At 67.1% G+C, this 50764-nt stretch carries 44 protein-coding genes, 2 pseudogenes and 1 riboswitch (1 of these 47 running past the window's edge); of the genes and pseudogenes, 20 read left to right on the top strand and 26 right to left on the bottom strand.

All coding sequences use genetic code 11. The features are described from left to right. Positions 1-87: 87 nt before the first annotated feature. The 4 genes from CHB69_RS19710 to CHB69_RS10400 all read right to left on the bottom strand — a co-directional run bounded on the left by CHB69_RS19710 (position 88) and on the right by CHB69_RS10400 (position 3841). Positions 88-501 (bottom strand): hypothetical protein, encoded by a 414-nt coding sequence (locus tag CHB69_RS19710; RefSeq protein WP_141133961.1) that lies wholly within the window; start codon positions 499-501, stop codon positions 88-90. Between the two features lie 6 nt (positions 502-507). After that, positions 508-1449 (bottom strand): DNA-methyltransferase, encoded by a 942-nt coding sequence (locus CHB69_RS10410; RefSeq protein WP_089215923.1) that lies wholly within the window; start codon positions 1447-1449, stop codon positions 508-510. A gap of 72 nt (positions 1450-1521) precedes the next feature. Beyond that, the gene (gene thiC, locus CHB69_RS10405) at positions 1522-3414 is read right to left on the bottom strand and encodes a phosphomethylpyrimidine synthase ThiC (RefSeq protein ID WP_089215922.1); all 1893 of its coding nucleotides are present in this window, start codon (positions 3412-3414) and stop codon (positions 1522-1524) included. A 25-nt stretch (positions 3415-3439) separates the two neighbouring features. Beyond that, a complete protein-coding gene (locus CHB69_RS10400) occupies positions 3440-3841 on the bottom strand; it encodes a hypothetical protein (protein ID WP_089215921.1) in 402 nt (133 codons plus the stop codon). 48 nt (positions 3842-3889) lie between these two features. Further along, positions 3890-4000: riboswitch (TPP riboswitch) on the bottom strand. Positions 4001-4150: 150 nt separating this feature from the next. On the opposite strand from CHB69_RS10400, the gene CHB69_RS10395 reads away from it, so the two are divergent. Together CHB69_RS10395 and CHB69_RS10390 are read left to right on the top strand one after the other, a co-directional pair. Beyond that, the gene (locus CHB69_RS10395) at positions 4151-4600 is read left to right on the top strand and encodes a hypothetical protein (protein ID WP_089215920.1); all 450 of its coding nucleotides are present in this window, start codon (positions 4151-4153) and stop codon (positions 4598-4600) included. A 2-nt stretch (positions 4601-4602) separates the two neighbouring features. Further along, entirely contained in the window at positions 4603-4902 is a 300-nt protein-coding gene (locus tag CHB69_RS10390; RefSeq protein ID WP_089215919.1) for a transcriptional regulator, read from the top strand. Between the two features lie 7 nt (positions 4903-4909). On the opposite strand, the gene CHB69_RS10385 is transcribed toward CHB69_RS10390, so the two are convergent. The 3 genes from CHB69_RS10385 to CHB69_RS10375 form a co-directional block, all read right to left on the bottom strand. Next, on the bottom strand, positions 4910-6451 hold the full coding sequence (locus CHB69_RS10385; RefSeq protein ID WP_089215918.1) for a flavin-containing monooxygenase: 1542 nt from the start codon (positions 6449-6451) through the stop codon (positions 4910-4912). A gap of 97 nt (positions 6452-6548) precedes the next feature. Continuing rightward, positions 6549-7004 carry a DMT family transporter gene (locus CHB69_RS10380; protein ID WP_089215917.1) on the bottom strand — a complete coding sequence of 152 codons (456 nt, stop codon included), beginning with the start codon at positions 7002-7004 and terminating at the stop codon, positions 6549-6551. 575 nt (positions 7005-7579) lie between these two features. Further along, positions 7580-8614, bottom strand: coding sequence for a MipA/OmpV family protein (locus tag CHB69_RS10375; protein ID WP_089215916.1), 1035 nt, complete (start codon positions 8612-8614; stop codon positions 7580-7582). Positions 8615-8782: 168 nt separating this feature from the next. On the opposite strand from CHB69_RS10375, the gene CHB69_RS10370 reads away from it, so the two are divergent. Beyond that, positions 8783-9019: a hypothetical protein gene (locus CHB69_RS10370; RefSeq protein WP_089215915.1), complete on the top strand. Its 237-nt coding sequence runs from the start codon at positions 8783-8785 to the stop codon at positions 9017-9019. A gap of 47 nt (positions 9020-9066) precedes the next feature. After that, positions 9067-10995 carry a 1-deoxy-D-xylulose-5-phosphate synthase gene (gene dxs, locus CHB69_RS10365; RefSeq protein ID WP_089215914.1) on the top strand — a complete coding sequence of 643 codons (1929 nt, stop codon included), beginning with the start codon at positions 9067-9069 and terminating at the stop codon, positions 10993-10995. A gap of 156 nt (positions 10996-11151) precedes the next feature. On the opposite strand, the gene CHB69_RS10360 is transcribed toward dxs, so the two are convergent. From CHB69_RS10360 to CHB69_RS10350, 3 genes are read right to left on the bottom strand one after another with little or no spacing between them, the layout of a single operon-like run. Further along, positions 11152-11466, bottom strand: a complete 315-nt coding sequence (locus CHB69_RS10360) for a type II toxin-antitoxin system RelE family toxin (protein ID WP_212541914.1) — start codon at positions 11464-11466, stop codon at positions 11152-11154. Beyond that, entirely contained in the window at positions 11399-11617 is a 219-nt protein-coding gene (gene relB, locus CHB69_RS10355) for a type II toxin-antitoxin system RelB family antitoxin (RefSeq protein ID WP_089215959.1), read from the bottom strand. The genes CHB69_RS10360 and relB overlap by 68 nt, the downstream gene beginning before the upstream one ends. A 56-nt stretch (positions 11618-11673) precedes the next feature. Beyond that, positions 11674-12192, bottom strand: a complete 519-nt coding sequence (locus tag CHB69_RS10350; protein WP_089215912.1) for a PaaI family thioesterase — start codon at positions 12190-12192, stop codon at positions 11674-11676. An 80-nt stretch (positions 12193-12272) separates the two neighbouring features. Between CHB69_RS10350 and CHB69_RS10345 the strand changes: the two genes are divergently transcribed. Next, positions 12273-12620, top strand: coding sequence for a winged helix-turn-helix transcriptional regulator (locus CHB69_RS10345; protein WP_089215911.1), 348 nt, complete (start codon positions 12273-12275; stop codon positions 12618-12620). A 106-nt stretch (positions 12621-12726) separates the two neighbouring features. Then, a complete protein-coding gene (locus CHB69_RS10340; protein ID WP_089215910.1) occupies positions 12727-14541 on the top strand; it encodes a cation:proton antiporter in 1815 nt (604 codons plus the stop codon). A gap of 167 nt (positions 14542-14708) precedes the next feature. Here the strand turns inward: CHB69_RS10340 and holA are convergent, their stop codons facing one another. From holA to CHB69_RS10320, 4 genes are all read right to left on the bottom strand, one after another. Beyond that, positions 14709-15740 (bottom strand): DNA polymerase III subunit delta, encoded by a 1032-nt coding sequence (holA, locus tag CHB69_RS10335; RefSeq protein WP_089215909.1) that lies wholly within the window; start codon positions 15738-15740, stop codon positions 14709-14711. Next, complete coding sequence (gene lptE, locus CHB69_RS10330) at positions 15737-16279, bottom strand: LPS assembly lipoprotein LptE (protein ID WP_089215908.1); 543 nt, start codon at positions 16277-16279, stop codon at positions 15737-15739. Before lptE ends, holA begins: the two co-directional genes overlap by 4 nt. A gap of 1 nt (position 16280) precedes the next feature. Then, on the bottom strand, positions 16281-18830 hold the full coding sequence (leuS, locus tag CHB69_RS10325; protein WP_089215907.1) for a leucine--tRNA ligase: 2550 nt from the start codon (positions 18828-18830) through the stop codon (positions 16281-16283). Between the two features lie 121 nt (positions 18831-18951). Next, the gene (locus CHB69_RS10320) at positions 18952-19410 is read right to left on the bottom strand and encodes a DUF3576 domain-containing protein (RefSeq protein ID WP_089215906.1); all 459 of its coding nucleotides are present in this window, start codon (positions 19408-19410) and stop codon (positions 18952-18954) included. Positions 19411-19723: 313 nt separating this feature from the next. Here CHB69_RS10320 and CHB69_RS10315 point away from each other — a divergent pair, with 313 nt between their 5' ends. Next, positions 19724-20437, top strand: coding sequence for a hypothetical protein (locus CHB69_RS10315; protein WP_089215905.1), 714 nt, complete (start codon positions 19724-19726; stop codon positions 20435-20437). Here CHB69_RS10315 and CHB69_RS10310 read toward each other — a convergent pair. Beyond that, positions 20410-21039 (bottom strand): thiamine phosphate synthase, encoded by a 630-nt coding sequence (locus CHB69_RS10310; RefSeq protein WP_089215904.1) that lies wholly within the window; start codon positions 21037-21039, stop codon positions 20410-20412. The two genes, CHB69_RS10315 and CHB69_RS10310, sit on opposite strands and share 28 nt — an antisense overlap. 59 nt (positions 21040-21098) lie before the next feature. Here CHB69_RS10310 and CHB69_RS10305 point away from each other — a divergent pair, with 59 nt between their 5' ends. After that, a complete protein-coding gene (locus tag CHB69_RS10305) occupies positions 21099-21761 on the top strand; it encodes a YggS family pyridoxal phosphate-dependent enzyme (RefSeq protein WP_089215903.1) in 663 nt (220 codons plus the stop codon). A 4-nt stretch (positions 21762-21765) separates the two neighbouring features. Here the strand turns inward: CHB69_RS10305 and CHB69_RS10300 are convergent, their stop codons facing one another. Next, a complete protein-coding gene (locus tag CHB69_RS10300) occupies positions 21766-22734 on the bottom strand; it encodes a magnesium and cobalt transport protein CorA (protein WP_089215958.1) in 969 nt (322 codons plus the stop codon). 151 nt (positions 22735-22885) lie between these two features. On the opposite strand from CHB69_RS10300, the gene CHB69_RS10295 reads away from it, so the two are divergent. The 6 genes and pseudogenes from CHB69_RS10295 (at position 22886) to CHB69_RS10270 (ending at position 26403) form a co-directional block, all read left to right on the top strand. Beyond that, positions 22886-23146, top strand: a complete 261-nt coding sequence (locus CHB69_RS10295; protein ID WP_089215957.1) for a type II toxin-antitoxin system CcdA family antitoxin — start codon at positions 22886-22888, stop codon at positions 23144-23146. After that, positions 23146-23442 (top strand): CcdB family protein, encoded by a 297-nt coding sequence (locus CHB69_RS10290; RefSeq protein ID WP_089215902.1) that lies wholly within the window; start codon positions 23146-23148, stop codon positions 23440-23442. The genes CHB69_RS10295 and CHB69_RS10290 overlap by 1 nt, the downstream gene beginning before the upstream one ends. A 2-nt stretch (positions 23443-23444) precedes the next feature. Beyond that, the gene (locus tag CHB69_RS10285; protein ID WP_089215956.1) at positions 23445-24788 is read left to right on the top strand and encodes a bifunctional phosphopantothenoylcysteine decarboxylase/phosphopantothenate synthase; all 1344 of its coding nucleotides are present in this window, start codon (positions 23445-23447) and stop codon (positions 24786-24788) included. Beyond that, a pseudogene (gene dut, locus CHB69_RS10280) lies at positions 24751-25212 on the top strand (dUTP diphosphatase); the annotation flags it as partial. The gene CHB69_RS10285 and the pseudogene dut, both read left to right, overlap by 38 nt. Before the next feature lie 88 nt (positions 25213-25300). Beyond that, positions 25301-26050 carry a HesA/MoeB/ThiF family protein gene (locus CHB69_RS10275; RefSeq protein WP_245836694.1) on the top strand — a complete coding sequence of 250 codons (750 nt, stop codon included), beginning with the start codon at positions 25301-25303 and terminating at the stop codon, positions 26048-26050. Continuing rightward, positions 26038-26403, top strand: coding sequence for a DsrE family protein (locus CHB69_RS10270; protein WP_089215899.1), 366 nt, complete (start codon positions 26038-26040; stop codon positions 26401-26403). The genes CHB69_RS10275 and CHB69_RS10270 overlap by 13 nt, the downstream gene beginning before the upstream one ends. A 130-nt stretch (positions 26404-26533) precedes the next feature. Here CHB69_RS10270 and CHB69_RS10265 read toward each other — a convergent pair whose 3' ends face one another. From CHB69_RS10265 to CHB69_RS10235, 7 genes and pseudogenes are all read right to left on the bottom strand, one after another. Then, on the bottom strand, positions 26534-27265 hold the full coding sequence (locus CHB69_RS10265; protein WP_089215898.1) for a class I SAM-dependent methyltransferase: 732 nt from the start codon (positions 27263-27265) through the stop codon (positions 26534-26536). Next, on the bottom strand, positions 27265-28392 hold the full coding sequence (gene prfB / locus CHB69_RS10260; protein WP_089215897.1) for a peptide chain release factor 2: 1128 nt from the start codon (positions 28390-28392) through the stop codon (positions 27265-27267). The genes CHB69_RS10265 and prfB overlap by 1 nt, the downstream gene beginning before the upstream one ends. 82 nt (positions 28393-28474) lie before the next feature. Beyond that, positions 28475-30988, bottom strand: a complete 2514-nt coding sequence (locus CHB69_RS10255; RefSeq protein WP_089215896.1) for a penicillin-binding protein 1A — start codon at positions 30986-30988, stop codon at positions 28475-28477. Positions 30989-31168: 180 nt separating this feature from the next. Beyond that, positions 31169-31801 (bottom strand): TetR/AcrR family transcriptional regulator, encoded by a 633-nt coding sequence (locus tag CHB69_RS10250; RefSeq protein WP_089215895.1) that lies wholly within the window; start codon positions 31799-31801, stop codon positions 31169-31171. Next, positions 31798-32943 carry a DSD1 family PLP-dependent enzyme gene (locus CHB69_RS10245; RefSeq protein ID WP_089215894.1) on the bottom strand — a complete coding sequence of 382 codons (1146 nt, stop codon included), beginning with the start codon at positions 32941-32943 and terminating at the stop codon, positions 31798-31800. The genes CHB69_RS10250 and CHB69_RS10245 overlap by 4 nt, the downstream gene beginning before the upstream one ends. Then, positions 32940-34193: a D-arabinono-1,4-lactone oxidase gene (locus CHB69_RS10240; protein ID WP_089215893.1), complete on the bottom strand. Its 1254-nt coding sequence runs from the start codon at positions 34191-34193 to the stop codon at positions 32940-32942. Before CHB69_RS10240 ends, CHB69_RS10245 begins: the two co-directional genes overlap by 4 nt. A 255-nt stretch (positions 34194-34448) precedes the next feature. Next, positions 34449-35258 (bottom strand): annotated as a pseudogene (locus tag CHB69_RS10235) (N-acetylmuramoyl-L-alanine amidase family protein); the annotation flags it as partial. A 685-nt stretch (positions 35259-35943) separates the two neighbouring features. Here CHB69_RS10235 and CHB69_RS10230 point away from each other — a divergent pair. The 6 genes from CHB69_RS10230 to CHB69_RS10205 all read left to right on the top strand — a co-directional run bounded on the left by CHB69_RS10230 (position 35944) and on the right by CHB69_RS10205 (position 47628). Then, the gene (locus CHB69_RS10230) at positions 35944-38565 is read left to right on the top strand and encodes an Rne/Rng family ribonuclease (RefSeq protein ID WP_089215891.1); all 2622 of its coding nucleotides are present in this window, start codon (positions 35944-35946) and stop codon (positions 38563-38565) included. 99 nt (positions 38566-38664) lie between these two features. Then, entirely contained in the window at positions 38665-40071 is a 1407-nt protein-coding gene (locus tag CHB69_RS10225; protein WP_089215890.1) for a M48 family metalloprotease, read from the top strand. Positions 40072-40128: 57 nt separating this feature from the next. Further along, entirely contained in the window at positions 40129-41712 is a 1584-nt protein-coding gene (locus CHB69_RS10220) for a DsbA family protein (protein ID WP_089215889.1), read from the top strand. A 177-nt stretch (positions 41713-41889) separates the two neighbouring features. Continuing rightward, positions 41890-43707, top strand: coding sequence for a tetratricopeptide repeat-containing sulfotransferase family protein (locus CHB69_RS10215; RefSeq protein WP_170935509.1), 1818 nt, complete (start codon positions 41890-41892; stop codon positions 43705-43707). Between the two features lie 143 nt (positions 43708-43850). After that, on the top strand, positions 43851-46325 hold the full coding sequence (locus CHB69_RS10210) for a TonB-dependent receptor (RefSeq protein ID WP_089215888.1): 2475 nt from the start codon (positions 43851-43853) through the stop codon (positions 46323-46325). A 58-nt stretch (positions 46326-46383) separates the two neighbouring features. Next, positions 46384-47628 (top strand): amino acid permease, encoded by a 1245-nt coding sequence (locus CHB69_RS10205; protein WP_089215954.1) that lies wholly within the window; start codon positions 46384-46386, stop codon positions 47626-47628. On the opposite strand, the gene CHB69_RS10200 is transcribed toward CHB69_RS10205, so the two are convergent. The 3 genes from CHB69_RS10200 to CHB69_RS10190 form a co-directional block, all read right to left on the bottom strand. Beyond that, positions 47605-49209 carry a phytoene desaturase family protein gene (locus CHB69_RS10200; protein WP_089215887.1) on the bottom strand — a complete coding sequence of 535 codons (1605 nt, stop codon included), beginning with the start codon at positions 49207-49209 and terminating at the stop codon, positions 47605-47607. The genes CHB69_RS10205 and CHB69_RS10200 overlap by 24 nt on opposite strands. Next, positions 49206-50420 (bottom strand): FAD-dependent oxidoreductase, encoded by a 1215-nt coding sequence (locus CHB69_RS10195; protein ID WP_089215886.1) that lies wholly within the window; start codon positions 50418-50420, stop codon positions 49206-49208. Before CHB69_RS10195 ends, CHB69_RS10200 begins: the two co-directional genes overlap by 4 nt. Before the next feature lie 107 nt (positions 50421-50527). Beyond that, positions 50528-50764 carry the 3' portion of an aromatic ring-hydroxylating oxygenase subunit alpha gene (locus tag CHB69_RS10190; protein WP_089215885.1) on the bottom strand. It continues 927 nt past the right edge of the window, so 237 of the gene's 1164 nt are visible here — the last part of the coding sequence; its start codon lies beyond the right edge, outside the window; it ends in the stop codon at positions 50528-50530.

The following is a 50764-nucleotide window of genomic DNA, read 5'->3' as shown; positions in this document are numbered from 1 at the left end:
TTCCTTTGGTTCGTTGCAAAACCGCTGAATCAACGACTTGGGCGCGCGTCAAGCTAACCCGCTGACACCACTCAACTTAATTTCGGATCAGGCTCTAACCTCATGCTCTGAGAAATATACGACCCTCATAATAAGTTGGTCTTTATGATAATTTTTCGAAATTTGCTTATCTAGCGCAGCAAATTTTTCCCGAAAAAATTCGATAAAGTTCTTCGGGGTGTCGAATATGTTCTTGTAGACGTGGGCCTTATTTTTAAAGTGTTCGCCCGTTCCAGATTCATTGCTGAGGGTGTATTCAGCAAATACGATTAGATTTTCGTGGACGAATACGTCATCGAAATCAGTCGTCAGAGATCCGTATGTGAATTCTTTATCGGCGGCGTCAGCTACACGTGCAAAGCCACATTTCTGAAAAATCGAGCGGGCTTGGCGTTTAAACGCTCGCTCCTTTGCTCTCTTTTTTCGTTCTTCCGGGCTAAGCTTGCTCTTTTGCTTCGCCATACTGCTTCATCCCAAGTCGAGCCATTCCTGCGGGACTTGAGCGACTTTTTCATTGCCGTTGGGCCGACGAGGCAGCCTGCCAGACTGTCGCACGACTAATTCCCCCAGTCGAGCTTGTTCTAACCGTTCATTTGCAAGCATAAGATAACGCGGATCAAATTCGAAGCCAATCCCAACCCGGGATCTTGCTTCCGCACAAGAAACCACTGTTCCTACACCTGCGAACGGATCTAGTACCGTGTCGCCTATTTCAGTCAAGGCAAGTATGCAGCGATCAGCTACCTCATTGGGGAACTGGCATGGATGAATTGTCTTCTCCGGGTGGTTTGCCTTCACATTTGGGAAATCCCAAACAGGCTGTCCCTCAAAGGATTGTTTCGCGTCAAATTCCCAAAAATCGGAGGGATTTTTCCCTTTTGGATTTCCACTAGGCTTATAGCCTTGCTCTGTCCTTTTTGTCTTTCCGGGATATATCTGCGGAACCCGAACGGGGTCCAAGTTGAATTTATAATCGCTGCCCTTAGTGAACCAGAGTAGAGTTTCGTACCGACCTGAAAAGCGCTTGCGCGCATTAAGTCCAAAGTTGAATCTCCATATTATTCTGTTTCTTAGGATGAAATTGTGCCTCTGGAAAATCTCAAAAAATATATAATCAAGAGGCGTTACACTTCCATCCTTTACGTGATTTCCAATCTGCCAGCATACACTTCCCGTATCCTTGAGCTTAGATGATAGAGACTCGATCAAGGTTTCCATTTTCTCTTTGTATGCGTCCAAAGATGAAAACATGCCTCGCTCGTACTCTTTCCCTATATTATAGGGCGGGGAGGATATGACTAAATCTAGACTTGAAGCAGGTAGCTGTTCAACGAGCGCAAACGCGTCGCCATGAAATAAGGCGCTTTGTGCCGTGGAAACTTTTAGCTCGATAGGGCTATGGGCGTTCATGTTAGCATCAGAGCAACTTAATTATAGGATCGCAAGTCGGAATTGAGACAGCCCATCGGGCTTGGGTTTAAATCAATCATGCTCCCGGCCACCCGCGCCCATATACAGCTCGCGCCCGGTTTCCTCATAAACCTCGCTCATTTTCGCCATGCCCTTTTCGGCCTCTTCGGCGGCGAGGAAGCCAGCGCTGTCCTGATTTTGCAGCTTGGCGAACTCGCGCACCTCCTGGCTGATCTTCATCGAGCAGAATTTCGGGCCGCACATGCTGCAGAAATGCGCCGACTTGGCGCCCTCGGCGGGGAGGGTCTGGTCGTGGTATTGCTCCGCCGTGTCGGGGTCGAGGCTCAGGTTGAACTGGTCGCGCCAGCGGAATTCGAAGCGGGCTTTTGACAGCGCGTCGTCGCGGACCTTGGCGGCGGGGTGGCCCTTGGCGAGATCGGCGGCGTGTGCGGCGAGCTTGTAGGTGACGACGCCGACCTTCACATCGTCGCGGTCGGGCAGGCCCAGATGCTCCTTGGGCGTGACGTAGCAGAGCATCGCGGTGCCGTACCAGCCGATCATCGCGGCGCCGATGCCGCTGGTGATATGGTCGTAACCCGGCGCGATGTCGGTGGTGAGCGGCCCGAGCGTATAGAAGGGCGCCTCGCCGCAGGCTTCGAGCTGCTTGTCCATATTCTCCTTGATCTTGTGCATCGGGACGTGGCCCGGCCCCTCGATCATCACCTGCACATCCTGCGCCCAGGCGCGCTTGGTGAGTTCGCCCAGCGTGTAGAGCTCGGCGAACTGCGCCTCGTCGTTGGCGTCGGCGATGCTGCCGGGGCGGAGGCCGTCGCCGAGGCTGTAGGCGATGTCATAGGCCTTCATGATCTCGGTGATCTCGTCGAAGCGGGTGTAGAGGAAGCTTTCCTGGTGATGCGCGAGGCACCATTTCGCCATGATGCTGCCGCCGCGGCTGACGATGCCGGTGACGCGCTTTGCCGCCAAGGGCACGTAGGGCAGGCGGACGCCCGCGTGGATGGTGAAATAATCGACGCCCTGCTCGGCCTGCTCGATCAGCGTGTCGCGGAAGATTTCCCACGTCAGCTCCTCGGCGACGCCGCCGACCTTCTCCAGCGCCTGATAGATGGGGACGGTGCCGATCGGGACGGGCGAATTGCGGATGATCCATTCGCGCGTGTCGTGGATGTTGCGCCCCGTGGACAGGTCCATGACGGTGTCGGCGCCCCAGCGGATCGACCAGACCATCTTGTCGACCTCGGCCGCGACGTCCGACGCGACCGCGCTGTTGCCGATATTGGCGTTGATCTTGACGAGGAAGTTGCGGCCGATCGCCATCGGCTCGCTTTCGGGGTGGTTGATGTTCGACGGGATGATCGCGCGGCCGCGCGCGACTTCCTCGCGGACGAATTCGGGGGTGACATAATCGGGGATGCTCGCGCCCCAGTCCTGCCCGTCGCGGATATATTCGGCGAGCCTCTCGCGGCCGAGATTTTCGCGCGTCGCGACATATTCCATCTCGGGCGTGACGATGCCGCGGCGGGCATAGTGCATCTGGCTGACGTTCTGCCCCGGCTTCGCGCGCAGCACGGTCTTGCGGACGTTCGGGAAAGGCGGGACGCCGCCCGAGCGGTCGGGGCCGAGCTGGCCGTTGTCCTCGGGCCGAACCTCGCGCTGCGCGACCTCCTCGACGTCGCCGCGCGCGCGGATCCAGGGGCTGCGCAGTTCGGGGAGGCCGGCGTGGATGTCGATGGTCGCGTTCGGGTCGGTGTACGGCCCGCTCGTGTCATAGACGCGCACAGGCGGCTCGCCCGACGAGGGTTCGAGCAGAATCTCGCGCATCGCGACGCGGATGCCGCTGCCGGTGGGCGAGGCGACGTTGATCTTGCGGCTGCCACGGATCGGCCCGGTGGTGACGCCGATGGGGGTTGCGGCGGTCTTGTCGAGGCGGCTGTCGATATCGGCCATGGGTTTGTCTTTCCTTGGGGATGAATCAGGCGAGGCGGAAGAGCGCGGCGGCGGTGAAGCCGGCGCCGATGAGCAGGGTGAGGCCGGCGACGACGCGCGTGTTGGTGCCGAGCTTGCGCATCCAGAAGCGGACATAGATGTCTGAAAAGGCGGTGATGACCAGCGCTTCGAGCGCCGCGAGCCCGCCGATCAGCGTGAGCACCGCGGCGAGCCAGTCGCCGGGCCAGCCGGTCGGGCCGCGGCTGCCGAGGTAGAGGAGGGTGCCGAAGATCAGCTCGAACAGCCCGACGATCATCTGCAGCGCGGGCGAGGCGTCGATCTCCTCGATCATCCGGTGCCACTGGCCGGGCCGGCGCAGTTCGTCGATCGCGGCGGCGAGCAGGAACAGGCCGAGGATCAGGGCCGACCATATGGTCGCATGGGTCATCACGCGCGCTCCTTCCTGCGGGCGGGGGGAGCGGGTCTGCGGTCCGGTGGTGCCATCGCGCTCCCTCCCTCCGCCCGTATTACCGGGATCAGGTTCGACGGGTCGCGGGCTGTTCCGCTCTCAACCTGTTTCTGCACACAGGCTCCCCGGGGATGCGGGCGAGCATAGGCGATGTGGGCGGCGAGTGAAAGGGGGGCGGGTGTGGGAGCAAAGGGAGGGTGCCACTTTCCAAGATGGAAAATTATCACTTGCCGAATCGGAAAGCGAGGCCTATCGCTTTCCATATCGGAAAGAGAAGGAGCCCGAGCCATGAACCCGATGGAAGCCCGCGCCGCGCTCGACGGCATCGACGATGCGCAGCGCGCGCTCGCGCTGAAAGCGACCTATTGCCCGCCGTGGCGCCACGTCGCCTTCGGGACGATCATGGCAACCTTGATACTCGGCCTCGGTCTTGGTTCGCCGTGGCAAGGACTGTTGCTGCTCGGCGCGATGCTCGCGGTGGTGCTGCTCGTCGCCGACGACCGGCGGCGCTATGGGCTGTTCGTCAACGGCTATCGCAAGGGCGCGACGTTGCCGGTGACGCTCGCGCTGCTCGGCGCGCTGCTCGCGGCGATGTTCGGCGAAATCCACGCGCGCGAGGCGGGGCTGTCGCTCGCCACCAAATTCGGCATCGCGGGAATCGCTTTCGTGATCGCGGTCGCGGCGAGCGTCGTGTGGAGCCGCGTCTATCGCCGCGAGCTGCTGAAGGGCGATGCGTGACGATGGAGGGGCTCGACCCGCTGCTCAACGCGCCGGCGCGGCTGCAGATCGCGGCGCTGCTCGCGAAAGTAACCGAGATGGAATTCGCGAAGCTGCGCGAGCTGGTCGGGGTCAGCGATTCGGTGCTGTCGAAGCATCTCGCCGCGCTCGCCGATGCGGAGCATGTGCGGCTGCGCAAGGCGGCGATGGGCGGGCGCCAGCGCACCTGGGCGTCGCTGACCCGCGACGGGCGCCGCGCGCTCGACGCGCATGTCGCCGCCTTGCGCGCGATCGTCGCGCACCTGCCGGCGGCGGCGGAATAGGCGCGGCTTATTCGGCTGCCACGCTTTCGGCCGGAAGCGCGGCGGCGGGTTTGCCGTCGTAGAGGAAAGCCGCGTCGTCGAGGTCGATTTCGGGGAAGGCGTCCTTTTCGGCCCAATAATCCTGATTGTGCCGCCATTCGGGCTTGTCGCCGCGGCGCGGCATCGCTTCGAGCCCGCGCATCAGATAGCCGGGATTGAAATTGTCCGCTTCGATCCATGGCAGGATCGCCATGCCTTCGTCCTCGGGGCGCAGCGCGACCTCGACCTTCTTTGCGCCGATCGCGTCCATATGATTCAGCAACCGGCAGACGAAGTCGCCCATCATGTCGACGCGCAGCGTCCAGCTCGCGCGGAAATAGCCCATCACCCACGCCATGTTGGGCACCCCGGTCATCATCATCCCGCGATAGGTCACGGTGTCGGCCCAGTCGACCGGAACGCCGTCGACTTCGAACGGGATGCCGCCCATCACCGACAGGTTGAAGCCCGTGGCAGCAACGATCAGGTCGGCCTCGATCTCTTCGCCGCTGGCGGTGCGCACACCCGTTTCGGTGAAGCGGTCGATCGTCTCGGTGACGACGGTGAGCTTGCCCGCGGTGGCCGCCTTGAAGATGTCGCCTTCGGGGCAGAAGGCGAGCCTTTGCTGCCACGGACGATATTTCGGGGTGAAATGCGGTTCGAACGCGAAATCGGGATCGCCCGAAAAGGCGCGGATCAGCTCCTTTAGCTCTTCGAACACCTGGTCGGGTTCGGTCCGGCAGCGGCGGGTGAGCTGGTCCTGGTCGTGCATGATCTGCGCGCGCACGACGCGGTGGACCGTCGGCTCGTCGATCCCGACTTCGCGCAGCCGGTCGGCGAGTTCGTTCCTGTTTTCCGAGCAGAAGAAATAGGTCGGCGAGCGCTGGAGCATCGTCACATGCGCGGCCTTTTCGGCGAAGGCGGGAACCACCGTCGCGGCGGTCGCGCCCGAACCGATCACGAGGACGCGCTTGCCGGCATAGTCGGTCGCGGGGTCCCAGAGCTGAGCGTGGACGAACTGCCCCTTATAGTCCGAAAGGCCCGGCCAGTCGGGGATGTACGGCGTTTCATGGTCGTAATAGCCCTGGCACATCCACAGGAAATCGGCGGTGAAGCGAACCGGCTCGCCCTTCGCCACCGCGTCGACCGTCCAGCGATTGTCGGCGCTCGACCAGCGGCAGGCGGTGATGCGATGGCCATAGCGGATATGGTCGCCGATGCCGTTTTCCTCGATCACCTCGCCCATATATTTCAGGATTTCCTCGCCGCTCGCGATCGGCGCGCCGATCCAGGGCTTGAAGCGATAGCCGAAGGTGTAGAGGTCCGAATCGGAGCGGACGCCGGGATATTTATGCGTGTCCCAGGTGCCGCCGAACGTCGCCTTCATCTCGAGGATCGCGTAGCTTTTGCCGGGACATTGCTGTTGCAGATGCCACGCCGAGCCGATCCCCGAAATACCCGCACCGACGATCAACACGTCGACATGGGTTGATTCGCTCGCCGCAACCGGCACCAGCGTCGTTGCCGTCATCCTGTCCGCTCCCGTCCTGCTTTTCGCGCGATGCTGACACAAAGCACGAGTCGCGCCAAGCGGGCATTGATCGCGGTCAAAGAGGCGGGCGGGCGGCTCAGCCGGTGCGGCGCGCGAGCCAGACGCCGGCGATCATCAGCGCGATCCCCGCGACGCGCTTTGCGTCGATCGGAAAGCGCGCGGCGCCGAACAGGCCGTAATGGTCGATCACCGCCGCGCTCGCGAGCTGGCCGACGAGGACGAAGAAGATCGCATTGCCGACCCCGAAGCGCGGCGCGATGAAGGTCACCGCGATCACATAAAAGGCGACGAACAGCCCGCCGAAGTAGAATTGCGCGGGAACCTCGGCCGACAGGCGGATGTCGCCGAGCGATCCGGTGACCGCCGCGCCGGCGAGCGCAATGAGCATCGCGAGGCCGAACAGGATCACCGACGCCGCCATCGGGCTGCCGAGCCGCGCGCCGAGTCCGCCGTTCAAGGCGGCGAGAATCGGGATGCCGACCCCGGTGAGGAACATGATGGTGGCGAAAGTCGTCGCGTTGCTGGTCGTCATCGGCGAGAGGCTCCTGCGGGTCGGGTCCGCCTTGTCGCGGCTTTGCCGCGCGCGGGGAAGCGGGAATTGTTGCGCGGGGATCGATTGGCCTCGCCGGTTTCCAATTATTTGCATGAACCGCGCGCCGATGGCGGCTTTGGGGTGGGAGGCTGCCGTCGGACAAAACCCCTCTTCAGAGGAGGGGCAGCGAGACTTGGGCGCTTCGCGCCCTAGTCGCAGCGGGGTGGTGCTAGACCTCTCGCGCGCTGTCGCGCGCCACCACCCCCAACCCCTCCTCTGAAGAGGAGGGGCTTATTATGTCCGCTCCCGCCCGAAAGCCCTCATTCCCGCTCTCGGCCAGCGACAAATCGCCAACGACAAAGGGCCGCCCTTGCGGACGGCCCTTCCATTGTCTTTGCCTGACGCGGGAAAACTCAGCCGAGCACGACCCCCGCGACGGAGGCCATGCTCAGTGAGTCCGCCGCGTGCGGCATGGGACAATGAGACATTCGACCACCTCCTTTCGCTTGTTGACGATAGGCGCAATATGGGCCGCGCCGCGGCCGCGATCAAGGGGATCGCGCGGCCTTCCCCGATCAGAATTGATAGGCGACGCCGGCGCCCGCGATCCATTGATCCTTGTCGCCCGCGATCGCGACGATCGGCGAGGCGGCGAAGCGGCTCGCCATGCGGCCATATTGCACGCCGGTCAGCAGCGCGAAGCCTTTGCGCAGATCGCCCGACAGCGAATAAGCGCCCGCGACGCCAATCGTATATTTGCCTGCCGTCGCCTTGCGCCCGGCCCTTTCATAGACGGGAAGCCCGCTCGCGGCGCTGCCGAGCGGATCGACGTCGAAATAATAGGCGCCGAATCCCTTGCCATAGACGTTCACCGATACCGACATGCCGATATAGGCGCGCTTCGACAGCGGCGTGCTATACTCGATCGTCGGCGAGGCGACCCAGCTGCTGTGGCGGCCCGAAATGTCGGCGAGCACGATGAAGCGCAGGCCGAGCTGATCATATTTGCTCGTGAACACGCCCGTCATCGTCACGCCGCCGGTCAGGCCGAGTTCGACCGCGACCTTTTTTTCGCCGAGCGCCTCGACCTGCGGATCGCCGATCCGGCCCGTGCGGTCGCTCCGCAGGTTGACGACCGGGCCGAGTTTCCAGTCGATGCGCTGGCCGCGCCGCTGGCGGATCAGGTCGACCTGGAAATTGGTGCCGCGGGTCGAAAAGGAAAAGCCCGATATGCGGCCGCGCAGATAGCCCCCCGGCAGGACGACATTGTCGTCGGCGCCATTGTAGCGCGGCGACGTGAGCACCCCGCCGGCGATCGCAAAATAGTCGCGCGCCCATTTGCGGTCGGGATCGTCGTCGTCGGGATTGGTCGGCGGAAACAATATGTCCTGGTCGATGTCGCGATCCTGCATATAGGCGGCGGGCGCCGGCGCGATCGGCCGCTTCGCGATGATTTCGTCGGCGAGGCTGGCATTTTCCAATGCGCCCGGATCGGGGGCGAGCGCCATCTCGTCGGCTTGCGCAGGGAACGCCAGCAAAGCGGCGCCGAGCGCAAGGAAGAGCGAGGCGGCTGGGCGGCTGGGCGCAAGGCGAACGACCGGTCGGTGCATCGGCGAGGAGAATCCTGTCTTACGACCCCTTGCGAGGAGGTTTAGGGCCTTGTCGATCCGATGCAATCACCGTCGCTTGCGGGCGGACGCTTTTCCCGCCATCGTGACTTTCATGCATCAGAACAGACGCTTCCCGCATCTATGCCGCGACGCGGCCGATGGTTCCGCATGAGCCGCGCACCGCGCCTGGCCGGCTATGCGCTGATCGTCGCGGCGGCGCTGCTCGCGGTCGCGATGCGGCGCGGGTCGGTCGAAGCGGTCGGGCCGTTCCCCGCGGTGGCGGTCGCGCTGTTCCTGGGGATGCTGGGGGTGATGCTCGTCTTCACCGACCTGATGGTGCGCGGGCTTTATGCCCAGATCGACGCCGCCAAGGCGCGCGAGGATGCGGCGGACGACGGCGAATAGGCGCCTTTTCGTTCGACACTATCGGGGCTTGGGCCTATGACGTCACGATGACCGATCGACCGCTTACGCCGCTGCTCGACACGGTGGATGTGCCCGCCGACCTTCGCAAGCTCAGGCCCGACCAGCTCCGCCAGCTCGCCGACGAATTGCGCGCCGAGATGATTTCGGCCGTGGGGACCACCGGCGGGCACCTCGGCTCGGGGCTCGGCGTCGTCGAGCTGACCGTCGCGCTCCACTATGTCTTCGACACCCCCGACGACAAGCTGATCTGGGACGTCGGGCACCAATGCTATCCGCACAAGATCATCACCGGGCGCCGCGACCGCATCCGCACCTTGCGCCAGGGCGGCGGGCTGTCGGGTTTCACCAAGCGCGCCGAGAGCGAATATGACCCGTTCGGCGCCGCGCATTCGTCGACCTCGATCAGCGCCGCGCTCGGCTTTGCGGTCGCGAACAGGCTCAAGGACCAGCCGGGCCGTGCGATCGCGGTGATCGGCGACGGCGCGATGTCGGCGGGCATGGCCTATGAGGCGATGAACAATGCGCGCGCCGCGGGCAACCGGCTCGTCGTGATTTTGAACGACAACGACATGTCGATCGCGCCGCCGGTCGGCGGGCTGTCGGCCTATCTGGCAAAGCTGGTGTCGTCGCGCCCCTTCCTCGAACTGCGCGAGATCGCGCGGCGCTTCGCCCGCAAGCTGCCCGAGCCGCTGCACAAGGCGGCGCGGCGCACCGACGAATATGCGCGCGGACTCGCGATGGGCGGGACCTTGTTCGAGGAGCTTGGCTTCTATTATGTCGGGCCGATCGACGGGCATAATCTCGATCATCTGATCCCGGTGCTCGAAAATGTCCGCGACAGCGACCATGGCCCGGTGCTGATCCATGCGGTGACGCAAAAGGGCAAGGGCTATGCCCCCGCCGAGGCGGCGGACGACAAATATCACGGCGTCCAGAAATTCGACGTCATCACCGGCAAGCAGGCGAAGGCGCCGCCGGGGCCGCCCGCCTATCAGAATGTCTTTGGCGAGACGCTCGCGAAGCTCGCCGAAAGCGATCCGCGTATCGTCGCGATCACCGCGGCGATGCCGTCGGGCACCGGGGTCGACAAATTCGCCAGGGCGCATCCCGACCGCAGCTTCGACGTCGGCATCGCCGAACAACATGCGGTGACCTTTGCCGCGGGGCTCGCGGCGCAGGGAATGCGGCCGTTCGCGGCGATCTATTCGACCTTCCTCCAGCGCGCCTATGACCAGGTGGTCCACGACGTCGCGATCCAGAATCTGCCGGTGCGCTTCGCGATCGACCGCGCGGGGCTCGTCGGCGCCGACGGCTCGACCCACGCGGGCAGTTTCGATATCACCTATCTCGCGACCTTGCCGAACATGGTGGTGATGGCGGCGGCCGACGAGGCCGAACTCGTCCACATGACCTATACCGCCGCCGAATATGACTTGGGACCCATCGCCTTTCGCTATCCGCGCGGCGGCGGGACCGGCGTGCCGCTTCCCGAGGTTCCCGAGAAGCTCGAAATCGGCAAGGGCCGGATCGTGCGGCAGGGCAAGGCCGTCGCGATTCTCTCGCTCGGCACGCGGCTTGCCGAGGCGCTCAAGGCCGCCGACACGCTCGAGGCGCGCGGGCTGTCGACGAGCGTGATCGACCTCCGCTTTGCAAAGCCGCTCGACGAGGAACTGATCCGCCAGACGCTCGCCGCCCATGAGGTGTGCGTGACGATCGAGGAAGGCAGCATCGGCGGGCTCGGCGCGCATGTGCTGACGCTGGCGAGCGACGCGGGGCTGATCGACGCGGGGCTGAAGCTCAGGACGATGCGCCTGCCCGACGTCTTTCAGGATCAGGACAAGCCCGAAGCCCAATATGACGCCGCGGGGCTCAACGCGCCGCAGATCGTCGACACGGTGCTCAAGGCGCTGCGCCACAATAGCGCGGGGGTCGAGGAGGCGGGCGCGCGGGCTTAGAGCATCGTGCCGGAAATCTGCACCGTTTCCCCGAGCGAAGACGAGGGGCTCTGCCGAGCGAAGTCGAGGCGGCGACGCTGCGGTTCTCGCTCCGCTCGAACGAGCCCCTCGTCTTCGCTCGGGGATGCGGATGATTCAGATTTCGCGCAATTTGCTCTAGCGATAGATCGCGCGGCGGTGGCCGATGGCGATGACCACGATCACGAGCCGACCGTCGTCGATCCGAGCGACGACGCGATAGTCGCCAACGCGATAACGCCAATGGCCGGCATAGTCACCGGTCAACGCATGGCCGCGAGTCCGGGGGTTCTCAAGCGCTGCAATCTGCTCGAGCGTCGTGAGAATCCGATCGCCGACGGTCCTCGGGAGTTTACGTAGCTGACGCCGAGCGGCGACGTCATATTCAAGCGTCCAAGCCAAGTTCGCGCCGCATCTGCTCGTGGGAAATCGTCTTGCCCGCGCCCGCCTCATTGAGCGCAGCTTCGAGAAGCGCGATATCTTCGAGCTCGTCGATATATTCTTCGATCGCCTTGCGCGCGAGAGCGGTCTTGGTGCGGCCAGAGCGCTTGGCGGCGGCGGACAAGCGCTCTTCGAGCTCCTTGTCGAGGCGGATTGCGAGCATGGAGAACTCTCCTTCGCTATACATGTATAGCGGGCGCCGCCGCACCGCAAGCTCGGCTAAGCCGCGTCGGCGACATGCGCCGCCTCGAGCGCGGCGCAGGTGAGGCAAATATTCGTATCGTGCGGCACGGCCGGGGCTTCGGCCGCCACCGGCACGATCGTCGCCTGCGCGGTGGCGCAGTGGCGCGGGGTTTCGCCGTCGCGTTCGGCCCACACGTCGGCGCGGACGATCGCCTGGCGCTTGCCCGCCTTGATCACCACGCCCTTCGCGCGCAGCCGCTGCCCTTGCGCGGGGGCGAGGAAGTTGATCGTATAGCTGCCGGTGACGACGTCGCCGACGACGCTCGACGCGGCCCAGGCGCAGGCATTGTCGGCCATCAGCCCGACGATTGCGCCGTGCGCATAGCCGTGATGCTGGGTCATGTCGGGGCGAAGGGTGAGCAACAGCTCCGATTCGCCCGCGAAGCAGCGCAGCGGCTCGACCCCGAGGAATGCGGTGAAGCCCGAGGCATCGACCGCGACGCGCTTCATATAGGCGACGGCGTCTTCGTTGCTGGCAAAGCGATGGCCGCGCATGGGAGAGCATCCTTATATCGTCTGGATTACAGACATTATCGCGGCTTGCCCTGCGCGGCGTCAAGTCTTAAATCCAGACGATGAAAGATTACACGCCCTCGCGCTCGCCTTGCCCGGTCGGGCGCGCGTCGCGGCTGCTCGGCGACCGCTGGGTGCTGCTGATCCTGCGCGAAGCCTTTCTGGGGATCGACCGGTTCGAGGATTTCATGAGCCGGCTCGACATCTCGCGCGCGGCGCTGACCTCGCGGCTTGGCTGGATGGTCGCGGCGGGGGTGCTCGAGCGCGTGCCGCCGCAAGCGAAGCGCGCGCGTTATCGTCTGACCCCGGCGGGCGAGGCGCTGCGCCCGACCTATGACGCAATCAAGGCGTGGGGCGACGCCTGGCTGCCGCGTGCGCACCACGCGGACGCGGAGCAAGGGCTGGAATGAACAAGGACAGTGAAGCGCAGTTCGTCGCTTGATGCGGCGACGCCTGGCAAATCTGCCGCCGCTTTTGGGCTGGCCTTTTCCGCTCGTCCCCGCATAGGCTTGGGCGATGTTCGCGATCGACTCCCTGCTCGTCAAAATTGCGCTGATCGGGGTGATCGGCATCGGGGCGCAGTGGATTGCCTGGCGCACCGGGCGCCCGGCGATCGCGCTGATGCTGATCGCGGGGATCGTCGCGGGGCCGGTGCTCGGCCTGATCCGCCCCGAGCAGGATTTCGGCAATCTGCGCGAACCGATCATCAAGCTCGCGGTCGCGGTGATCCTGTTCGAAGGGGGGCTCAGCCTCAAATTCCGCGAGCTTCGGCAGGCGGGCTATGCCGTCGCGCTGCTCGTTTTTGTCGGGGTGCCCGTCGGCTGGGCGCTCGGCACCGCCGCGGCCTATTATGGTGCGGGGCTGTCGTTCGAGCTTTCGGCATTGTTCGGCGGGGTGATGGTGGTGACCGGTCCGACGGTGATCGGGCCGATGCTGCGCACGCTCAACATCGCGCCGCGCGTCAAGAATATGCTGAAGTGGGAAGGCATTGTGAACGATCCGATCGGCGCGTTGCTCGCGGTCGGCATCTACAGCTACATCACCCACGGCGGCGCCGAGGCGAACAGCATCGGGATCGTCACCGACGTCGTTGCGGCGAGCCTGCTCGCGATCCTGATCGGCGGCGCCGCGGGCTTTGCGCTGACCTGGGCCTTCCCGCGCGGCTGGGTTCCCGAATATCTGAAGGCGCCGGTGCTGCTGACGACGGTGATCGCGGTCTTCGTCCTCTCCGACCTGATCATGCACGAAACCGGGCTGATCACCGTGACCGTGATGGGCGTGGTGATGGCGAACCGCGAAACCTATTCGACGCATATGCTCCAGCGTTTCAAGGAGGATCTGACCGTCCTCCTCGTCTCGGGCGTCTTCATCATATTGTCGGCGACGCTCGACTGGACCGTCGTGTCCAATTTTCAGGCGCGCTTCCTGGTCTTCCTCGTCCTGCTGCTCTTCGTCGTGCGGCCGCTGACGATCATGATCGCGCTGCTCTTCACGCGCATTCCGCTGAAGGAGCGATTGTTCGTCGCGTGGATCGCGCCGCGCGGCATCGTCGCGGTCGCGGTCACCGGCCTCTTCGCGCTGCGCCTTTCCGACTATGGCATCGCGGGGTCGGAGGCGCTGGTGCCGTTGTCGTTCGGGGTCGTGATCGCGACGATCTTTGCGCACGGTTTCACTGCGGGGCCGTTCGCGCGCTGGCTCGGGCTCGATCGCGGCAAGGGCGACGGGGTGCTGCTCGTCGGCGCGAACAGCTGGACGATCGCCTTTGCCGAATTCATCAAGCGGCAGGAGCGCGACGTGCTCGTCGCCGATGCGAGCCAGCTCGCGCTGCGCCGCGCGCGCCACGCCGGCCTGCCGGTCTATCACGGCGATATATTGGACGAGGTGCATGAGGATCACCTCGACATAGGCCAGTTTCAGCAGCTGATCGCGGCGACCGACAATGATGCCTATAACGCGCTGGTGTGCAGCGAGCTTGCGCCCGAGATCGGCCACGACCGCGTCAGCCGCGTGATCGGCGAGGCGCAGCAGGGCAGCCAGCGGCGCGGGCGCGTCTTCACGCTCGCGGCGACGCCGATCGAGGAACATCTCGACCGGCTGCAGGCGGGCTGGACCTTCAGCCGCACCCGGATCACCGAGAAATTCCCCTATTCGGACTATGCCGCGCGGATGAAGGCGAGCGGCGGCGACAGCCTGGCGGTGGTGCGGCCGTCGGGCGAGCTTGTCATTTTTGCCAAGCACCACCGGCCGGCGGTCGAGGCGGGCGATACGCTATGGAGCTTCGTGCCACCCGAGGACCCCAAGGCGCGCATGGAAGCGCGCGAGGCGGCATAACCCGCCCACATCGGGAAACGATCTGGTCGCCTTTGAACGAGCCTCCTGTGAAAGTGTCCCCGCGAAGGCGGGGACCCATCGCCCGCCGGTCGACATAGCGCTGTCTGGAGATGGGCTCCCGCCTTCGCGGGAGCACACGGGTTATTCGGTCAACGACGCTCGGCGCGCTACCGCGCCCGCGCCGCCTGGTGCGCGATGTCGGTCATCAGCTTGCGGAACAGCACATTGCCCGGCGTGCCCGACGCTTTGAGCGCGCGCTCGCAATCGAGCAGCCGCGTCATCAGCCGCGCGATGCGCACCGAATCCCAGATATGGAGCTGCGCGGTCACCGCGCTCTGCTCTTTCCAGAAAACGCCGCTGCTGCGCGCCGACACCACCGTTGCGGGATGCGCGCCGCCATCGACCTCGGCGCGCAGCCGGGCGAGCTGACCCGCGCGGATCGCGAGCGCGCGGATGATGCGGATTTCGGCCACCCCGACCGCCGCCGCCCTTGTCAGCATGTCGGGCAGGTCGCCGAGCTTGCCGCCGAGCGCGACGTTGATGCACTCGCTGACGTCCTCTTCGTGCGTCGCGGCGCCGAGCGCGGCGATGTCGGCGGCGGTGACCTGCCGCTGGCGATCCCTGGCCGCGTCGAGATAGAGCGCCATCTTCTCGAGCTCGCGGCGCATCAGTGCCTGGTCGCCCGACACCAGATCGACGAGCAATTGCGCTTCGGCATTGGCGAGCCGCAGTCCCTGTTCCTCGGCCGCCGCGATCGCGATGCCGACGAGCGCGCGGCGGTCGGGCTGGTAGCAGATCGCGGCGAGGCCGGCGTCCGATCCCTCGACGAGCTTGACGAGCTTCGAGCGCGCGGTGACCGATGCCCCCGTCGCGATCACCGGATTGACCGCGCTGTCGGCGCCGAGCAGCGCATCGACCGCGGCGAGGCAATCGTCGCCGCTGCCCGAAATCTCGAGCCTTATCACCCGCGCACCCGCAAAGAGCGACAGCGACGCCGCTTCGGCGGCGAGCAGGGCGCCGTCCTGCGAAAGCTGCGACGAGGAAAGGTCGAGCCGCTCGGCCTCCTCGCCCGCGAGCGCGACCAGCCTTGCCGCGAGCGCGTTCATCGTTGCCTCGTCGGGACCGGTAAGGAGGATGAGGCGAACCGCGGGGTCGAGCTGTCGCAGGCGTTCGAGTTCGGCGGGCTTGACCGCTTTCATCGGGCCGTCGGTGCAACGCCGGGCGCCGAGGCGGGGCCGCCGCGATTGGCATAGACGGCGAGCCGCGCGACGATCTGGTCGGCGACGCCCGAGGCGAGCCGTTCGAGCGAGCTGTTCTCGGCCGCGATCGTCGCATATTCGCTGCCGACGACGTCGATGCCCGCGTCCTGCGCCGCGGTCGCGTCGAGCAGCACTTCGCCGGTCGCGCCGTCGACGAGCTGGTAGCGCGCGCGCAGCGTCCGCCGCTCGCGCGTCACCGAATCGTCGGTGCGGACGCCGAACCCGGTGATGCTGTCCTCGAGCCGGACGTCGAGCCGGAAGCGATTGCCCTCGCCGCGCCCGCCCTGCGCCGCGACGAAGCGGTCGCGCAGCGCATTGCGCACGAGCCAGCCGGCGTGCCCCTCGATCGGCGCGACGTCGATATCGGCGAGCATCGTCGCGACTTCGCCCTTGCTGCCGTTCGCATAGAGCGGCTTCAGCCCGCAGCCGGCGAGCGGCAGCGACAGGGCGATCAGGCAGGAGGCGAGCAGGCCGCGCATCTTAGGGAACAATATTCACCAGCCGGTCGGGAACCACAATCACCTTCTTCGGCGCGGCTCCTGCAAGCAACTCCGCGATGCGCGGGCGCGCGAGCGCGGCGGCTTCGACGGCGTCCCTGTCGAGTCCCTTGGCGAGCGTCAGCTCGTCGCGGCGCTTGCCCGCGACCTGGATCACGATCGTCACCTCGTCCTCGGCGAGCAGCGCGGGATCGACGGCGGGCCATGCCGCGTCGGCGACCATCGCGCTCGTGCGCTGCGCCTCGGGCAGCGCCGCCCACGCCTCTTCGGCGAGGTGCGGCATCATCGGCGCGACGAGGCGGATCAGCGTCGCGCACGCCTCGGCGCGCGTCGCCGACGGCTTCGCTTTCTCGATATCGTTGGCGAGCGCGTGGATCTTGGCGACCGCCTTGTTGAAGCCCAGGGCTTCGATGTCGGCGGCAACCCCCGCGATCGCGCGGTGGAGCAGCCTCGCCAGCGCAATATCCTCGGCCCCGTCGCCGCGGTTCTCGGTCTCGCCGAACAGTCGCCACAGCCGCTGGACGAAACGCCACGCGCCCTCGATCCCCGCCTCGCTCCACGGAAGGTCGCGTTCGGGCGGGCTGTCGGAGAGCATGAACCAGCGCACCGCGTCGGCGCCATATTGGTCGAGGATCGCGTCGGGATCGACGACATTCTTCTTCGACTTCGACATCTTGATGACGCGACCGACCTCGACCGGCGACCCGTCGGCGGCGAGCGTCGCGCCGTCGGCGGTGCGCGTCACCTCCTCGGGGGTGAAATAGAGCGGCGCGACGCCCTCGCCCTGATCGCGGCTGTAGGTTTCGTGCGTGACCATGCCCTGCGTGAACAGGCTCGCAAAGGGCTCCTTCACCTCGATCATGCCGATACGCTGAAGCGCGCGCGTCCAGAAGCGCGCGTAGAGCAGGTGGAGGATCGCATGTTCGATGCCGCCGATATATTGGTCGACGGGCAGCCAGCGCGCGATCACTGCGGGGTCGAACGGCTTGTCCGCCGGGGAGCTGGCGAAGCGGAGGAAATACCAGCTCGAATCGACGAAGGTGTCGAGCGTGTCGGTCTCGCGCACCGCCGCGCCGCCGCACGACGGGCAGGCGACATGCTTCCACGCCGGATGGCGGTCGAGCGGGTTGCCGGGGACCGAGAAATCGACATCCTCGGGCAGCGTGACCGGCAGCTGGTCCTTCGGCACCGGAACGACGCCGCACGTATCGCAATGGATGAAGGGGATCGGCGTGCCCCAATAGCGCTGCCGCGAAACGCCCCAGTCGCGCAGGCGCCATACCGTGGTGCCCTTGCCCCAGCCTTCGTGCTCGGCGCGCGCGATCACCGCGGCCTTCGCCTCGTCGATGCTCATGCCGTTCAGGAAATGGCTGTTCACAAGGCGGCCGGTGCCGACCCAGGCCTCGCCGCCTTCGAAATGCTGGCCGGTCTCGTCGCCGTCGGCGATGACGCGATAGACCGGCAGCTCATATTTGCGCGCAAAGTCGAGGTCGCGCTGGTCGTGCGCGGGGACGCCGAAGATCGCACCGGTGCCATAGTCCATCAGCACATAATTCACGACCCACACAGGCAGGTGCCAGTTCGGATCGAGCGGATGCTCGACGGCGAGGCCGGTATCGAAGCCCATCTTCTCGGCGGTTTCCAGCTGCTCCGCCGACGTGCCCCGGCGCCGGCATTCGGCGATGAAGGCAGCGAGGCGCGGCGAATCCTTGGCAAGTCTTTCGGCGAGCGGATGGTCGGGCGAGATGGCCGCGAAGCTGGCGCCATAGATGGTGTCGGGGCGCGTCGTGAAGACGTCGAACCCCGGCGCGCCGCCGACGAGGCGGAACGAGAACTCAAGCCCCTGCGACTTGCCGATCCAGTTTTCCTGCATCAGCCGCACCTTTTCGGGCCACTGATCGAGGCTCTTCAGCCCTTCGAGCAGCTCGTCGGCGAAGTCGGTGATCTTGAGGAACCACTGCGACAATTTCTTCTTCTCGACCAGCGCGCCCGATCGCCAGCCGCGGCCGTCGATCACCTGCTCGTTGGCGAGCACGGTCATGTCGACCGGGTCCCAGTTGACGTAGCTTTCCTTGCGCGCGACGAGCCCCGCGGCGTAGAAATCGAGGAACAGCGCCTGTTCCTGCCCATAATAGCCGGCGTCGCAGGTCGCGAGTTCGCGCCCCCAGTCGATCGCGAGCCCGAGCCGCTTCAACTGCGCGCGCATCGTGTCGATATTGGCGCGCGTCCAGCCGCCGGGATGCACGCCCCTTTCCATCGCGGCATTTTCCGCGGGCATACCGAAGGCGTCCCAGCCCATCGGGTGCAGCACGTCGTGCCCGGTCATCCGCTTGAAGCGCGCCAGCACGTCGCCCATCGTATAGTTGCGCACATGCCCCATGTGGATGCGCCCCGAAGGATAGGGGAACATCTCGAGGATATAGGCCTTTGGCCGGTCGTCGCCGTCGGTGGTGGCAAAGCTGTTCGCGGCCTCCCACGCCGCCTGCCAGCGGGCATCGGCGGCCAGGGCGCCAAAGCGCATTTCGCGGGTCATATTCTATTCACCCCGTATTTCATTCTTCCGTCATTGCGAGCGGAGCGAAGCAATCCAGAGCGGTTCACGCGCACTCTGGATTGCCGCGTCGCCTTTGGCTCCTCGCAATGACGATTTCCCTTTAACCCTCGATCGCGCCGCGGCGCAGGTCGCGGGCGCGGGTGAGGATGATTTCCTCGAGCTTCTGCACCGTCGCCGCCTGCACCGGTGCATCGACCCAGGTGCCGCCCTGCGACACCTGGCGCGAGGCCGCGACACGCAGCGCGTCGGCGCGCAGGTCGCGGTCGAGGATCGACACGGTGACCTTCATCCGCTCGTTCGGGTTCTGCGGGTTCGCATACCAGTCGGTGATGATCACCCCGCCCGCGCTGTCGGCCTGAAGCAGCGGCATGAACGAGAGCGAATCGAGCGACGCGCGCCACAGATAGCTGTTCACGCCGATCGTCGTCACCTGCGACGCCGCGAGATCCGCCTTCGGCCGTTCCTTGCCGCCGCACGCCGAAAGGCCGAGCACCGCGACGCCGAGCAGCGCGAGGGCGGCCGGGCGACCGGTCGGAACGAGGAAACGAAGCTGGGACATGCCGGACACCTTATTCTGAATGCGGCGGCTGGCCGCAGTGCGGAGAATTGGCAGCGTCTCTATCGCGCTTGCCGCGCCCCGGCAAGCATGGCGATTCGCCCTGTCGCCGCCGTTCAGCTTCGGCTCAGGCAAGGATTGCAAGCGATGCGCCCCGCTTCGGAACAGATGGTCCGGGGCGGGTGCGCAAACTGTGCTCATTGCGCAACAATCGGGTCCAAAAGCCGTTCGCCTGCGAACGATCCGACTCGAATCACTGGAATTATCCGACAAGAGCGCCTATCTGTCGAATGACTTGGGGTTGGAGTCGCAGATCATGGCGGGCAAGCCGCGACATCTTTGGCAGGGAAGCATCGTCGTTCTGGCGGCGATGTCGCTTGCCCTGCCGCCGGCGCTCGCCGCGATGACGCGCAGCGACGCGAACCGCGAGATGGCGCTGTCGGAAACCCTGCTCGGCCAGTTCACGCCGGCGTCGGGCGACCCGCGCCTGATCGCGCGCTATGCCAAGGTGTCGGAAGAGGCGCGCCGCAATTTCAGCTTCACTCCCGCGGTGACCGAGGAAAATCGCAAGAACCGGGCGATCACCGTCGTGATCCGCAAGCGCGACGATGCGTCGAGCGCGGCGCGCACCGCGGCGCTGGCAAAGGGCCGCGCGGCGCCGGTCGCGATCACGCCGATCGCCTATGATCTCGGCGCCTCGGTCGGCTTCCAGAAATTCGTCACGCCGCAGCTGCCGCGCGGCACCGACCTGCGCAACCTGCCCGTCGCCAAGGCGCCCGCCGAGGAAGAAAAGCCTTCGCGCTTCGCGACGCGGATGGTCAACCGGCCGACCGATCCCGCGGGCGCGACCGATCGCATCACCGCACCGGGCGCCGCTCCGGCGGTCGATGTGATGAGCAGCTATCGCATCACGCGCAACCTCGATGTCACCGCCGGCGTCCGCTACAAGGCCGACGACCGGCTCGAGCCGCTTACCGATTCGCGGCGCGACAGCCAGGCGGTCTATGTCGGAACGCAGTTCCGCTTCTGACGTCGCCGGCGGATTTCGGCCGCCTCCACCCACGCATCAATTGCCGCCCAGCCGGGCCTGATCCCGCTTGCCCTGGCGGCGCGGGCCAGCGCGCGCGCGCGCGCCGGCGTCATGCCGCCGAGCGCGACCGCCTGCCCGCCCGCCGCCCGCGCGAGGCGGAGCCATGCGGCGCGACCGAGCGCGGCGGCACCGGGATGCGATCGCGTCGGATAGAGCGGCGAGACGAATGCGAGCGACGCCCCCGCGCGCCGCGCGCGCCGGGCTTCGCGCGCATCGTGGACCGGCATGGAGACGACCAGCGCGAGCCGCTGTGCCTGCGCGGCACGCGCGGCGCGGCGCCGGCGCAGGTGAACGCCGTCGGCGCCCCAGCGCACGGCGGTCGCGGGGGTGCCGGCGAGCAGCAGCGTCAGCCGCCGCGCCGCCGCGATCCGTGCGAGCCGGCGGAAGAGCCGCCATCGTGCGCCGACCGCGAGGCTGTCGTGGCGCAGCACGACCCCGCTCCCCGGCGGCAGCATCGACGCGAGGCGTTCGACCGGCACCGGCGCCCGTTCGTCGGTCAGCAGCCATCGCCGGGGCAGGGAAGGGGGGTGGAATCGATCCATCGCGCTTTCTATAGGCGCGGACGAAGCGCGCGCAACGGACGCGCCGGACAGGAGGCGAGATGAGCGAAGCGGCGGAGCGGCTGGCCGAAGTGAGGGACGCGATCGCGAGCGCGGCGAAGCGCGCGCAGCGGCGCGCGGACGACATCTGCCTGATCGCGGTGTCGAAGACGCACGACGCCGAAGCGATCCGGCCGCTGATCGCCGCGGGCCAGCGCCATTTCGGCGAGAATCGCGTGCAGGAAGCCGCGGCCAAATGGCCCGAGCTGCGCGAAGCGGCGCCCGATATCGTCCTCCACCTGATCGGCCAGCTGCAATCGAACAAGGCCGACGATGCGGTGGTGCTGTTCGACGTCATCCACTCGGTCGACCGCTCGTCGCTCGTCCAGGCGCTCGCGCGCGCCTGCAACAAGGCGGGAAAGCAGCCGCGGCTGTTCGTGCAGGTCAATATCGGCGACGAGGCGCAAAAGGGCGGCTGCGCGACCGCCGACCTGCCCGCGCTGCTCGCCGAGGCAAAGGAGGCGGGACTGGCGATCGAAGGGCTGATGGCGATACCGCCCGCCGACGTCGAGCCCGCGCCCTATTTCGCGCTGCTCGACGAGCTTGCCGAGCGCCACGGCCTGCCGCAGCGCTCGATGGGGATGAGCGGCGATTTCGAGACCGCGGTGATGCTGGGCGCAACGCATGTGCGCGTCGGCACCGCGCTGTTCGGCGCGCGGGGCTGAGGCGCTATAGCCAGCCGATGTGCTTGAAGCGCCAATAGACGAGGCCGCACACTCCCGCCATCAGCGCGATCGCGAACGGATAGCCGAAATGCCAGCCGAGTTCGGGCATGTGGCGGAAATTCATGCCATAGATGCCCGCGATCGCGGTCGGCACCGCAAGGATCGCCGCCCAGGCCGCGAGCTGGCGGGTGATGACGCCCTGGCGCTGCTGTTCGAGCAGGCCGTTGGTTTCGACCACCCCGGCGGCGATGTCGCGCAGGCCGGTCAGGCGGAATTCGGCGCGCTGCACATGGTCCCATATGTCGCGAAAAAAGGGCCGCACCGGATCGTCGATACAGACGAGCGGGGTCGTCGCGAGCTTGTAGGTCATGTCCTTCATCAATCCGACGAGGCGCTGGAAGCGGATGATCTCGTGCCGCTGGCCATAAAGGTGGCGGATCGCTTCGGCGTCGAGCGGGGTGTCCATCACGCTGTCCTCGACGAGCAGCAGCTTGTCCTCGATCGCATCGACGACGGGGAAATAGCCGTCGACGATGAAATCGAGGATCGCGTGGAGCACATAGTCGGGACCATGGCCGAGCAGCGCGGGGGCCGTTTCGAGCCGCGCACGCACCTCGGCATGACCCCGCGCCGAGCCGTGACGCACCGAGACGAGAAAGTGGCGCCCGACGAAGAAGGCGGTCTCGCCCGGCTGGATCGTGTCGTTGTCGAGATTGGCGGTGCGCGCGATGACGAACAGCTGGTCGCCATAGGTTTCGACCTTGGGAAGCTGATTGGCCTTGAGCGCATCCTCGACCGCGAGCGGGTGGAGTCCGAAGCGCTGCGCGACGCGTTCGAGCTCGCCCGGCGTCGGCGCATAGAGGCCGAGCCAGAAGAACTCGCCCTCGGCGCAATCCTCGGGAATCGCCTCGTCGGGGCCGAGATCGCGGACGAGCTTTCCGCGGTCGTAAAGGCGGGCGGCCATGATCGGCATCGGCAGCATCCTGCTGTTTTCGCGCGAGCATAATCGCACCCGATATGTCGCGCTAGAGTGCGTTCGGTTTTGATTGAATCAAAACCGGCACTCTGGCCGGGCATTGATCGGCGGCCATCATGCGCATATATCATGCGCAAGGAGAATGGCGATGAACGAATCGGCGCGATTCGAACGGCTGTCGAAGACGACACCCAAGCGACCGACCAACGTGTCGCTTAGCATCGCTTTGGTCGAAGAGGCCAAGCGGTTGGGCATCAACGTCAGCGAGGCGTGCCAGTCGGGGCTCGCGGCCGAGGTCAAAAAGGCGCGCCAGGCGGCGTGGCAGGAAGAGAATCGCGCCGCGATCGAAGCGTCGAACGACTATGTCCGCAAGCATGGATTGCCGCTGGCCAAATACCGGCTTTTCTGATGGCACAATTCGACGTCTGGCGCACCAGAGACGGCGATCTGGTGATCGATTGCCAATCCGAATTGCTGACCCATCTCAATACGCGGCTCGTCGTGCCGCTGCTGCACGCCGATCAATTCGATGTCGTTGCGCACCGGCTCAATCCGCTCTTCACCGTCGAAGAAACGAGCTATGTGATGTACACGCAGTTCGCGGCCGCCATTCCGGTCAGTCAATTGGGCGAGGTCGTTATGAGCCTGAATGAAGAGGGCCTGACCATCACCGGCGCACTCGACGTGCTGCTCACCGGAGTATGACGATGACGGCGAAACGCATCCTGCTGATTATCGGCGGCGGCATCGCGGCCTATAAGAGCATCGAGCTCGTCCGGCTCCTGCGCAAATCGGGGCATGTCGTGCGCTGCGTGCTGACGCGCGCGGGCGAGCAGTTCGTGACGCCGCTGACGCTCGCGGCGCTGAGCGAGAACAAGGTCTATACCAGCCTCTTCGACCTGAAGGACGAGGTCGAGATGGGGCATATCCAGCTGAGCCGCGAGGCCGACCTGGTCGTCGTCGCGCCCGCGACCGCCGACCTGATGGCGAAGATGGCTGGCGGCATCGCCGACGATCTGGCGACAACCCTGCTGCTCGCGACCGACAAGCCGGTGCTCGCGGCGCCCGCGATGAATGTGCGCATGTGGCTCCACCCCGCGACGCAGCGCAATGTGAGCACGCTGCGCGGCGACGGGGTGACGGTGATGCAGCCCGACGAAGGCGAGATGGCGTGCGGCGAATATGGCCCCGGCCGCCTTCCCGAACCCGAGGCGATTCATGCCGCGATTGTCGAGGCGCTTTCTTCTCCCCTCCCGCTTGCGGGAGGGGCCGGGGGAGGGCCTGTTGCGGGAGAGGCGGAGGTCGACATGCCCTCCCCTAACCCCTCCCGCAAGCGGGAGGGGGATTTTCGCGGCCAGCCCGATTTCGCGCCGACCAACCACCGCCCGCTGCACGGCCGCCGCATCCTGATCACCGCGGGGCCGACGCACGAGCCGATCGACCCGGTGCGCTACATCGCCAACCGCTCGAGCGGCAAGCAGGGTTTCGCGATCGCCGCCGCCGCCGCCGAGGCCGGTGCCGAGGTGCTGCTGATCGCCGGGCCGGTGCCGCTGCCGACCCCGCCGGGCGTGGTCCGCGTCGATGTCGAAACCGCGCGCGAGATGGCGGAGGAGGTCGCGGGCGGCCTGCCCGCCGATGCCGCGATCATGGTCGCCGCGGTCGCCGACTGGCGCGCCGCCGATACGCGCGCGCAAAAGATCAAGAAGGACGGCAGCGGCGCTGTCCCGCCGCTCGCGCTCGCCGAAAATCCCGACATTTTGGCGAGCGTCGCGAAAAGCCCCGACCGGCCGCCGCTGCTGGTCGGCTTCGCCGCCGAAACCAACGATGTGATCGCGCACGCCGAGGCCAAGCTCGCCCGAAAGGGGTGCGACTGGATTGTCGCCAACGATGTGTCGGCCGACCCGATGGGGGGCGAGACGAATCGGGTGCATATCATTAGCAAAGCGGGCGTAGAAAGCTGGGACCGGCTGCCCAAGGGCGCCGTCGCCCGCAAATTGATGGAAAAGATCGCCGATGACCTCGACCTCCGTTCACCCCTTGATTCCGATTGAAATCCGCCTTCAGCGCCTGCCCAACGGCGGCGGCCTGCCGCTGCCCGCCTATGCGTCCGACGGCGCGGCGGGAATGGACGTCGTCGCGGCCGAGACGCTGACCCTGCGCCCCGGCACCCGCCACGCCGTCGCGACGGGTTTCGCGATGGCGATTCCCGCGGGCTATGAAGTGCAGGTGCGCCCGCGCTCGGGGCTCGCGCTCAAGCACGGCATAACCTGTCTCAACACGCCGGGGACGATCGACAGCGACTATCGCGGCGAGGTGAAGGTGATCCTTGCGAATCTGTCCGAGGATAATTTCGAGATCAGGCGCGGCGACCGCATCGCGCAGCTCGTCCCCGCGCCGGTGCAGCGCGCGACCTTTGCCGAGGTCGCCGCGCTCGACGATACCGTGCGCGGCGCGGGGGGCTTCGGCTCGACCGGGCTCGCGAGCGATGCGAAGGCCGAAGCGGCGAGTCCGGCGAACGTCGGCTCGCTCGCCGCGATCAAGATGCGGCGTTCGGGCGAGTGATTTGCTGACCGACGCCGAACTCGACCGCTACGCCCGCCAGATCATCGTGCCGCAGTTCGGCGGCGCGGGGCAGGCGAAGCTGAAGGCCAGCCATGTCGCGGTGATCGGCGCGGGCGGGATCGGCTGCCCGGCGATCACCTATCTTGCCGCGGCGGGGGTCGGCAGGCTGACGATCATCGACGACGATGTCGTCGAGCTGTCGAACCTCCATCGCCAGCCGCTCTTCACCGACGTCGACGTCGGATCGCCCAAGGTGATCGTCGCCGCCGAGGCGGTGTGGCGGATCAACCCGCACGTCGACTGCGCGATGGTGACCGAGCGGATCGGGGGGGCCAACGCCGAAGCGCTGCTCGCGGGGGCCGACCTGATCCTCGACGGCTGCGACAATTTCGACACGCGGCTGGCCGTTAACCGCGCCGCCGTCGCGCTCGAAATCCCGCTTTTGAGCGCGGCGATCGGCGCCTTCGAGGGGCAGATCGCGCTCTATGAAGGCTGGCGCGGCGACGCCCCCTGCTATGCGTGCCTCGTCGGCGACGATCCCGACCGCGAGGGGATCAACTGCGCCGAAACGGGGGTGATGGGGGCGCTTGCCGGGATGGTCGGGACGATGGCAGCGCTCGAGGGCGTGCGCGCGCTCACCGGCTGGGGCCGGTCGCTCGTGGGGCGGCTCGCGATCCTCGACATGCTCGAGCGGCGCTGGCGCGAGGTCGGCATCGCAAAAGACCCCGCGTGTCCGATATGCGGGGGCTGAGCCTGATCGTCGCGAGCGGCGACGGCGCGCGCCTCTATGCCGCGCTCGAAACCGCGATGGCGGCGGCGGCGCTCGGCGGCCGCGTGCGGATGTTCGTGCAGGGCGAGGCGGTGGCGCTGTTGCGCGCGCCGGCCGGCTTTGCCGGCGACGCCGCGCGCCGCGCCGCGGGACAGCCCGATCTTGCACAGATGATCGAGGAAGCCGCGGCGATGGAGGTCGAACTCATCGCCTGCCAGTCGGGCCTTGCGCTGGCGGGACTGACGGCCGGGGACCTTGTGCCCGGGGCGCGGATGGGCGGGCTGGTCGGCTTTCTGGCGGCGATGGACGATGAGGAACGACTAGTCGCCTATTGATAATGACCCTGTGCTCCCGCGAAGGCGGGAGCCCATCTTCCGTCGTTGCCATGTTGAGCCGGCAGGAGATGGGTCCCCGCCTTCGCGGGGACACGCTCGAGACCGGCGGGTGTCGGCTCCCTATCCGGATTCACGGATTCTCGCACACCTTGATCGCGCCGGGTTCGGGCCGCTGCCCCGCGGGGACGAAGCGCGCGAGATAGCCGCCCGCGGTCTGCTTGTCGTCATAGGACAGGAGCTTGTAGCCCACCGCCTCGAACTCGCAGACGAGCAGGCGGAACGGCGTTCCGTGCTTTTCGATCGGGCGGTCGCCGTCGACCACGATCACCTGCCCGCCTTGGCGCAGTGCCGGGCGCAGCCGCCAGAGGAAAGCGTAAGGCTCGCCGATCTCGTGATACATATGCACCATGAAGACGCGGTCGAAGCTGTTCTGCGGCAGCCGCGGATCGTCGACCGCGCCCAGCTTCAGCGACACATTGTCGAGCCGTTCGCGCGCGACGCGGTCGGCGAGCCGCTCGATCACTTCGGGCTGGATGTCCTGCGCGAGCACGCGCCCGCCCGCACCGACGCGCGCGGCGAGGCGCACGGTGTAATAGCCGTCGCCCGCACCGATGTCGGCGACGGTCATGCCGGGCCGGACGCCTGACGAATCCATGATGTCCTCTGCCTCGTTGACGCGGTCGCGCGCCTCTTCGGTCGACCATTTGGTCGCGCCGACCGGAGCGACGGGGCGGTCGGCGGGCGGAAAGTCGCGCGCCGTCTCGATCCGGTCGTCGTCGTCGCTCCACGGCGAATCGCAGCCGGCGAGCAGGACGAGCAGCGCACACGCCGCAAGCCCCGCCCGGACGCCCGCGCGCGCCATCAGTCGATGTCCTCCACCTCGACCTTTTCGCCCGTCACCTTCTGCGACAGCGCCGCCGCCATGAACGGGTCGAGCGCGCCGTCGAGCACGTCGGACGGCGCGGTCGAGGTGACGCCGGTGCGCAGATCCTTCACCAGCTGATAGGGTTGAAGCACATAGGAGCGGATCTGGTGGCCCCAGCCGATTTCGGTCTTCGCCTGATATTCGCCCGACGCGGCGGCCTCGCGCTTTTGCAGCTCGGCCTCGTACATCCGTGCCTTCAGCATCCCCATCGCGGTCGCGCGATTCTTGTGCTGCGAGCGATCGTTCTGGCTCGCGACGACGATGCCGGTCGGAATGTGCGTGATGCGCACTGCCGAATCGGTCGTGTTGACATGCTGTCCGCCCGCACCCGACGCGCGATAGGTGTCGATCTTGAGGTCGCCTTCGTTGATCTCGATCTCGATATTGTCGTCGATCACCGGATAGACCCAGACGCTCGAGAAGCTGGTGTGGCGCCGTGCCGAACTGTCGTAGGGCGAGATGCGGACGAGGCGGTGAACGCCGCTCTCGGTCTTGGCATAGCCATAGGCATTTTCGCCCTTGACCAGCATCGTCGCCGACTTGATCCCCGCCTGCTCGCCCGCCTGATATTCGATCAGCTCGACCTTCATCCCGCGCTTTTCGGCCCAGCGCATATACATGCGCTGTAGCATTTCGGCCCAGTCCTGGCTCTCGGTGCCGCCGGCGCCCGCATGGACTTCGATATAGGCGTCGTTGCCGTCGGCCTCGCCCGCGAGCAGCGCCTTGACCTTATCCTCTTCGGCACGCGCGGCGAGCGCGGCGAGGCTTTCGACGGCATCGTCGACGAGCGCTTCGTCGCCCTCCATCTCGGCAAGCTCGATCAGCTCGGCGGTGTCGGCCATTTCCTTTTCGATCGCGCGCGTCGCGGTGACCGCCTCGTCGAGGCGGCGGCGTTCGCGCATCACCTCTTGCGCCGCCTTTGGATTGTCCCAAAGCGCCGGGTCTTCGACCTTGGCGTTAAGCTCGTCGAGCCGCCGCAGCGCGCGATCCCAGTCGAGAAAGCGGCGCAGCAGCGCGAGCGCGGCGTTGATCTTGTCGATATGGTCCTGCGCTTCGGCGCGCATGTCTGTGCTCCTGAATAGATGCGTCCGGCCTTAGTGGCTGGCGCGCCCGAGGAAAAGCCCCGCGCGCGCCGCCGGCCGGGCGTCAGATGATGCCGTCGCGATCTTCCAGGAAGTCGGCGTCGCTGCGCCGCCCGCCCTGCTGGACCGGCGCGTCGGGCTGCTTGGCCGGCTTCGACGGCTTGATTTCCTCTTCGCGGATCGTCCGCCTGGGCTCGCTTTCGGGCTTGAAGGCCTCCCAGATGATCGAGGCTTTCGGATCGCTCGTCGGCCACGCGCCATAGACGCGGCGGCCCGAACGGCGGTCGATGCGCACCATGCGGATATTCCTGGGCGCGGTGAAGGGCACCGGCTGGCGGCCGGCGAGCGCGGCCTGATAGAATTGCTTGAATACCGGCGCGGCGAGGCTGCCGCCCTGCGCATAGCCGCCCATGTTGCGCGGCTGGTCGAAGCCCAGATAGAGGCCGGCGACGATGTCGGGCGTGCCGCCGATGAACCAGACGTCCTTCGGCCCCGTCGTCGTCCCGGTCTTGCCGAACATCGGTACGCCGAGGTCGCGCAGCCGCTGCGCGGTGCCGCGCTGGACGACGCCTTCGAGCATGTGGACGACCTGATAGGCGGTCATCGGGTCCATCAGCTGCTTGCCCGAGGGCGCGAAGCGCGGCATCGGCCGCCCGTCCCAATCGGGCTTGTTGCAGCCCTGGCACGGGCGCCAGTTCCGGGGCAGGATCACCTTGCCGCGCCGGTCCTGAACATAGTCGATCAGGTGCGGGGTCAGCGCGCGGCCGTGATTGGCGAGCATCGAAAAGGCGTTGACCATTCGCTCGACCGTCGTCGTCCCGGCGCCGAGCGCGGTCGAAAGATAGGGTTCGTGCTGGCCGATCCCCATCGTCCGAATCGTCTCCACGATCGGCTCCATGCCGATCTGGCTCGCGGTGCGCACGGTCATCAGGTTGCGCGACTGTTCGAGGCCCCAGCGCATCGTATGCTCGCCGCTGCCGCCCGAATTGCCGAAGTTGCGGAAGCATTTGGTGCCGAGTCCGGCGCCCTGATAGACGCAGAACGGCCCGTCGACGATCATCGTCGCGGGGGTCATGCCATTGTCGAGCGCGGTCGCATAGACGAAGGGCTTGATCGTCGAGCCCGGTTGGCGCTCGGCCTGCGTCGCGCGGTTGAACGAGGAGAGGCGCACGTCGAAGCCGCCCTGCATCGCATAGATGCGGCCCGAATGCGGGCTTTCGACAACCATGCCGCCCGACACTTCGGGAATGTTGCGGAGCGAAAAGCTGCCGCCGCCGCTCGGCGCGACCGCGATCAGGTCGCCGGGCTTCATCGCGACGAAGGCGCTCGTCCCGCGCTTGCGATAGCCCATCTGCGCCGCGCTCGCGGGCAGGCGGCCGGTGCTGCCGTCGGCAAAGCCGATGCGGGCCTCGCTGCCCGTTTTCGACAGCACTGCGGCGATGCGCCAATCCGCATAGTCGACCGTCTTGAAGCTCGAGGCGAGGCGGCTCGCCCATTGATCGTCGGCCTCGATCGTCGCGATCGGCCCCGACCAGCCCTTGCCGCGGTCGTAACGGATCATGCCTTCGCGCAGCGCCTTGGCCGTCGCCTGCTGCATCTTGTCGTCATAGGCGGTGCGCACCCACAGGCCGCCGGCATAGACGCTGTGCGGCCCGTCCTCGGCGGTTTCGCCGAACTGCTCGATCAGCTGGCGGCGCACCTCTTCCATATAATAGCCGCCAACCTGCTCGACCGCGCGATTGCCGCTTTCGGACAGGCCGAGCGGCTGCGCCTGCGCGGCGTCGCGCTGCGCCTTGCTGATCCAGCCGTTGCGCTCCATTTCCTTGAGCACGAAATTGCGCCGCGCCAGCGCCTTTTCGGCATTGCGCGCGCGGCCATAGGTTTCGGGCGCCTTGGGCAGGATCGCGAGGAAGGCCATTTCGTGCAGCGCGAGCTGATCGACATCCTTGTCGAAATAGGCGCGGCTCGCCGCCTGCACCCCGAAGCTGCGACGCCCGAGCGGGATTTCGTTGAGATAGAGTTCGAGGATCTGTTCCTTGGACAGCGCCGCCTCGATGCGCTTCGCGAGAATCGCCTCGCGGATCTTGCGCGTATAGCTGACCTCGTTGGTGAGCAGCAGATTCTTCGCGACCTGCTGGGTGATCGTCGAAGCGCCGACGGGACGGCCATCGTTCTGCAGATTGGTGATGATCGCGCTGACGATGCCGGGATAGTCGATGCCGCCGTGCTGAAAGAAGGTGCGGTCCTCGGCGGCGAGGAAGGCGCGGACGAGCAGCGGCGGATATTCGCTGTAGTCGAGCTGGACGCGGCGCTCGCGCGCATAGCTGTGTACCGGCTTGCCCTCGCCGTCGCGCACCATCGTCGGCAGCGGCGGTTCATAGTCGCGCAGCTGATCGACCGAGGGCAGGTCGCGCGCGAAGATCGCCCAGATCAGCGCGAGGCCGAGCAGCCCTGCAATGGCGAGATAGCCGAGCCAGCGGAACCAGCGGCGCGTCCACATCTCGCGCAGCCAGCCGAGAACGGCATTGCTGTCGCGGCGCAGACGGTAGCGAAAATGGGACGAGGTGTCGGCGGCCATATTTCCCGCCTCTATCGCCTGTCTCCCGGAAAGGGAAGCATGGTTGCGGCGAGGCGCCTGGCCGGTGGCGGCGCGACGGGACCGAAGGAGCTATCACCGTCATTGCGAGCGAAGCGAAGCAATCCAGAGCGGCTTGTCACCTCCTGGATTGCTTCGCTTCGCTCGCAATGACGCATCGACTCAATGTCGTGCAGACTGTTGCCCGTAGGATGCGGCCAGCTCGCGCATCGCGCCGCCCAGCATCGCCGCAATATCGGCGTGGACCGCAGCGGGGTCGAGCCGGTCCTCTTCGCCCAGCATCTCCTCGGCGGCGAAGCCGAGCTCGACCGCGAGGCGCAGCCGCCGCCACAGCATCGCCGGGTCGACGCCCGGCAGGTGCGGCGTGCAGGCGGCGGCGAGGCGGTCGGTGACGCTGCGGTGCGATTCGAGGCGGACGTGGACGAGTGCGGGGGTCGCGTGCAGCGCGCGCAGGGTCCACGCCGCGCCCGGCTCGGCGCGGGTCACGGCGGCGGTGTCGGCGAGCAGCTCGCCGATATGATCGGCCATCGCGGCGATGCCGCCGGGCGCATGGCGCAGCACCCAGGCGTCGAGCACGTCGTTCTGCCGCGCCATCAACCGGCGGCCGAGCGCTTCGAGCACCGCATATTTATCGGCAAAATAGCGATAGAGCGCGGGCGGGCTCACTCCCGCGCGCGCGGCGATCCTGTTGGTCGAGATGCGCTCGATCCCGACCTCGGCGAGCAGGGCGCCCGCGACATCGAGCAGCCGCTCGCGCGTCGCGGCGGCGCGCGCCTGCTTCGGCGGCGGCTTCATCGCGCGCGGCCGCGCGCGCTCACCGGCCAGATCGCGACCAGCGTGTCGCCGTCGACAACATGATAATGATCGTAGAGATTGACCGTCGGGTCGCAGTGCGGAACCGTCAGCGTCACCGGATCGCCGGGCGCGAGCGTATCGCCGATCCCCGGCGCGATCAGCGCGGCATGTTCGTCGCCCATGAAGGCGAAGAAGGCATCTGCGGGCGCGCCGCGCCGCACCACCGCGGCCCCGCCATCGGTCGAAAGCGACTTGAACCCCGCGTCGATGGTGACGAGCCCCGGATGATTGGCGCTGACCACCCGCGCATCGACGCCGAGCGCGGTTTCGAACGGCACGCTGCCGTCGCCGGCAAGGTCGCAGTCGAGATATTGCTTGTCCATGAAGACATAGCTGCCCGCCTGCAGCTCGGTGAAGACGCCGAGGTCGAGGTCGATGCGGTGCGTGCCGGTCCCCGATCCGGTGACGATGTCGGGCGCGAAGCCCGCGTCGGTCAGCGCCGCGATCGCGCTCTCCAGATATTGCGTGCGCTCGACGATCGCGGCGCGGCGCTCGGCAAAATCCTCGATATGCTGCTGCGACCCGCAATAATATTGGACGCCGCGATAGCGCAGGTGGGGCAGGGCAGCGATGGCGGCCGCGAGTTCGACCGCCTTTTCGGCCGATGCGACGCCGGTGCGCGCGATGCCGGGGTCGATGTCGATGATCACGTCGAGGCTTGCGCGCGCCTGCCCGAGCGCCGCGTCGATCCGCGCCGCGACCGCGGGATGGTCGACCACCGCCATCAGCCCCTCGGCGCGGCCCGCGAGCGCGGCGAGCCGCTCGACCGCGCGCGGCGCGGCGACCGGCGAGGTGATGAGGATTCCCGATATGCCGCCATCGGCCATCACCTCGGCCTCGCCGATCTTGGCGCAGCAGATGCCGAGCGCGCCCGCGGCGATCTGACGCCGCGCGATGTCGACGCTCTTGTGCGTCTTGGCGTGCGGGCGCAGGCCGACGCCGTGCGCCTTTGCCAGCGCCGCCATCGCCGCGATATTGCGATCGAGCGCGCCTTCGTCGAGCACCAGCACGGGTGTATTGAGGTCGGCGCGCGAGCCCTGCCGGCCGATCAGATGGGCGTGGAGCGTCACATCGTCGGTCATGAAAAAAGCGCCTCCAGATGGGGGTTGAGGAATTTGCCCGCCGGGTCGGCGGCGCGGCGGACCGCGCGATAGCGCTCGGCCATCGGATAGAGCGCATCGACATCGGCGCGGGTCAGCGTATGGCGCTTCGCCCAGTGCGGCCGCCCGCCATGCGCGCGGAAGATCGCCTCGGCGCCCGCGAAATGCTCGCGCCAAGGCATCTTCGCATATTGGTGCATCGAAATGGCGGCGACCGGCCCCGCGTTCATCGGGCTCATCCAGATGTCGTCGGCGGCGACGGTGCGATATTCGAACGGAAAGGCGACGGGCAGGCGGCCCCTGCGAATCCAGCCGATCACCTCGTCGAGCGCGGCGAGCCCCGCGGCGCGCGGCAGCTCATATTCCATTTCCTCGAAGCGGACCGTGCGATCCGACGGGAAGATCCTGTGCGCGGGGCCGCGGCGCCGGCCGTCGAAGCGCGTGCGCATCATCAGCCGCTGGAGAAAGGGCGTCAGGACCGGCAGCTTCGCTGCGACGTCGAGCACGCGGCGAAAGGTCGCCTCGTCGACGTCGCTGGTCGAAGCGGGCGGGTCGCACGGGTCGCACGGCGTCAGCGTCTTCAGGATGACGGCATCGGCGTGCGGGAAGATCCAGAATTCGATGTGGCGATGCTGCCCGGCGAGTTCATCATAGCTTTCGCGCACCTCGGCCCAGCGCTTTTTCTCGATCCGCTCGGCAAGGTGAAAGGCGGGGACGACATCGACGTCGATCTCGGTCGCGATGCCGAACAGCCCGAGCGACAGCCGCTGCGCCTCGAACAGTTCGGGGTTCGTCCGCCGGTCGCACCAGCGCGCCTCGCCGTCGGCGCCGATCAGCCGGAAGCCGCGCGCAAAGGTCGAGAGCGAGCCGAGGGTCACCCCCGTGCCATGCGTCCCCGTCGCCATCGCGCCCGCGAGCGCCTGCGGATTCACATCGCCCTGATTGGCGAGCGCGAGCCCTTCGTCCCACAGCGCCGCGGTCAGCCGCCTGATGCTCCAGCCCGCGGGAATGCGCGCACTCCGCCGGTCGGGGGCGATCGCGATCGCGCCTTCCATCGCGCCAAGGCCGACGATCGCCTCCGCCGATTCGCACAGCGGCATGAAGCTGTGGCCTGCCCCCACGGCGCGGACCTTTTTCGCACCGCGAACGACGGCGGCGAGTTCGTCCTCGCTGCGCGGATACCCGACCGCCGCGGGCGCGGTGACGCTGCCCGACCAATTGCTCCAGCCCATAGGCCTCTCCCGCCGTGTGGGGGCGATGCTGGGGGCGGGAGAAAAGTTAGTCAAGACTATATTTATGGCGCAGCGGCGGCTTGCGACCGATTGCTGCCCTATTTATCATCGTCACCCCGGACTTGATCCGGGGTCCATGACTTCGGCGCTGCTGTGGATCCCGGATCGAGTCCGGGATGACGAAAAGGAGCAGGCGAACGTCAGTTCCCCACCCCAAAGCCGCCTTCTCCTTCGGCTTTCCACCGTTTCGGCCGATCAGCGCCCCGACGCCAGGCGGCGGGCGAAGTGGAGTTGCACCGCGTCGCGCACGCCGCGCGCGATCTTTTGCTGTCCTTCCTTCGAGGCGAGAAATTCGGCGTCCTCTGCGTTCGACAGAAAGCCCGTTTCGAGCAGCACCGAGGGCGTGTCGGGGGCCTTGAGCACGACGAAGGAGGCGAAGCGGTGCGCTTCGGTGCGGAAGCTCATGTCGTCCGCGGCCTCGCGCTGGAGCAGGCGCGCGAAATCGGCGGCGACATTCATCGTTTCGCGCTGCGCGAGGTCGAGCAGGATCGACGATACCGCGCCGCTGTGCGCGCCGAGATCGACGCCGTTGATGATGTTCGCCTTGTTCTCGCGCGCCGCGAGCCGCGCCGCCTCGCGGTCCGACGCGACCTCGGACAAAGTGAAGATCGACGCGCCGTGCGCCGCTTCATTCTGGGCCGAATCGGCGTGGACCGAAATGAACAGGTCGGCCTTCAGTCGCCGCGCGATGCCATAGCGCTCCTCGAGGATCAGAAAGCGGTCATCCGCGCGGGTCAGCGCGACGCGCACCCGGCCGCCCGCGACCAGCGCGTCGCGCATCGCGCGGGCGAGCTGGAGCGTGATGTCCTTTTCGCGCTGCCCGCCAAAGGGGGAAATCGCGCCGGGATCGTGCCCGCCGTGCCCGGCGTCGATCACGACGAGCGGCAGGTCGCCGTCGTCCGGCCCCTCGATCTTCGGCAAGGGCAGGGCCGGCTTCGGCTTGCCGATCGGAACGGTGACGCTGTAGCGCTTTTGCGGCGGCCGCGCGCGGTAGCTGGCGGGCGCGGAGAGCTGGTAAAAAGGCCCGAACGGCGGTGCGGACGCCACCGGCGCGGCGAGCGAGAGGGTCGCGAGAAGCAAGGACAGGCCCATGGCCGCGGTTATGCCGCCGGCAGAGCGCCATGGTCCAGCGCTTATTGCGAAGCCCACGGAATGCGGCGCGAAACAGGGTTAATTTCCGTCTGGACGTTGCCGAGGAACGATGGGTTTTCGTGCAACAGTGGCGCGCCATCCGACCCAATTGCAGCGGTGAAGGTTGCCGTCGGTCGCTGCCGATGCTAGCACCGCGACCACTGACGGCGTTCCACCCTGCCGTCCGGCCTTTCGAGGGACTGGCCCGAACCCGATGAAATCGCGGGATCGCGGCCCCCGGTGCCGGACCGAAGGCGGGACAGGCCGCCAGTCCACCCGGATGACCGGGCGGCGGATCGGTCGCGATCGCCCGCCCTCCGGTCGCCCCAAACAGGTTGATGCCGCATGAGGCTTGCCATGCCTTCTTCTTATCCCGGTCCGGGTGCCTTCGCACCCGCGGGCCGTGGAGCCGAAGACCGCATGTGCGTCCACGACCGGACGCGGGCCGCGCGCGGCAATAACGTCTTTTTTTCTTTGAACCCTTTCGACCGCATCCGTCCGTCCCGGGCGCCTGCGGCCTTTTTGTTTGGCGCGCCGCGGCGCGCCTGGAGTGATAATAATGACCACGCGTATGTTGATCGACGCGCGGCACCGGGAAGAAACCCGGGTCGCCGTCACCAAGGGAAACCGCATCGAGGAGTTTGACTTCGAGTCCGCCGAGCACAAGCAGCTCAAGGGCAATATCTATCTGGCCAAGGTCACCCGCGTCGAACCGTCGCTGCAGGCGGCGTTCGTCGAATATGGCGGCAACCGTCACGGCTTCCTGGCCTTCAGCGAAATCCACCCCGACTATTACCAGATCCCGAAGGAAGACCGCGAAGCGCTGCTGCGCGAAGAGGCCGAGCATGCCGCCGAGGCGGCGATGCGCGCCGAGGAGGATCTCGACGAGCTCGAAGGCGACGTCGCCGAGGTCGAGGGCCATGAGGACGAGAATGGCGACGCCCCGACGCCGGTGACGGTCGGCGAGGAAAGCGACGCCGAGGACGAGCGCGAAGACGCCGAAGCCGGCGAGGCCGAAAAGGATGACGCCGAAGAGGCGAAGGACGACCGTGGCGGGCGCCGCGGACGCGGGCGCGGCCGGGGCCGCAAGGGCCGCGGGCGCGCCCGCCGCGACGACGACAATGGCGAAAGCCGCATGTCGCTGCGCCGGCGCTACAAGATCCAGGACGTCATCCGCCGCCGCCAGGTGATGCTGGTCCAGGTCGTCAAGGAAGAGCGCGGCAACAAGGGCGCGGCGCTGACGACCTATCTCAGCCTCGCCGGCCGTTATTGCGTGCTGATGCCGAACACGATGCATGGCGGCGGGATCAGCCGCAAGATTTCGAACGGCGCCGACCGCCGCAAGCTGAAGGCGATCATCGACGATTTGAACCTGCCGCCGACGATGGGCTGCATCGTCCGCACCGCGGGGATGAGCCGCACGAAGACCGAGATCAAGCGCGACTTCGACTATCTCGCCCGCCTGTGGGACGAGATTCGCGAAAAGACGCTGGGGTCGAGCGCACCGGCGCTGATCCATTCGGACAGCGACCTCGTCAAGCGCGCGATCCGCGACATCTATCACCGCGACATCGAGGAAGTGCTCGTCGAGGGCGAGGAGGGCTACAAGGCGGCGAAGCAGTTCATGAAGCTGCTGATGCCGAGCCACGCGCGGCGCGTGAAGCAATATGCCGACCCCGTCTCGCTCTATCAGCGCTACGGCGTCGAGGATCAGCTCGCGGGGATGCTCAATCCCGTCGTGCAGTTGAAATCGGGCGGCTATCTGGTGATCAACCCCACCGAGGCTTTGGTGTCGATCGACATCAACTCGGGCCGCTCGACGCGCGAGCATAATATCGAACAGACCGCGCTCAGCACCAACCTCGAAGCCGCGCACGAGATCGCGCGCCAGCTGCGCCTGCGCGACATGGCCGGGCTGATCGTGATCGACTTCATCGACATGGATCACGGCTCGAACGTCCGCAAGGTCGAGCGCGCGATGAAGGAAGCGCTGAAGAACGACCGCGCGCGCATCCAGATCGGCCGCATCTCGGGCTTTGGCCTGATGGAGATGAGCCGCCAGCGCCTGCGCACCGGCGTGCTCGAGGCCTCGACGCGCCCCTGCCCGCATTGCGAGGGCACCGGGCTGGTGCGTACCGCTTCGTCGGCGGGCCTCAGTGCGCTGCGCCTGATCGAAGAGGAAGCGGCGCGCGGCAAGGGCAGCAAGATCATCCTGCGCGCGAGCCAGGAAGCGACCTTCTACCTGCTCAACGAAAAGCGCCGCGAGCTGCGCGAGATCGAGGAGCTCTACGGCGTTTCGGTCGAAATCCTGCCCGACGGCGAGACCGAGGGTGCGCGCATGGCAATCGAGGTCGGCGGCCCGCCCCCGGCCCAGCGCCGCAGCTTCGCCCCGATCGAGCTGATCGAGGATGACGAGGACGAGACCGTCGAAGAGGAGACGAACGAAGACGAAGAGGCCGAGCGTCCGGTGCGCGACGAAAGCGACGATGGCGAGGGCGGGGGCCGCAAGCGCCGCCGCCGCCGCCGCCGCGGCCGCCGCGGCCGCCGCGACGAGGACGGCAGCGAAGCCGGCGAAGCGGCCGATGCAGACAGCTCCGGCGAGAGCGAAGAGGCGGCCGAGGAGGCTCCGGCGACCGTAGAGACCGAAGCCGAAGCGCCGGCGGAGGAAAAGCCGAAGCGCCGCCGCGGCGGACGCCGCAAGAAGAGCGACGAGGCCGAGGCCGAGGCAGCGCCGGAAGCGCCCGCCGAAGCCGTCGCCGAGGCGGTGGCTGTCGAGGCCGAACCCGCAGCCGAGGAAAAGCCGAAGCGCAAGCGCGCGCCGCGCAAGACCAAGGCGGCCGCCGAAACGGCGGGGACCGAAGCGGCGGACGCTCCCGTCGAAGCGGTCGCGGCGAATGATGCCGAGCCTGAGGCGAAGCCCGCACCGAAGAAGCGCGCAAACCGCAAGAAGGCTGTCGCGGCCGAGGGCCCCGCTGCCGAAGCGGTCGAAGCCGAACCCGAGCCCGAAGCCAAGCCCGCCAAGGCGCCGGCGCGCAGCCGTCGCCGCAAGGCCGAACCCGTCGCCGCCGAGTCATCGCCGACCGCAGAGGCTCCGGCCGACGCGGCGCCGACCGACGAAGCCGCTGTCGACGAGACGGGTGAACCGCGCCGCGGCTGGTGGCAGCGCACCTTCGGCAATTGACGCCGCGATGACCGGGATGCTTGCCCTCCCGCGCCCGACCGCGACCGACGCCCTTTGGCTTCAGTCGCGGTTCAGGCGCGGGGTGCAAGACCGGCGCCGATGACCCGCACCCCTCAGCCGCGCTTCCTGCAAGGGGCGGACGCCTTGCGCCCGCTCGCGCGGCTCCTGCTCACGCTCATCCTCCTGCTCGCGGTCGCGGTGCGCCCCGTGCTCGCCCAGTCGCTGCTGCGCGACGCCGAGACCGAAGCGCTGCTGCAGGACATGATGGACCCGATCACGGTCGCCGCCGGGCTGCGTCCGGGCCAGGTGCGCGTCCACCTGCTCAGCGACCGCAGCATCAACGCCTTCGTCGCGGGCAGTCAGGATATTTACGTCCACAGCGGGCTGATCGAGGCCGCCGACAGCGCGAACGAGGTGCAGGGCGTCCTCGCGCACGAACTCGGCCATATCATGGGCGGCCACGCGATCCGCGTCGGCGAAGGCGCCAAGGCGGCGACGGGGATCTCGCTGCTCAGCCTGCTGCTCGGCGCCGCCGCGATGGCCGCGGGCGGCGGCGAGGCGGGGATGGGCGTGATGATGGCGGGGCAGCAGGCCGCGCTCGGCAAATTCCTGGCCTTCACGCGCACGCAGGAAGCGACCGCCGACGCCGCAGGCGCGCAATATCTGTCGAAGGCGGGAATCAGCGGACGCGGAAGCCTGGCCTTTTTCAAGAAGCTGCAGAATCTCGAATTCCGCTATGCGGTGAGCCAGGACGACGACGCGACCTACAGCCGCACCCACCCGCTGTCGGGCGACCGCATTCAGGCGCTGCGCGACGGCTACGTCGCCGATGCGGCGTGGGACAAGCCGAGCGACCCCGATCTCGAAAAGCGCTTCCAGCGCGTCAAGGCGAAGCTCGTCGGCTATATCGCCGAGCCCGAAAAGACGCTGCGCGACTATCCCGAAAGCGACGACAGCATTCCGGCGCATTATGCGCGCGCCTATGCCTGGCACAAAAGCGCCTATCCGCAGAAAGCGCTCGGCGAGGTCGATGCGCTGCTCAAGCGCGATCCCGAAGACCCCTATTTCCTCGAGCTCGAGGGGCAGGTGCTGCTCGAATCGGGAAAGCCCGAAGAGGCGATCCCGCCGCTGCGCGAAGCGGTCGCCAATTCGCGCTCGGCGCCGCTGATCGCCGCGACGCTCGGCCACGCGCTGATCGCGACCGAGGACCCCGCCAACTATGCCGAGGCCGAAAAGGTGCTGAAAACCGCGGTTGCGCTCGACAATGAAAATCCCTTCGCCTGGTATCAGCTCGGCATCGTCTATGCCGCCCGGGGCGATCAGGCGCGGGCGGCGCTCGCTTCGGCCGAACGCTATAGCCTCGAGGGTGGACAGGCGGGACTCGCGCTGCGTAATGCCGAGGTCGCGATGCAGGGCCTCCCCCAGGGCAGTCCCGACTGGATCCGGGCACAGGATATTTCGATGGTTGCGCGCGCCGAGGTGGAACGCGAGCGTAAACGACGCTAGATTCATGCGCGACCGGCGGGGAATGCATCGCGATCCCGTGATGCACAAGGGCGACAAGTGACCGACAAGAAAGACGAATATTACCAGCCCTGGCTGCGCGATCCGGCGCCCGCACCGGGTGCTGCCCCGCGCAGCGAAGAAGGGCTCGCCAAGCCGAAGGATACGCCGCCGGTCGGCATCGACCTGTCGCGCTATCCCGCCGCACCCAAGCCGCAGCGCGCGCCGCTCGTCGAGCCGGCGAAGCTGCGCGCGGGCGCGGGGCGCGTCTGGGCGGCGACGCGCCGCGGCGCCGCCGCCTTCGCCGGCTGGACGATCCGCGTCGGCGAACGCGCCGATATTCCGGCGCGCGTCGAGGCGATGGAAATCCCGCGCCGCACGCGCGAAGCAAGTGCCGCGGCCGCGCGGGCGATCGCAGGCGGTGCGCGCGCCGCCGGACGCGGATCGGCGAAGGCGGGCCGCGCTGCCGCCGCAGCGAGCGCGCAGGCATGGGACAAGCTGGCGCTCGGCGACAAGGCCCGAAAGCTGTCGAGCGAGGCAGGACGCGGGATCGGCGAGGTCGCAGGCAAAGCAAAGGCCGGCATCGGCCAGGCTGCGAAGGCCGGCAAGGACAGCCTCGGCGAAGCGGCGATCAAGCTGCGCCCCGCGCCGGGCGAGGAGCCCGCGCCGCCGCCCTCGGGTCTCGAGCAGCTGCTCGCGCGCGAAGAGGCCGAGGCGCGCAAGGCGAAGCCCGCGCCCGACCTGCCGCTGTTCGCCGAAACGCCCGCGATGGCCGAGGCGGAGCCCCGGACGACGATCGCCGAGGAAGACGACCGCACGCCTCACCCGGCGCCTGCGGCGAAGCCCGCGCCGCCGCGCGCAAAGGCGATGACCGCCGCGCCCACCGCGCAGCGAAGCGAAAGGCCCGCAATGGAAATGAATGGCGCGAGCCGCCCGTGGCTGATCGGGATCGCCGGCGCGGCGCTGCTCGGTGCCGCCTTCTGGCTCGGCGGCCGCTTCGGCGGCGGGCTGAGCAAGAGCGAGGTCGAAACCGTCGTCGCCGACTATATCCGCGCGAACCCGCAGATCATTCCCGAAGCGCTGGAAGTGCAGCGGAATCGCGAGATGGCGAAGGCGATCGACGCGATCCGCCCGGCGCTCGAAAAACCCTATGCCGGCGCGTGGGCGGGCAATGCCGACGGCGACGTCACGATGGTCGTCTTCACCGACTATGCGTGCGGTTTCTGCCGCGCGAGCGTGCCCGACGTCGACCGGTTGATCCGCGAGGACAAAAGGCTGAAAGTCGTGTTCCGCGAGCTGCCGATCATCGCGCCGCAGAGCCGCGACGCCGCGATCATGGCGCTCGCCGCGGCGCGGCAGGGCAAATATGACGCCTTCCACCATGCGATGTTCGCCGCCTCGTCGCTGTCGCCCGCGGCGATCTCGGCGGCCGCGACCAAGGCGGGGGTCGTCACCGACGGCAGCGCCGACGCGACCGCGAACGAGGCGCTGTTCCAGCGCGAGCTCGACAATAATCTCGCCATCGCGAGCCAGCTCCAGCTCAACGCAACCCCGACCTGGGTGATCGGCGACCAGCTGCTGCAGGGCCAGGTCGGCTATGACACGCTGAAGCAGGCGGTCGCCAGGGCGCGGTCGAAGGCGTGAGGCAAAGTCGATGGAGCCCATTCTCTCCGTTCATCCTGAGGAGCCATTGAGCTTGTCGAAATGGCGTCTCGAAGGGCAAGGACGCGGCGCTACGGCCCTTCGAGACGGGTCTTCGGCAAGCTCAGCCCCTCCTCAGGACGAACGGAGAGGGGCATCGAAGGCCTCGGTATTTGCCGGATGACGGCGACCGTCACCCTCGACGACGCGCTCGCCAACGCCCGCCGGCTGCTGCGCGACCAGCCGGGTCCGGCGCTCGCGCAGGCGCGCGCGATACTCGACGCCGCGCCGGCCTCGGCCGAAGCGCACCGGATCGCCGCGCAGGCGCTGCGCGCGCTCGGGCGCGAGGGCGAGGCGCAGGCGGCGTCGCTTGCCGCGGTGAGCGCGGCGATCCACGATCCCGCGATGATCGACGCGGCGCTCGCGCTCGCCGAGAACCGCCTGCCCGATGCCGAGGCGGCGCTGCGCGCGCGCTTGAAGGCCGATGCGACCGACGTTGCCGCGATCCGGATGCTCGCCGAGGTGGCGGGGCGGATCGGGCGCTATGGCGACGCCGAAAAGCTGCTCTCCCGCGCGCTCGAACTCGCGCCGGGGTTCGGCGCGGCGCGCGCCAATCTCGCCACCGTCTATTACAAGCAGAACCGCTATGCCGAGGCGGTCGAGACGCTGAACGCGGTGCTCGAGGGCGACCCCGACAATCCGGCGCACGCGAATCTGAAGGCCGCCGCGCTCGGCCGGATCGGCGGCTATGACGAGGCGATCACCCTCTATGAAGCGCTGACGCGGCGCTTCCCCGCCCACGCCAAGCTGTGGATGAGCTATGGCCACATGCTCAAGACGGTCGGGCGGCAGGACGACAGCATCGCTGCCTATCGCCACGCGCTCGCCGCCGACCCGGGGCTCGGCGAGCTGTGGTGGAGCCTCGCGAATTTGAAGACGATCCGCTTCGACGCCGCCGATCGCGCCGCGATGGAGGAAGCGCTCGCCGCCGCCGAGCCCGAAAGCGACGCGCGCGCCGACGACCGGCTGCACCTGCATTTCGCGCTCGGCAAGGCCTATGGCGATGCGGGCGAGGCAGAGGCCGCCTTTCGCCACTATGCCGCGGGCAATGCGATCCGCGCCGGCCAGCTCGGCTATGACGCGGCCGAGACGCGCGCGATCGTCGATGCCGCGATTGCGACCTTCACCCCCGCATTCTTTGCCGCGCGCGCAGGCGCGGGCGATCCCGCGCCCGACCCGATCTTCATCCTCGGCATGCCGCGCGCCGGGTCGACGCTGATCGAACAGATTCTCAGCTGCCATTCGGCGATCGAGGGGACGATGGAGCTGCCCGACATTCCCGCGCTTGCGCTCGGCCTCGGCCGCGAGGTGAAGGGCGACGGGCGGCACTGGATAGCGGCGCTCGCCGAAGCCGCGCCCGAAAAGCTCGCCGAAATGGGTGCCGCCTTCCTGCGGCGCACCGAGGTGCAGCGCAAGAGCGGCAAGCCCTTCTATATCGACAAGCTGCCGAACAACTGGCTTTATGTGCCGCTGATCCGCCTGATCCTGCCGAATGCGAGGATCATCGACGCGCGGCGCCACCCGCTCGATTGCTGCTGGTCGAACTTTCGCCAGCATTATGCGAAGGGGCAGGCGTTCAGCTATGGCCTTGCCGACATGGGCGCCTATTATCGCGACTATGTGCGGCTGATGGCGCATGTCGATGCGGTGCAGCCGGGCACGGTGCACCGCGTCGTCCACGAAGCGCTGCTCGCCAACCCCGAACGCGAGGTGCGCGCGCTGCTCGCCTTCCTCGGCCAGCCGTTCGAAGCGGCGTGCCTGTCGTTCCACGCCAATGCCCGCGCGGTGCGCACCGCGTCGAGCGAACAGGTGCGCCGCCCGATCAACCGCGACGGCGTCGGCCAATGGCGCGCCTATGATGCGTGGCTCGGCCCGCTTCGCGACGCGCTCGGCCCGGTGCTCGACGCCTATCCGGCGGTGCCCCCGCGCTTCGACTGACCCCCGCGTGTCCATTCGTTGCCTTTCGGCAACAGCTTCCGACATTTTCGACCAGCGGCGGGGACGCATAGGCGAAGGCGCTTGCGCTTGCGCCGCGCCGCGTCATGCTGGCGTCACATAGCTGTCATGCGAAGGGGGGTCTCATGCATAGTGTCAGGGCGTTGGTAGCAAAGAGCGGCGCGGTTCTGTTGGCGAGCACGATGCTCTGTTCGACGGGCGCGGCGTTCGCGCAGCAGGCGAACAGCAACAATGACGACGACATCGTCGTCACCGCGTCGAAGCGCGAACAGAATCTGCAGGACGTGCCGATGGCGATCACCGCGCTGGGCACAGAGAAGCTGAACGAGCTGCAGGTCAAGGAATTCCAGGATGTCGTCAAATTCCTGCCGTCGGTGACGATCCAGACGCTCGGCCCCGGTTTCAGTCAGGTCTATTTCCGCGGCGTCGCGTCGGGCGAGAATGCCAACCATTCGGCGTCGCTGCCGACGGTCGGCACCTATCTCGACGAAATGCCGATCACGACGATCCAGGGCGCGCTCGACATCCACGCCTATGACCTCGCGCGCGTCGAGGCGCTCGCGGGGCCGCAGGGCACGCTCTATGGCGCCAGCTCGATGGCGGGCACGATCAAGCTCGTGACGAACAAGCCCGATACGAGCGGCACCTATGGCTCGGCGGGACTCGAACTCAACAGCGTCGCGCACGGCGACATCGGCGGCGTCGCCGAAGGCTTCGTCAACGCGAAAATCAGCGACAGCGCGGCGCTCCGCCTCGTCGGCTGGTATCGCCATGACGGGGGGTATATCGACAATATCGCGGGGAGCCGCACATACCCGATATATACGCTCCAGGATACCGACGGCGACGGAGAGGTCGATACTCCGGTCGATCTTCCGGGCGACGAAATCACCCAGAACAACGACCAATATGTCGAAAAGGACTATAATGGCGTCGACACATATGGCGCACGCCTCGCACTCGGCATCGAGCTAGACGACGAGTGGATATTGCGTCCGACGGTGATGGGCCAGATCCAGAATGCCGACGGCAGCTTTGCGCAGGAACGCAGCAGTGCGGTGACCAGGGATCTGCAGACGGTCCAGTATAATCCCGAACGCAGCGAGGATAAATGGATCCAGGCTGCGCTGACCATCGAGGGCAAGCTCGGCAATTGGGACCTGACCGTCACCGGCGGCCACCTGCGCCGCAAGACCGTGGTCGACAGCGACTATTCGGACTATGCCTATTTCTACGACGCTCTATATGGATACTCCGCGTATATCCGCGACGACGACGACAATCCGATCAGCCCCAATCAATATATCCATGGCATCGACCGCTATAAGAAGAGCTTCTTCGAGGCGCGCATCGCCTCGCCCGCTGACGCGCGGGTGCGCTTTATCGGCGGCGTCTTCTGGCAGCGCCAGTCGCACAATATCGAGCAGCATTATATCATCGACGATATCGCCGACGCGATCACCGTCACCGGCACCGACAGCGACATCTGGCTGACCAAGCAGCTGCGCATCGACCGCGACTATGCCGCGTTCGGCGAGCTGAGCTTCGACATCACCGACAGGCTGACGATCACCGGCGGCGGGCGGCTCTACAAGTTCGACAACAGCCTCGTCGGCTTCTTCGGCTATTCGGCGGGCTATTCGAGCCGCACCGGCGAAGCGGCATGCTTCGCGGGCCCGGAGGTGTCGGGATCGCCCTGCACCAACCTCGACAAGAGCACGAGCGACACCGACTTCATCCCGAAAGTCAACCTGACCTACAAGGTGAACGACGACGTCCTCGTTTACGGCACCTTCTCGCGCGGCTTCCGTCCGGGCGGCATCAACCGCCGCGGCACCTTGCCGCCCTATGGCCCCGATACGCTCGACAATTACGAAATCGGGTGGAAAACGAGCTTCGGCCCGGTGCGCTTCAACGGCGCCATCTATCAGGAGGACTGGAACAATATCCAGCTCTCGTTCCTCGGCGCCAACGGTCTGACCGAGATCCGCAACGCGGGCATCGCGCGCATCCGCGGCATCGAGGCCGATCTGAGCTATCGGCAGAATGGCTTCTCGTTAAGCCTCGGCGGCAGCTATAACGACGCCGAAATCCGCAAGGATTTCTGCAAGATCGCCAACCCCGAATTCGACTGCACGATCGACGCCGATCTCGACGGCAGCGGCGCGATCGACGCTTCGAACGAGGAGAATGAAACGCTCGCGCCGGCGGGAACGCAGCTGCCCGTCACCGCGAAGTTCAAGGGCAATGCCGTCGCGCGCTACGATTTCCCGGTCAGCGGCTTCGACGGCCATATCCAGTTCGCGGTCAACTATATCGGCAAGCGCCGGTCGGATCTGCGCACCTATGAAAATGCGATCGTCGGCGATTTCGACGCCTATACGACTGCCGACATCAGCGTCGGGGTCAAGGGCGACGACTGGAGCGCCGAGCTGTTCGCGACCAACCTGTTCGACAGCCGCGGCGTCGTGAACAGCGCGGTGCAGTGCGGCGAATCGATCTGCGGCGACCCCGACGGGATCAGTTCGACCGGCGGCGTCTTCTATGACAATGTCATCCGCCCGCGCCTGATAGGGTTAAAGGTCAGCAAGGATTTCTGAGGATAGACATGATGCCGTGACGGACAGCGGGGGGCCGGGCCGGAAACTCGGCCTCGCGATGTGCGTCGCGCTGGTCATGGGCAATATGATCGGGTCGGGGGTGTTCCTGCTCCCCGCGAGCCTTGCGCCCTTCGGCTGGAATGCGGTCGCGGGCTGGGCGCTGACGATCGCCGGCGCGCTCGCGCTCGCGGCGGTGCTCGCGCGGCTGACCGTCGCTTTCCCCGAGGCCGGCGGCCCGACGGGCTTCGTCGAGCGCGCCTTCGGCCGCGTGCCGAGCTTCATGATCGGCTGGGCCTATTGGATTTCGGTGTGGACCGCCAATGTCACGCTCGCGGTCGCCGCGGTCAGTTTCCTGTCGGTCTTCGTGCCCGAACTCGCAGACCATATGGCGATCACGACGATCGCGCTGATCTGGATCGTCACCGCGATCAACTGGCGCGGCGCGCGCGCGGCGGGACGCTTCCAGATCGTCACCCTGGCGGTGAAGCTGGTGCCGCTCGCCGTCGTGATCGCGCTGATCCCGATCGCCTTCGCGAGCAGCCGCCCGGTCGCGCTCACCCCTTTTCCCGCCGAGGGCCTGTCGTGGACGACGGTGAGCGCCTCGGCGATCTTCACCCTCTGGGCGCTGCTCGGCTTCGAATCGGCGAGCGTCGCCGCCGACAAGGTCGATCGGCCGGCGATCACCATCCCGCGCGCGACGATGATCGGGACGCTCGCGACCGGCCTCCTCTATCTGATCGTCTGCTCGGCGATCATCCTGATGCTGCCCGCGGACGCAGTCGCGAAATCGAACGCACCCTTCTCCTTGTTCGTCGAGCGCTATTGGTCGCACGAGCCCGCGCTGTTCGTCGCCGCCTTCGCCGCGGTGAGCGCGCTCGGAACGCTGAACGGCTGGACGCTGGTGCAGGCCGAGCTCCCCGCTGCGCTCGCACGCCAGGGTCTGCTCCCCGCCTGGTTCGCGCGCGAGAACCGCCATGGCACCCCCGCCAACGCGCTGATTCTGTCGAGCGCGATCGCGACCGTCTGCGTGCTCCTCAACGCCAGCCAATCGACGAGCGAGATGTTCAACGCGATGCTCGTCCTCTCGACCTCGGTCACCTTGTGGCTCTACCTCGCCTGCGCCGGCGCGGCGCTGCGCCTCGGCGTCGCGACGCCGGTCGCGGCGCTCGGGCTGATCTATGCCGTGTGGACGCTGTGGGGCGCGGGGCTCGTCGTCAGCGCGATGAGCCTGATCCTGATGGCCGCCGGCCTGCCGCTTTATGGGTGGACGCGGATGCGTTCAGCGCCAGCGCGGCGCGAATAGGCCGCGGTCGCGCAGGATCACGCTTGCGGCATTATGCCCCGGCGCGCCGGTGACGCCGCCGCCGGGGTGGGTGCCCGCGCCGCACATATAGAGGCCCTTCACCGGTCCGCGATAGCCGCCGTTGCCGAGCACGGGGCGCGCCGCCCAGAGCTGGTCGAGCGTCATATTGCCATGCATGATGTCGCCGCCGATCAGGCCGAACTTGCGCTCGAGCCCCTTGGGTGACAGGCGCGTGCTGGCGACGATGCTCGCGCGGAAGCCTGGCGCATGGCGTTCGACCGTGTCGATGATCGTGTCGGCGGCCGCCTCTTCCTCATCGTCCCAGTCGCGTCCGTCGGGAAGCTCGGGCGCGAACTGCTGGCAGAAGAGGCTGGCGACATGCTGCCCCGGCGGGGCGAGGCTGTCATCGACGGTCGAGGGGATCAGCATCTCGACGATCGGCGCCTTCGACCAGCCGTGCGCCTTTGCGTCGAGAAAGGCGCGGTCCATATAGTCGAGCGTCGGCGCGAGGATGATCCCCGACTGGTGATGCTCGCCCGGTTCGGGAAGGCAGGTGAATTTGGGGAGTTCCGACAGTGCGACGTTCATGCGGAAGGTGCCGCTGCCCGCCTTGAACCCCTTGATGCGGCGCCGGAAATCGGCCGGCAGGTCGGCGGCGTCGATCATCCGCTCATAGAGCAGTTTCGGCCCGACATTGGCGACGACACGCGCGGCAGCGATCTCCTCGCCGCTGACCAGCTTGACCCCGACCGCCTTGTCGCCGTTGACGAGCACCTTTGCCACCGGGCTTTCGAGGCTGATCTCGACCCCCGCGGCTTCGCAGACCTTCGCCATGATCCGCGTGATATTGCCCATGCCGCCAACGCTGTGGCCCCACGCGCCCTTCTTGCCATTCACCTCGCCGAAGACGTGATGGAGGAGGACATAGGCGCTGCCCGGCGTGTCGGGCGAGGCATAGTTGCCGACGACCGCGTCGAAACCGAAGGCGGCCTTGACCGCCTCGCTCTCGAACCAGCTGTCGAGCATCGTCCGCGCCGATTTGGTGAAGAGGTCGAGCACGTCGCGCTGCTGTTCGAGGCTGAGCCCCGCGAAACGCCGCCCCTGCGTCAAGCCGTCGATCAGCGTGCGCAGCCCTTCGCCGACGTTCGGCGGCACCTTGAGCGCGAGATCGCGGAGCAGCCCGGCGACATTTTCGAGCGCGTCATAATATTGCGGCAGCACCTCGGCATCGCGCGCGCTGAACTTGCGAAACTCGGCCTGCGTGCGTTCGAGGCCGCCGCCGAGCTTCAGATAGCCGCCATCCTCCTGCGGCAGGAAATTGCTGATCGGCCGCTCGATCACGCGATAGCCGTGATCGGCGAGCCTCATGTCGGCGATCACCTTGGGCTGGAGCAGGCTGACCGTGTAGCTCGCGACCGAATTCCTGAAGCCCGGCGCGAATTCCTCGGTCACCGCGGCGCCGCCGACGACATCGCGCGCCTCGACGATGCGCACCTTCAGCCCGGCGCGCGCGAGATAGAAGGCACAGACGAGGCCATTGTGGCCGGCGCCGATGATCACGGCGTCATAGGGCTTGGTCATTGAAACTCCTTGGCGAGCGGGGATTCGACATGCTGGCGGCCGAAGCCGAGGCCGATCACGCGGCCCGGGATGCGACGAAGCAGGGGCAAGCGGTCGAGCAGCTTGACCGCGAGCGGCACGCGGTTCACCTCGCCGCGCAGCACGGGTTCGACGACGCGCAGATGCGCGAAGCGCTGGAACGCCTGCATCCGCACCGTCGGGGTCCAGCGGCGATCCTGCACGCGCTGGAGCAGCGGATCGGGATCCTCGCCGCGCGCGAGCGGCGCGGCGAGGATATTCGCCGCGGCGACCGCATCCTGCACCGCGAGGTTGATCCCGACGCCGCCGACGGGCGACATCGCGTGCGCGGCGTCGCCGATCGCGAGCAGGCCGGGACGCGACCAGCGGGTGAGCCGGTCGAGCGAGACCGAGAGCAGCTTGACGTCGTCGAAGCTCGCGATCGCGTCGATGCCCGCTGCCAGACCGGGGACAAGCGCGACGACATCGGCGCGGAACGCCTCGATACCTTTCGCTTCGATCGCGGGGAAGCCGCCCTTCTCGATGATCCGCGCGCATTGCCAATAGCCCGAGCGCGGGATGGCGACGACCATGCCGCGCGCCTCGATCGTCCCGAGCGGGACGTCGCTCGGCGCATCTTCGGGCATCGGAATGCGGAACCACAGCACGTCCATCGGCGCGCCGAGATCGTCGAGCGGCAGCTCGGCCGCCTCGCGCAGCACCGAACGGCGCCCGTCGGCGGCGATGACGAGCCGCGCGGGCAGCACCTCGCCGCTGGCCAACGTCACGCCGTCGACGCGCCCCGCGCTGTCGAAGGTCGGCGCCCTCGCTTCGGTCGACATGCGCAGGTCGAAGGTCGGATATTTGCGGCCCTCGCGCGCGATGAAGTCGAGCAGGTCCCATTGCGGCATCATCGCGATATAGGGCGCGGCGACGGGCAGATGCTTGAGCGTCGCGATCGTGTAGCGCCCACCGAGCAGGTCGAGCGTCGCGGTGTCGAAGCGTGCGTGCGGCAGCTTCAGCAGCTCGCCCAGCAGCCCGATCTCGTGGAAGAGTTCGAGCGTCGAGGGATGCACCGTGTCGCCGCGGAAATCGCGCAGGAAATCCTTGTGCTTTTCGAGCACCGTGACGCGCACCCCGGCGCGCGCGAGGAGCAGCCCCGCGACCATGCCGGCGGGACCGCCGCCGACGATGATGACCGGAAGATCGTCCATTCTCACCTCCCGCTTGCGGGAGGGGCCGGGGGAGGGCCTGTCCCGTCTTCAAACCATGAGAGAGCCACAGGCCCTCCCCTAACCCCTCCGGCAAGCGGGAGGGGGACCTATCGACTCCACCCCGCGACCGGCGCCTGTTCGAGCCGGGCCTCCGGAATGATCTCGCGCATCCTCGCGCAGAAATGCCTGAGGCATACCTCCTTGTCGCTCAAGGGTCCCATCGAGAAGCTTCGCGACGCCATCCCTTGCTGGACGCGCGTTATGAGTGCGGTGTCCTCGGCATTGACCTGCCGGTTGATGCGCCAGTTGAGATAGCGCGCCGCGCGCATCTCGCGCCGGTCGTC

The sequence above is a fragment of the Sphingopyxis indica genome, from assembly GCF_900188185.1.
GTDB classification, from domain to species: Bacteria; Pseudomonadota; Alphaproteobacteria; order Sphingomonadales; family Sphingomonadaceae; genus Sphingopyxis; species Sphingopyxis indica.
Note: the sequence above shows the minus strand (reverse complement) of the source record. Positions and strands in the feature narration are given on the sequence as shown.

Coding starts and splice junctions, on each gene's coding strand:
- CHB69_RS10285 (WP_089215956.1), top strand. CDS start 23,445: ATGACGGCGAAACGCATCCTGCTGATTATCGGCGGCGGCATCGCGGCC.
- CHB69_RS10390 (WP_089215919.1), top strand. CDS start 4,603: ATGGAGGGGCTCGACCCGCTGCTCAACGCGCCGGCGCGGCTGCAGATC.
- CHB69_RS10290 (WP_089215902.1), top strand. CDS start 23,146: ATGGCACAATTCGACGTCTGGCGCACCAGAGACGGCGATCTGGTGATC.
- CHB69_RS10340 (WP_089215910.1), top strand. CDS start 12,727: ATGTTCGCGATCGACTCCCTGCTCGTCAAAATTGCGCTGATCGGGGTG.
- CHB69_RS10295 (WP_089215957.1), top strand. CDS start 22,886: ATGAACGAATCGGCGCGATTCGAACGGCTGTCGAAGACGACACCCAAG.
- CHB69_RS10245 (WP_089215894.1), bottom strand. CDS start 32,943: ATGACCGACGATGTGACGCTCCACGCCCATCTGATCGGCCGGCAGGGC.
- CHB69_RS10400 (WP_089215921.1), bottom strand. CDS start 3,841: ATGACCCATGCGACCATATGGTCGGCCCTGATCCTCGGCCTGTTCCTG.
- CHB69_RS10370 (WP_089215915.1), top strand. CDS start 8,783: ATGAGCCGCGCACCGCGCCTGGCCGGCTATGCGCTGATCGTCGCGGCG.
- CHB69_RS10305 (WP_089215903.1), top strand. CDS start 21,099: ATGAGCGAAGCGGCGGAGCGGCTGGCCGAAGTGAGGGACGCGATCGCG.
- CHB69_RS10210 (WP_089215888.1), top strand. CDS start 43,851: ATGCATAGTGTCAGGGCGTTGGTAGCAAAGAGCGGCGCGGTTCTGTTG.
- thiC (WP_089215922.1), bottom strand. CDS start 3,414: ATGGCCGATATCGACAGCCGCCTCGACAAGACCGCCGCAACCCCCATC.
- CHB69_RS10320 (WP_089215906.1), bottom strand. CDS start 19,410: ATGTCCCAGCTTCGTTTCCTCGTTCCGACCGGTCGCCCGGCCGCCCTC.
- CHB69_RS10240 (WP_089215893.1), bottom strand. CDS start 34,193: ATGGGCTGGAGCAATTGGTCGGGCAGCGTCACCGCGCCCGCGGCGGTC.
- CHB69_RS10200 (WP_089215887.1), bottom strand. CDS start 49,209: ATGACCAAGCCCTATGACGCCGTGATCATCGGCGCCGGCCACAATGGC.
- CHB69_RS19710 (WP_141133961.1), bottom strand. CDS start 501: ATGGCGAAGCAAAAGAGCAAGCTTAGCCCGGAAGAACGAAAAAAGAGA.
- CHB69_RS10380 (WP_089215917.1), bottom strand. CDS start 7,004: ATGACGACCAGCAACGCGACGACTTTCGCCACCATCATGTTCCTCACC.
- CHB69_RS10265 (WP_089215898.1), bottom strand. CDS start 27,265: ATGGCGCGCGCGGGCGTCCGGGCGGGGCTTGCGGCGTGTGCGCTGCTC.
- leuS (WP_089215907.1), bottom strand. CDS start 18,830: ATGACCCGCGAAATGCGCTTTGGCGCCCTGGCCGCCGATGCCCGCTGG.
- CHB69_RS10215 (WP_170935509.1), top strand. CDS start 41,890: ATGACGGCGACCGTCACCCTCGACGACGCGCTCGCCAACGCCCGCCGG.
- dxs (WP_089215914.1), top strand. CDS start 9,067: ATGACCGATCGACCGCTTACGCCGCTGCTCGACACGGTGGATGTGCCC.
- CHB69_RS10205 (WP_089215954.1), top strand. CDS start 46,384: ATGTGCGTCGCGCTGGTCATGGGCAATATGATCGGGTCGGGGGTGTTC.
- relB (WP_089215959.1), bottom strand. CDS start 11,617: ATGCTCGCAATCCGCCTCGACAAGGAGCTCGAAGAGCGCTTGTCCGCC.
- CHB69_RS10225 (WP_089215890.1), top strand. CDS start 38,665: ATGACCCGCACCCCTCAGCCGCGCTTCCTGCAAGGGGCGGACGCCTTG.
- CHB69_RS10395 (WP_089215920.1), top strand. CDS start 4,151: ATGAACCCGATGGAAGCCCGCGCCGCGCTCGACGGCATCGACGATGCG.
- CHB69_RS10195 (WP_089215886.1), bottom strand. CDS start 50,420: ATGGACGATCTTCCGGTCATCATCGTCGGCGGCGGTCCCGCCGGCATG.
- lptE (WP_089215908.1), bottom strand. CDS start 16,279: ATGCGCGGCCTGCTCGCCTCCTGCCTGATCGCCCTGTCGCTGCCGCTC.
- CHB69_RS10375 (WP_089215916.1), bottom strand. CDS start 8,614: ATGCACCGACCGGTCGTTCGCCTTGCGCCCAGCCGCCCAGCCGCCTCG.
- CHB69_RS10345 (WP_089215911.1), top strand. CDS start 12,273: ATGAAAGATTACACGCCCTCGCGCTCGCCTTGCCCGGTCGGGCGCGCG.
- CHB69_RS10250 (WP_089215895.1), bottom strand. CDS start 31,801: ATGAAGCCGCCGCCGAAGCAGGCGCGCGCCGCCGCGACGCGCGAGCGG.
- CHB69_RS10310 (WP_089215904.1), bottom strand. CDS start 21,039: ATGGATCGATTCCACCCCCCTTCCCTGCCCCGGCGATGGCTGCTGACC.
- prfB (WP_089215897.1), bottom strand. CDS start 28,392: ATGCGCGCCGAAGCGCAGGACCATATCGACAAGATCAACGCCGCGCTC.
- CHB69_RS10315 (WP_089215905.1), top strand. CDS start 19,724: ATGGCGGGCAAGCCGCGACATCTTTGGCAGGGAAGCATCGTCGTTCTG.
- holA (WP_089215909.1), bottom strand. CDS start 15,740: ATGAAAGCGGTCAAGCCCGCCGAACTCGAACGCCTGCGACAGCTCGAC.
- CHB69_RS10410 (WP_089215923.1), bottom strand. CDS start 1,449: ATGAACGCCCATAGCCCTATCGAGCTAAAAGTTTCCACGGCACAAAGC.
- CHB69_RS10255 (WP_089215896.1), bottom strand. CDS start 30,988: ATGGCCGCCGACACCTCGTCCCATTTTCGCTACCGTCTGCGCCGCGAC.
- CHB69_RS10360 (WP_212541914.1), bottom strand. CDS start 11,466: ATGAGGCGGGCGCGGGCAAGACGATTTCCCACGAGCAGATGCGGCGCG.
- CHB69_RS10350 (WP_089215912.1), bottom strand. CDS start 12,192: ATGCGCGGCCATCGCTTTGCCAGCAACGAAGACGCCGTCGCCTATATG.
- CHB69_RS10300 (WP_089215958.1), bottom strand. CDS start 22,734: ATGCCGATCATGGCCGCCCGCCTTTACGACCGCGGAAAGCTCGTCCGC.
- CHB69_RS10385 (WP_089215918.1), bottom strand. CDS start 6,451: ATGACGGCAACGACGCTGGTGCCGGTTGCGGCGAGCGAATCAACCCAT.
- CHB69_RS10270 (WP_089215899.1), top strand. CDS start 26,038: ATGCGGGGGCTGAGCCTGATCGTCGCGAGCGGCGACGGCGCGCGCCTC.
- CHB69_RS10230 (WP_089215891.1), top strand. CDS start 35,944: ATGACCACGCGTATGTTGATCGACGCGCGGCACCGGGAAGAAACCCGG.